Genomic DNA, 57012 nt, shown 5'->3' with positions numbered 1-57012 from the left:
ATCACAAAGCCACTGAGCGTCCCGGTCATCCTCCAGGGCGAAAAGACGAGGTAAAGTGCGACACCGAGGACCACGTGTGGCACGATCATAGGCCCCAGAGCCAAGCCTTGCAGAAAACCCTTGAAGGGAAGTTTACTCTTTGCGAGAGCCAACGCGGCCATTGTCCCCGTGACGGTCGCAACAAGCGATGTTGCCAGAGCGATCTGGAGGCTGAATGCCGTGGCAGCCATCCAATCTGGGTCAGAGAAATACGCGGCATACCACTTCCAAGTCAGCCCTTGTGGTGGGAACGCCAGATAGCTGCTTTCATTCAAGCTCATTGGAATGACCAGAAATGTCGGCAAAATAAGAAAGATCATGATTGCGCAGACCAAAAGGCCTGCAGCATACGTGGCAACAATGCTGCGACGAGACCCTCGTGATGACCCTAGAGAATTGGTCAGGAACTGCGTTTCAAATGTCGGGTTGTCAGATGCCATTGTTCAGCCCCTTGCTCAACGATAGTGTCTTGCGGAACGCGACAATTACCGCGAGTGTGACGATGAGAAGTGTTGTAGAGAGGGCTGCTGCAAAAGGCCAATCCAGCAAGACAATGGTCTGTTGGCCAATCAGCGTCGCCATCATGAGTGAACCTGCACCTCCGACGAGTGCCGGTGTGACATAAAATCCAAGCGCAAGAACAAAGCTCATGACACAGCCTGCAAATATGCCAGGCAGGCTCAATGGAACCGTAACCTTGCAGAATGCGTGTGCAGGGCCCGAGCCAAGGTTTCTGGCTGCCTTCACATACTCGTCCGGAATTGCCCGCAACGCGGCGAAGATCGGCAATATCATGAAGGGAAGAAGGACATGCGTCATAGCCAAAATGACTGCACCTTGCGTGTAGATCATTCGCAAAGGTTCATCCAGGAGGCCTGCTGAGACCAGAGCTTGGTTGATGATGCCGTTGCGCTGAAGCAAAATAATCCACGCGTATGATCGGATCAGGACGGATGTCCAAAGCGGGATAAACACGCACGCTGTTACAATTGTCGCCCACGGCTTTTTTAGTCGTGCCATGGCGTAGGCCACAGGAAAGCCAAGGAGAAGGCTGGCGCACATAACAACGAGTGCGATAAATACAGTCGAGAGCAGAACGTCCAGATAGAGGGGTTCTCTAAAGATGCGCTGATAGTACTCCAGGCTCATCGCTGGCATGCTAATAGCCACGAGCTTGGCGAGCGGATAAGCGAACCCCGCAATCAGGAACACTGCTGCCGGCGACAGCAAGAGAAGTGCTGTAGCGTGAGGGTAAGTCTTTGCAGTGCTCGATGAAAACAGCCTATGAGCCATTTTGCGAGGCGCGTGACGGGCGATAGAGAAAGCAGTCATGCTGCGCGCCTCTCATGTTCAAGAAAACAGCTGGCTGCTTCCGGATCGGGTAGAAGATCAACGCTTTGACCTATCGAGAACTCCGCTTCCCTGCCTGTGACCACCTGAACCTCGACCGCTGGTGATCCAGGCAATTCCAGCCGGACAAGGAAAACGTGGAACGAGCCGGTGAAGACGGAGCTTTCGATGACACCTGGTATTGCTCCAAGGGTCCGAGATCCGCGGCTCATGAGTGCCAATCGCTCAGGCCGCATCGCAAAGCATATGTTCTCGCCTTCTCGCGGTTTTGTTAGGGCGACCTGTGAACTGGCTGTGGTGCGAACGACCACATCCCCGGATAGTCGTATAAGCACCTTGTCATGCTCCACAGAGAGGATTTTTCCGTCAAGGAAGTTCATTTTCCCAATGAAATCAGCAACAAAGCGGTTGGATGGCTCATGATAAAGCGCAGCAGGGGTTCCCATCTGGACGACACGTCCAGCATGCATGATCGCGACCCGATCTGACATGGTCAGCGCCTCTTCCTGGTCATGGGTGACGTAGAGGACGGTTGCTCCGACCTGTTTCTGAATTCGCTTGATCTCGAATTGCATTGCTTCCCGCAGTTTTTTATCGAGTGCGCCGAGAGGCTCGTCCATAAGCATCACCGGGGGCTCGAACGCTAGCGCACGTGCCACGGCCACACGTTGTTGCTGGCCGCCAGAAAGTTCTGAAGGCAGTCTGTCTGCAAGATGGCCCATCTGCACCAGTTCCAACATCTCGTCGGCCCGTTGTTTCCATCCCGACTTCCACTTCGATCGGAGCTTGAGAGGAAATGCGATATTCTGACGTACCGTGAGATGGGGGAAGAGTGCATATTTCTGGAAAACCATCCCAATATTGCGTTTGTTCGGTGCAAGGTTAGTAATATCCCGGCCACCGATAGTGATCCTCCCTGCAGACGGGCGCTCGAAACCTGCGATCATTGTCAGAACGCTAGTTTTGCCGGACCCCGACGGTCCAAGAACCGAAACGAATTCTCCAGGCAATACACGGATTTCAACTCCATCCACCGCAATCGTATCTCCGTAACTCTTTACCAGGCCCTCGAGATTTAATGCTTCGCCTATCAATTGAGTCCCCTTTTATTAGTGCTTTCCCAAATCCTGATTTTCGTTTTGACCAGATGCAGCGTTATTCTGCTTTCCGATGCGACAACATCTGAAATCAATGATATCCAATCTTTGATGTCACATAGCCTTCGCAAAAGCTTTGTATTTGATTTTTGTGACATCAAAAATATGACGAGTCAACGTGCTATGGAGGTAAAATGGTCGAAAATTCACGTCAAGAGGGTGATGCAAACCTGCCCCACCAGAGAATGGGGAGCGCAGTCTATGATATCCTTCGCGAGAGGATGATCCGCGGCGCCTACCCTCCAGGGTATAAGTTCACAGTGCGCGGCGTAGCCGGGGAACTCGACGTGAGTACAACACCTGCGCGCGATGCCCTGAACCGGCTGATCACGGAGTCTGCGCTCATCTTCTCTGGGCCCAAGACACTGGTAGTGCCAACACTGACCAAAGCGCAATTGCGCGATATCACGGTAACGCGGATAGCGCTTGAAGGTGTAGCGGCGGAGTACGGCGCCAGGACCTTCGACGAGAAAACTGTATTAAAACTTCAAGATATTCAGCGTCTTATAAACGGTAGCCTTGAGACTGGCCGCTATCATGACGCACTCTGGCATAACAAAGAATTTCATTTTGCAATATACGAGCTTTCGGGAATGCCTGGTCTTTTGAGTATGATTGAATCACTCTGGGTAAGGATCGGTCCGACGCTTCTCAATCTTTATCCAGAGTATGCGCAACACCGCCAGGGCGTTCACAATCACATGGTGGCAATTGAAGCGCTGGCAGACCGGGACCCGACAGGCGTGAGGGCTGCTATTGAGAATGACATCCGGGAAGGCTACCGAAAACTGCGTTCCGCGGCGTCAGATAGCTCGGACTAAGAACTATACCTAAAATTGACGTCACATATTGACTCTTCATATTTTTGTTGCAACAAAACTGTGAAGGACGGGTAAACTTTGCCCGTTTTTCTCCATGGAAGGATGAGGAGCAATGCAATCACCTAGAAATGCTGTTCGTAACCTTGCACTCACGCGGCAAAGGTCGATCGAATTCTTTGAACGGGCCCAATCGGTTTTTCCGGGGGGAGTAACACGTTCCACTATCGAGCTGGATCCTCACCCGATCTTTGTTTCGTATGGAGAAGGTGCGTACGTGACCGATATTGATGGTCATCGGATGCTTGATCTCAACAATAATTTCACCACACTGATTCACGGACACGCTTTCCCCCCCATAACCGAGGCTGTTGCTGATCTTTTGCGGGTGGGAAGCTGTTTCGCGAATCCTATGACCCACGAAATCGATCTAGCAGAACTGCTGATCGACCGTATTCCCGCTGTCGAACATCTGCGTTTCGTCGTTAGCGGAACAGAGGCGGTGATGTTCGCTATCAAAGCTGCACGGGCTGCGACTGGTCGCGTCGCAATTGCGAGGATCGAAGGCGCTTATCACGGAGCTTATGACTGGGCTGAGGCTGGCCAGTCTGCATCGAAGACCACGCCCCGCGGCGCATATCTTGGAACGCCTGAAAGTGTGCTTGATGATGTGGTCGTCATTCAGTTTAACAACGTCCAGAATCTGGAACAGCAGGTATCGAAACACTCGGAGCGTCTGGCGGCTATCCTTATCGATCCGATGCCAAGTCGCGCGGGCCTGATACCACCGACGCCGGAGTTCATGAAAGCAGTCAACGCCGTTGGCAAGCGCTACGGAATTGTCATCATCGCCGATGAAGTCCTTAACCTTCGACAAGGGCATGCGGGCGCCTCCGCACGGTACGGCCTTGAGCCAGACCTTGTTACGATGGGCAAGATCATCGGTGGTGGTTTTCCTGTTGGCGCAATAGGAGGCCGCATGGAAATTATGTCGATGTTCGGCAAAACTGGAGGCAAACCAGTTGTACCCCAAGGCGGTACTTTCTCGGCCAATCCGGTTTCGATGCTTGCGGGACGCCTCGCCATGGAAGCGCTAAACGAAGAGGCTTTCGAACATCTTGAAGGTCTCGGCAATTTCGTGCGTGACGGGTTAAGGTCAAGGATTGCGCATCATGGTGTCGATTTGTGTGTCACGGGAGCAGCATCCCTTTTTCGCATTCACGCAAGGGCATCCGAACCCTCTTCGTTTCGCGAAAGCCTGCCGACGCCAGCCGGGGAGAATGCCCTGAAGATGCTGAGCCGCCACTTCTTAAGCAACGGCATCTTGATGCCATGCGGAGCAGCGGCGTCGATTTCAACACCAATGACTGAAGAGGACGTGAGCAACATCATCTCCGTCTTCGACGATTTCCTCGTAAATTTCAAAACGTGTGCCGGGGAGGCAGCCTGATGGACCGTGAAACTCATACAACCACCGTCGCTGAACGGATCGCGCTTGCGCTGAAGCGGCATGGCGTCGAGGTCATATTTGGCCAAAGCCTTCCGTCCGCTGTCATACTTGCAGCTGAGAATATTGGCATTAGACAAGTATCCTACCGGCAGGAGAATATGGGCGGCGCCATGGCTGACGGTTATGCCCGGCGCTCTGGCAAGGTCGGGATCGTGGCCGCCCAGAATGGGCCAGCTGCTGCACTGCTCGTCGCTCCGTTGGCAGAGGCACTCAAGGCGAGCGTTCCGGTTGTTGCCCTTGTGCAGGATGTGGAGCGCGAACAGACCGATCGCAACGCTTTTCAGGATCTTGATCACATCAGTCTTTTCCAGTCTTGCACGAAGTGGGTTCGACGTTTGTCGGTTGAAGAGCGCGTGGAAGACTACGTCGATGCCGCTTTCACCGCAGCAACATCAGGTCGCGCCGGCCCCGCCGCCCTGCTGTTGCCTGCAGATTTGCTTCGATCCGCAGGCGTTGCTTCCTCAAAAGCCCGTCGAAAAAATCTTGGCCATTGGCCACTGGACAGACCCCGTCCTGCCGACAACGATCTCGACATTGCAGCGCAGGCGATCGCTGCCGCGAGAGCACCGGTCGTGATTGCGGGCGGCGGCGTCCACGCCTCCGGTGCTGCACCGCAATTGCGAATGCTCCAGGACGAGGGCTCTTTACCCGTCTTCACGACCAATATGGGCAAGGGTGCGGTCGACGAGTGGCATCCATTGTCCGCAGGCGTTTTGGCATCACTGGTTGGACCAAGATCACTTGGCCGACATACAGTCGAAATGGTGCGGGAGGCAGACCTTGTCGTTCTGGTCGGCACAAGGACCAACCAGAATGGTACTGACAGCTGGCGTCAATATCATCCAGATGCTGATATCATTCACATAGATGCCGATCCTCAGGAGGTGGGCCGAAACTACGAAGCAATCCGACTTGTCGGCGACGCTCGCGAGACCCTTGCAGGGCTACGTGAAAGGATCCAGCTTTGCGATCTGCATCTCAGGTCCGGATCGCGCGAGGCACTCAGTGAGCGCATCCGCGCATGCTGGGAAAACTTCAACAACGATCGTCAGGTTTTCTACGGCTCCGATGCAAGCCCGCTGCGCCCTGAAAGGGTCATGGCTGAACTCCAAAACATCATCGGCGAAAACACAACGGTTGTTGCGGACGCCAGTTATTCCTCGATGTGGGTTCTAGGTCAGTTGAGGGTGGCATCAGAAAAAACACGTGTTATCACACCCCGTGGGCTTGCTGGCCTTGGGTGGGGCGTGCCGCTTGCAATCGGGGCAAAAGTCGCAGCACCACATTCTGATGTTGTTGCATTGGTGGGTGATGGCGGATTTGCACATAGCTGGGCGGAGCTCGAAACGCTGGTACGCATGCAAATTCCAATTACGATTATCGTACTCAACAACGGTATTCTTGGTTTTCAGCGTGACGCGGAAACCGTGAAGTTTGGCAAGTACACGACCGCGTGCCATTTTGCGGAGGTGGATCATGTCAAAATCGCACAGGCATGTGGATGTGAGGCCGTCCGGATCAGCCAGACACGGGAACTTGAAGCCCAAATCAAAAAAATCAGCGGTCGCAACGTTCCATTGCTCATTGAAGTGGTCACAGATCCAGAGGCTCACCCGGCCATCTCCCTGTTCGCGCAGATGGACAGCGCCGCATGATGCAAACTAGTAGAAGCAGGGTGGCCGTCGTTGCCGGTGGAACCTCAGGTATTGGCTTGTCGGTTGCGCATCACCTCCTCGGCCTTGACCATAGGGTTGCACTGTTTGGACACACGGAGGGCGCGGCAGAAGCCGCGCGCTCCACCTTTCGAAGTGAAATCGAGTCCAACCGTGCCATGGTCGAATGCTGCGACGTGAGAAGCCAGAGTGAGATGAGGGGTTTCTTCAAGGATCTTGAGTGCCAGTGGTCTGCTCCCGACATTCTTGTCTATTGCGCGGGCATCTCGCCCAAAGGGCCGGATGGCTCGGCCCAGCCTTTTGTGTCAATCGATCTGGATGAATGGAAGAATGTGCTCGACGTGAACCTGACCGGGGCCATGGTCTGCTGCCAATCTGCAATTCCCGGTATGGTTGCCAATGGTTTCGGTCGTATTGTGCTGATAGGGTCACTTGCAGGGCGTACTCGACCGATGATTGCTGGAGCGGCCTACGCCGCCTCAAAAGCCGGACTTAGTGGTCTCGCCCGCGCGCTTGTCAGTGAAGTCTCGTCAAACGGCATTACCGTCAATGTCGTCGCACCCGGACGCATTATCACGCCGATGACGGGAAGCCGAACAGGCCAGGTTAATCTCGAAGCTGCAAAACGAATACCGGCTGGACGAGCAGGAGAAAGCGACGAGGTTGCGGCGCTGGTGGGCTTCCTCATCTCCGACGAAGCAGCTTTCATCAATGGAGCTATCGTTGACATCAATGGTGGCGAATACACGCCCGCATAACGACCGAGCGATCAGCAGAACACAGCTTTATGGGAGATGCATGTGCGCCACTCGCTCCTTATCCACACGACAGACCCCGAATTTTATCTCATTTTACGGTACATACTTGAAGAGGCGGGCCATGGTGTGGATCTGGTACCCAATCTCGATGTTTTGCTGCACGCGGTACCGCCAGCACATGCCAAGCTTGACACGATCCTTCTCTGCCTTGCGGCAGATGATCTACTCCGCACCTCCTCGGTGATAAAAAAAGAACGGCCAGACTTACGTATTATCGGTCTTCCTCTTGGAACTAAACCAATCGACGAAGCGAACCTCGGCTTTTTCGACCATGTGGTGAAACGCCCCTTCGATCCGTTGGACCTGCTTAACTCTCTTCAATTCGTCGAAGTTTCAAAACCCCAAGCAAAATACAATAATACAGTGACGTTGGCGGATGTCGAAATCGATCTGGCGGCAATACGCGTCCGCCGTGGAGATGCTGACATCACTCTTTCACCATTACATTTCAGGCTGCTTGTTCATCTTGCGAAACACGCTGATAGAGTCATCAGTCGTGACGAACTTATTGCGTGTTGCTGGCCCACCGGAGCGATCGTGGAGCCTCGTACGGTCGACATCCATGTCGGCCGGATCAGGCAGGCGTTGAACCGGTCCGGCGACAACGTGATCCGAACGGTTCGATCAATCGGATACGCCGCCGCAAAAGGTCGATGAGCCTGTTTGCGTCAATCGCGCGTCAGTGTGTGGAATACGGACGTCCAGAACCGAAAATCACTGTCTCTGCCGTCAAGGCGTGCATCAAGGGCACTGAATGCGACCGCAAGTGCTGCGTTTGCACCAAATAGTTTGCATGCTGCGGATGCCATATCGAATGCATCATAATGCGTCGAGATCGCCTCGCCGAGGCCGTTGTCGACGTTGGTACTGACTCTAATCTGCATGTAACCTCCTACGAGCCTGGCGCAGGATCTTGAATTGCCGGGCGTTTAGCCTCGTTTCAGAGATGCAGGACTGTCAAACAGCTGCATTTTCGCCCCTGGCAAGTCATCGCGGTTACAAAAATTTCCACCCTCCATATCACGACAGTCAAAAGCGCGCTATTGATGTCACAAAAATATATTCAATATCAAGTCAATAAGACAAAATATGGTGATTTCTTCTAATTCCCCTCAGAGATTTAGCATTGTAACCATAATTTGTATATTTTTTGTGACATCATAAACGCCTATCATGGCTAAATGTCGGGGAGCTGGAATGCAACAGAATTTCGATACGACAACAGCAGTCGCCATCATCACACGAAGTGCTGACTACTTCGCTATCCTGAAGCATATTCTATCGACGGAGGGCATAAGAGCAGTGTTGTGCAACGAAACGGATGTAGACATTAGATGTGCAGATCCCGATATCGTTGGACTCATCATCGATGTAGACGCCGATGGCGAAGACGCCAGCATGATTTGTCATCGCATAAAATACAGCGCGTCAGGGAAAAGCCTGCAGGTCCTAGCAGTTATTCCCAACGGGCAGACCGAGACCTATATGGCCCTCATGCGTGCAGGGGCAGACCAGTGCTTGATACGTCCTTTCTGGCCGCCACATCTTCTTACGTTTCTCAATGGCATTAATCCTGCTCAAACGGATCGATCAGTACCGCTGTCGGACACTCGTCTGAAGCTTGGAGACATCGAGCTTTGGCCAGAGCGCAAGCGCGCGACGGTCAACGGAGCAGAACTCCTCCTTGGTCCGATTGAATTCAAGCTCCTAGAACATCTACTCACCGACCCAGGCAGGATATTCAGTCGCGACGATTTGATTGCGGCGGCGTGGCCACAGGAAGTCTACGTGCAGCCAAGGACTGTCGACGTTCACATAGGCCGCATCAGACGGCACCTCAAAAAGGCGACGGGATCAAATGTGATCCGGACTGCTCGCTCCAGCGGTTACGCAATCGAATTGGTAAAAGGGGATGAAAGTGCGGTTCATATGATTCAATGACAACAGCTTTCACAAAGCTTTCTCAAAAGATTCTGCAACCGTTTGTTGATCAATTTGTCCATTCACCGATCCTGCCGTCATCCGTTACGATCAAGGATCAAAGAGATGCCCACCAGTGAAGACCGTCGTAGTACGCACCGAAACACAGCCGGACTTATAAGTCACGCGGAAGGCTATTTCACCGCTGCGCATTATCAAGGACTGATGGCACTCTATGCTCAGCCGCGGCCGGGCAGGGAGGTCGATATCGTCTTCGATGGCGTAGACGCTCAGCGGGTCACCGATTTCGTCCGGTGTTCCTATCTTGGGCTCGACAATCATCCAATGGTGGTTGACGGAGCAATTGAGGCATTGCAGGAATACAGAGCCCTGCATTGGTCCTGCGCGAGAACCCGGCTCAATTTCGCGATACTTCGTGATCTGGAGATGACGCTTGCGGACCTTTTCCAGGCTAGGGTCATAACCTATACCACCGTCTTGGCAGCGAACATGGGTGCACTACCCATTGTCGCTTCGGGCCACCTCACGGGTGGGGTCAGGCCGCTGATGGCCTTTGATCGGCACGCACATGCGACACTGGCGTTCCACAAGGGTACAATAGCGCTGGAAACGCAGGTCCGCACAATTGGACATAATGATCTGAATATGCTGGAAGATCTTTGCAAGACGAACCAATCTGTCGCCTATATCTGTGATGGTGTCTATTCCATGGGCGGAAATGCACCGATGCACGATTTGCTCTCTTTGCAGGATCGATATGGCCTTTTCCTCTATATTGACGACGCTCACGGGATCTCGATATGGGGGAAACAAGGCGAGGGTTTTGCCCGGTCACACTTCGGCAGCGATCTCGGCACGCGGACAATTATTGCTGCATCTCTGGGAAAGGGGTTTGGTGCCTCGGGCGGGATGCTGATGCTGGGCACGGCACGGCAAGAGGAGCTCTTCAGACGCTTTGCCGTAGCGCACGCATTTTCTGCATCACTCAACGTCGCGGCAATCGGCGCAGCGCTTGGATCGGCGGCGATCCATCGTAGTGAAGAGCTCGCCGAGCGACAAACCGCGCTCAGATCGAACATTGAGTTGCTGGACTCGCTTCTGTGCACAGAACAGGCGGGCGCACCATTGCCTATCCGCACAGTCGATCTTGGTTCGGAGGAACGTGCCGTGGCTGTCACGAGAGGACTATTGGACAGGGGCATTTACGGTTCTGCTATCTTTTTCCCCACTGTTGCAAAGGGAAGGGCAGGAATTCGTGTTTGTGTTACTGCGGACCATACATCCGAACAGGTCCATGATCTTTGCGCGGCCCTATCTGATGCTATGGATTTTCAAACGGTGGAGTAGGGAAGACGGGGCGCCACGCGTCGGAAAAGCATGACCCTCTCGCGAGCAACCAACCGAATACACCCGCAAACCAAAGGCCGCTATTGCTGTTACGAGATTTGCTGAGAGAGAGGTGATGGGTATGCATTTGTGGTTTGGCACGGGTGATGTAAACTACTGAACTGATGCATGAAACATGTCCTTGTCGTCGCGCAAAAAGACCTTTATCGACCATGAAAAACACGATTGACCACATTCCTCCACAAAAACAGCGGCAGCTTTCGAAAGCTCTCGAAATCCTTCACGAGGAGTTCGAAGACGCATTGAAGGACGCGACCGCAGACTTCAAAAAACGCGGTCGGATCCTGAAAATCATATTGTTCGGATCCTATGCCAAGGCAACCTATGTGGATGAGCCCTTCACATCGAAAGGGTACAGATCCGATTTCGACATTCTCATCATCGTCAACAACCGCAAGCTCACGGATTTTGCAGAGTATTGGCACAAAGCGGACGACAGGTTGATACGGGATAAGGAAATAGAATTACCGGTTCAGTTCATCGTGCATTCGCTGCGCGAGGTGAATACCTCGTTGAAGGAGGGCCATCATTTCTTCTCGGATATTCGCAAGGAAGGCATCGTCCTTTACGAGCTGAATGACGAACCACTGGCCGAACCCAAAGAATTGGAACCGAGTGAACGGCTGCGGGTGGCAAAAGAGCACTTTGATCAAAGATTCTCAACCGCATCGAAATACCACAAAGGCTTTGGTTTCTATGTTCAGGAAGGCGATAGCAAGGAGGCCGCGTTTCTCCTGCACCAATCTCTAGAGCAGGCATATTCGTGCGTTCTATTGACCCTAACCAACTACGCTCCACCATCTCACAATCTTAAAATCTTGCGTTCTTTCGCCGAGGAACAGGACCGCCGATTGGCGGAAGCATTTCCCCGCGAGCATCACAGGGAACGAGCGGCGTTCAATGTCATAAACGAAGCTTATGTGAAGGCCCGCTACTCGAACCACTACAAAATCAGCGCGGAGGCACTCGAATGGCTAGGCGAGCACACCGCAGTTCTGCTTGTTCTCGTGAATGTGGTTTGTACCGATCATATATCGGCACTCCAGCAAGCCGCAAATAAGCCGATCTGACGAAAAGTTCCATAAGATAGATTATGCGATTTTAGATTTATTCTAAAATGAGTGTTATAACAAGCTCTGAGTGGCTCGCGTGGCCTGTTTCACCCAATCACCAAAACGGAGTGAGAAATGCAGCACTGGCTGGACAAGCTGACCGATCTTGCGGCGATACAAGGCGACGAAAGCATTCTAACGCAGGGCCTTTCCGACCTCGCCCAACATTTTGGCTTCACCGGCTACGCCTATCTGCACATCCAGCACAAGCATAGCATCGCAGTCACCAATTATCATCGCGAGTGGCGGTCGACATATTTCGAGAAGAGCCTGGATAAGCTCGATCCGGTCGTCAAGCGCGCGAAATCCAGAAAGCAAGTTTTTGCGTGGTCCGGGGAACAGGATCGTGCGAAGCAATCTAAGGAAGAGCGTGCTTTCTACGCGCACGCTGCCGATTTTGGTATCCGCTCCGGCCTCACTGTTCCGATCAAGACTGCCAACGGCTCAATGTCGATGTTCACCTTAGCATCAGAAAGGCCTTCAATCGATCTCGACCGTGAGATTGACGCGGTTGCAGCCGCCGCTGCCGTCGGACAACTCCATGCCCGCATATCGTTCCTTCAAACCACTCCGACCGTGGAAGATGCCGCCTGGCTTGATCCTAAAGAGGCGACCTATCTCAGATGGATCGCTGTCGGCATGACGATGGAGGACATCGCTGATGTGGAGGGCATCAAATACAATAGCGTCCGTGTCAAGCTCCGCGAGGCTATGAAGCGCTTCAACGTCCGGAGCAAAGCCCAACTGACCGCACTCGCAATTCGTAGAAAGCTGATCTGAAGGACCGGTGTCCGACTCCGCTTGATCTTTCATGCAGGCTTGACCCAAACACCCGGATCAGTTCGCGGCCATCTTGGGAATGTACCCGAGAACGCCCAAGAGCGTGTTGACCGCGCTCATCTGTGCATGCATCTCGATCATTGCTTCGATATATTCGAGATGCTGAACCCCGCCATTGGCTTTTCCCGTCCTGTAGTCCTCTGGCAAAGCCTGGAACAGTTGATCCGCCTTCTCCAAGAGCTGCCTGTGCAGCCGAATGGCATTGACCGTCAGCCTCTCGAGGTCTGACGTTGCCAGGCCATCCGTCAGCCCGATCACCGGGCGCAGTTTACATGTGGCCACTTCTGAATCTTCCGAATCCATTTGTGTTTCAACCCTTGATATTGTCTGCGGTTTGCCCCCGTAAACGTTGAACGTCGAGAGGTTTCGACAGCCTGGGGCAACGCGTACGGCCTTGTCCGCCCTCATAGAATATGTATTTTTTTTTCGCTAGTGCGATGGACGAACAATGGCCGTGCAGATCTGCAGATGCGAAGGTGTCAGCGCTTGGCACCAATGCTGGACAGGTAGATCCTTATCCCTGCTGTGTTGGGATCGGATCCCGAAGCTCCGGCTGGCGTTTCGGGCTTGGCTTCATCCTCCGAAAGGCCCGCTTGTGTGTCGACGCCTTCGCGGCTGACCGGCCCTGGCTGCCAGAGCGCCACGATATCAGATAGCTTTCGTAGATCGTCTAGCTCCGATGCTACTCAAGGTCCGACATCGACTTCGGTTGAAAAAACATACCATGCCGCTGGGCCTAACTGTCGCAAACAGATTTTTGCTGGCTTCGCCGGCTGGTGAAACGCGAACGGTCGCGGATTATTTCGATCGCCCGAGAGGAGCCTTCAAAGCCAAGTGGTAGTTGACCAACATTTGTGTTAATGTGGGTTTGTGACAATATCCGGAGCTTGTTGTATGAGCCGACTGACAATCGACATTACCGACCAGCAGCATCAAAATCTGAAGGCAACTGCCGCTTTACAGGGAAAGACGATCAAGCAATATGCGCTCGCACGCCTTTTTCCCGGAGACGCGGATGGTGAAGTGGCATGTGGTGAAGTGGCATGGCAGCAGTTGAAGTCGCTGCTGAGCGATCGCATCTGTGAAAGTCTGGCAGGAAAAGTGTCCACCCGTAGCGTAAGCGAGGTTCTTGACGAGGAACTGGCTAAGAATAGCCGCGGTTGACCACAACCTATATTCCTGGCGAATTGCGCGGAAACCGGCCTGCGCGAAATCATTCGCTATACGCGCAAACAATGGAGCGAGGCGCAGGTTCGCCGCTACATTACTAGGCTGGAGCAAGATTTTTCCCGGCTCGCCTCGGGGCAGCCACCGTTCAGAGACGTGGGCGAGCTCTATCCGACGCTACGCATGGCTCATTGCGAGCACCACTATGTCTTCTGTCTGCCGCGCGACAACGAGCCCGCGCTGGTTGTCGGCATTTTCCATGAGCGCATGGACCTGATGACGAAGTTGAGCGAAAGGCTGGGTGTGACGAACACGTAAGGTCCCGGCCCAGTCCTATGGTTTGCGAGCGCCGATCCCCGACAGATCGATGCGAATGCCGGCACTGGTCGGATCGGATGGAGCATCGTCCTTTTTCGCACGTTCGGCGTTGCCACTGGCCGGAGCCTCATCGATGATCGGTTCAATTTCGCCCCTTTCCACAGATTCTGGATCGGCGAGTTTCATCTTACCGGGATCCTCCGCCCGAAACACTGCCATCCCCTCAAAGTTTCCTGTCTGCCAGGCGATGATCGCATCATCTAACACTTGCGGCAGGACATCCTTGGCCGTTGGATTTCCATACCATTTGGTCACGATCCGATAGACCTTGGCGAAGAGTGCCGTGCCCATGCGCATGTTCTCGCAAGCATCGACCAGGTCCGGCTTCATCTGGCCCGCCTCCACAATGCTGAGCCCGGCGGGATATTGTGTGATCCCGACGCGAACGGTATTGCGACCGAGGTTGTCTCCGATCAGCGCCAACGCCTCCTCCGCTGTATTCGGCCTAGGCACGGGCACCACCCGGTTCCCAAAGCTGACCGTGACCGCAAGCGGGTCCGGTGCCCCTGCCCGCTCGATGAACTGCTGTACGATCGCCGGCTTCAGGCCGGGATCGCTGCATTCCTTGATGAGAGCGGCATCGACCATCGCGAACATCTCCTTATCTATTGAAAGCCGCGACGACGGGCAGTCCGAACAGCTTTGCCCAGGCGACCACGCTCGCGTTCTGAATGGCGACGATCGACGTTCCCGCGGTCCACCATCCGTTGCCTGGGGCGACGATTGCGGTGGGGGAATGCAGCATCGAGTGCAAGACCGGCCAGAGGGGAAGTTGTTCGTAGCAGATCAGCACGGCGAGCTTCTGACCGCCGATCCCCATGACTGGATTGCCGAAGAGGTCGGCGCGAGCTCCACCGCCCTGCCCGGTCCATGCCCGCCATGGCTGCCACATGGACACCGGGACCGGCATTCGTTCGCGGTAGAGAATTCGTGCTTCGTCAGCCGAAATCTCCACCATGACATTGTCATAGCCGCCCGGATTAATGACGGCCGCCCCGGCGATCACAGTGAGCTCCGAGCCTCGCAAGCTTTGACTCCAGAGCTTTGCCACGGTCGGCGTCCAGAAGCCCAGTGCACTTTCGGGAAGAACGATGAGCCGGGTTTTCACTGATACCGCCGCGCGCACCGTTGCGATCAGGCCATGGTGATAGTCGAGCGAGCCGTCTCGTCCGAGGATCTCGCCCAGTTCGAGGTCTACGCCCTTCCATCCCTCGGGTAGTTCAGGTGATGTCCACGTGGCAGTGGACCAGAGCCACAATCCTCCCAGGACGATGGCGGTAGCCGGCCAATAACGCGATGTCATCATCGCGAGGCCTGCTGTCATCGCGACCAGCCCCCACCATCCCCATCCCGGAAAAAGCACACCAGTAGCGGTGAGCGGATGTGCCCAGCCGGTTATGCCGAGGGGCGGCAGTCCCATGAGCATCGCCGCCGCCAGATAGCGCCCCGCCGTTGTCAATCCCGTTCGACCTTCTCCCGGAGATTTCCCTTCCGGTTGCGCCTTCCAGAGCGTTGCATGCACGCAGGCGAAAGAGAGCGAAGCAGCTGCCCACAGCAGAAGGCCGGGCCAGAGATCGGCGGCATAGAAGTTGGCGACACCCTGCGGCAGCCCACGCGAGGCGCCTAAAAAATATCCGGCCGACACGAGCAACGCCGTCAGCCGCGACGGCGACATCGCCCAGAGCGCTGGGAACAGCACCGCGACCGGAAGGGTCAGGACATGGCCGCTCCAGGCAGTCCAGCCGCACGCGACGGATACGGCGATGAGCAGGTAGGATCGCTGCCACTTACGGTTCGAACGTGAGGACCGGCCGCGCCAGGCCGAGAAGGCCCGAGTCGGGAACGGGCCCGAAATACCGACTATCATAGGAGCTCGCAAAGGATGAGTGAAGATACAGATGTCTCAGTGGCACGAGGCCGGTTTTGAACGGTGTGATCGGCCTGCCCTCGCCATCACTCGTTCGAACGATCGATGAGGCAAGAGGCCTGCCGTCGACAGTGATATCAGCACCGATTTCGACATGCTGTCCGGGAAGTGCCGCGACTGTCTTGATCAACGGCGCAAAGCCACCGGGGCAGAGGCCACGCCTGACATAGCCGCGGCGGCGTGCCTCCTCGAATGACGCGGTCGGCGGTGGGCAGATGAACACGAGATAGCCGGTCTCGACCGGACGCTGCAGGGCCACGATACGCCAGAGCCCAAGCGGCTCGCTCGGTGTCAGGTTCAACCGAAAGCCGCCTATATAGGCGACTGCCGCTAGACCCACGATCACTGCGCCCACGCAGGCCAAGAACAGGGGAAGCCGCCGCCTCATTGCTTCATCACCGGCGTCTGGCGCGGGGCGAGACGCAAATCCTCGGCCTGCCGCAGGGTCTGGACGGTGCGCTCGTGAGCGGCGAGCTGCTGGGACGCGCGCATGATCGGCCAGGCTTCCTTAAGCCGCTCCTTCTGCTCGGGCTGCATCCCTTCGGAGAGTTTGTCGAAGAGCTTTCCGGAGGGTTCGCGCGCGGCGTTGGTGAGCATGGTACGCTCGCCAAAGCGTTCGGTGACGGCCTGGTTGAAACCGTCAATTTCCAACTTGGTTTCCCGATTGCTCAGTGCGTATGCCATGGCCGCCGGCAGATCGTTGCGGTCGATCGCATCACGCACGCGCTCCAGCACCACATGTGCTGCCGGCGACAATGCCGGAATGTCGATCGACACGCGCCGACGCAATACCTGTTCATCCGCCTGCAGCCGCTGCACGGCGGTCTCGCGCATCCTCAGATACTGTTCAAGATCGCGCTTCAGGGCCGGAATATTGAGGTCTGCAACGCGACGGTCCTCCCGGTCTGCCTTGCTGGCAAGAATGCCGGTCTTGCCCCTGAGCGGTCCAATCGACGCCGGGGCGGTCGTCAGCGTCTGAAGCGCCAGTTTGGCCATTTCCTTATCCGCCAAAACAGCATCGAAGTTCATGGCCCGGAAGGCGGTCTCGGGATCGGCAAAGACGTAAGTAAAACGGGCCGAGACCTCTTCCCATTGTTGTCTGAGGGCTGGATCATTATCGAGCTCTTGCTCCACCGTCTCGGCAACGGAACCGGAAAATGTCTTGATGCCTGCGACCATGGGCGCGGCCTCCTTCATCGTTTGGGTTTTTAAGGGATGGTGCAGACCGAGACGCTCTGCAAAGTCTGCAAGGCGCCTGCCGAGATCGACCAATTTCGTCTTCTGGCGTAGCGTCCAGTCGAGCCGGTCGCGCACGAGCGTGCGGGCCACCTGGACGATGTTGAGCCCGCGGCTCTCCGCAAACCGCAGCGCCTCGCGGTAAAGCTTTCCGCGCTCGTAATCGAGCGTGGTCTCCTTGGCATTCTTCCGGGAAAGAACTTTGCTCAGCCCCCCATTGAAGGCGAAGGATCGTGTCCCGTAATAGAGCTGCAAATCCTCGCGATGGCGGGTCATCGCCACATAGGTCAGATGCCGGTCCAGCGAGAGGCCTGCCAACACCTTCACGCGGTCGACGGTCGCGCCTTGGCTTTTATGGATCGTGGTGGCGTAACCATGATCGAGATTGCTGTAGAAGCGTTGCTCGACCGTTACATGCCGGCTTTGATCACCCTCTCCGATGACAGCAACGATCCTGTTTGGTGCGGCCTCAATGACATGAGCGATCATGCCGTTTTTGACGCCGAGCGACACTTCGTTCTTCAGGAAGACGATCTGGTCGCCCGCGTCGAACTGCCTGACACCGTCAGCCGTTTTGAAGACATGGCCCTCACCGACAATGCCACGTTCAACGAGTTTTTCGCGGGCCATAATGTTCAGCATCCGAACGTCGCGACGCAGATGCGCGAGGATCAGGGTTGTCCTCGTCTGATCGTAATCGTGGTTCCAGTCGCCGATCAGACGCTCGACCGCTTCGGCCTTGAGGCGCATTCCCGTGATTCTGACATTGGCATCATAGGCGGTCAGCGCCTTTTCCACGTTGCCTCGCGCCAGATCGAGAGACGCCTTGCGCATCCAGTCCTCGCGCTGGCGATAGATCGTCTCGAGTTCGGCATAACCGATGCGGTCGACAATGGCGCGGAAGGCAGCCCCCGCTTCGATTGGTTGAAGTTGTTCGGGATCGCCGACCAGAACGATCTTGGCACCTGCCCTGACAACGGCATCGACAAAGCCGGCCATCTGCTTTGAGGCGACCATGCCGGCCTCGTCCATGACGAAGACGGTTTTGTCATCAAGAACGTCACGACCACGGTTCCAACGCAACTCCCATGATGCCAGCGTGCGGCTTTCGATGCCTGCTTCCTTTTCCAGCCCCTCCGCCGCCTTGCCGGCAAGCGCGCCACCGACAACCCGGTATCCGGCCAGTTCCCAAACCTCCCGGGCGGCTTTCATCATCGTGGTCTTGCCGGCGCCGGCGCGTCCAACGACGGCTGCAATCCGGGCGGGACAAGCGATCCGCTCGATTGCCGCTTTCTGCTCCTGGGACAACCGCTCATGCCGCCGAAACGTCGCGTCCAGAGCAGCTTTAGAGACAGCTTGACCGTCCCGGTTCGACAGCCACAAAGCCTGTCGCACCATCGTCGCCTCAACGCGGATCATCGCCCCGGTCGAATAAAGGGCCGGCACCCTTTCTCCGGTCGCGAACTCGATCGTGTCGCGCTGCAGCCTGAGTACCTCGGGGTTCTGGATGATGCGCAACAGCAGTTGCTGGAAGACAGCCGGATCATCAACATAGCGATGCAGAACCTTGGCGACATCGCGCTCGTCGAAAACGCTCTTTTCTCGCGTGATCAGGTCGAGAACGATGGCTGGATTGTTCAGAATGCGGCGGGTGTTTTCGCTCCGCCGCTCTTCGTTCAATTCGAGGCGCTCAAGCTCTGGCCGGATGCCCTGCTCCTGCGCCTTGCGCTCGATCGCCTTGGCGCCAACGCCGAGATGGATCGTCGGTTCGAGGTCGATACCCTGCTTCTCGTAGGAACGGCCGTCGATACGGAGATCGATGCCGCCGAGCGCCAGGTGATCGTTCAGCCGCTCGAACCATCCATCGCGCAGGACGTTGAAGTCGTCGGTCGAACCCGCCCAGAGCTCATAGAGGATTTTCCCGGACTTCGTGCGGACCGGCTGGCCGTCCTTGGCCGTGACCGCCACCTTCTTCGATCCGAACCCGTCCTCGGTCAGCGGACGCAATGTGGTCATCAGATGGATATGCGGATTGCCGGGATTGTCATGATAAACCCAGTCGGCGACCATACCTTTTGCGAGGATATGCGTCTCAACGAAGTCCCGCACCAGGGCGATGTTCTGCTCGGACGACAGCTCCACTGGAAGCGCTATGGTCAGGTCGCGAGCGAGCTGCGCATCGGAACGCTTCTCGAAGGCCTCGACCTTGTTCCAGAAGGCTTCCGAAGCTCCAGCGACAGAGCGGTCGGCGATCATCGCGCGGACCCATTTCGGGGCTTCGGCCGGGAGCAGGAATTCCTCATGCAGCAGCCCCTCTTTACGGGTGTAGTCGATGGTGCGGGCCTCGCGCTCAAATTCCATCTTCGCGCAGTGCCGGTAGGCCGCAGACAGCACCGCACTGCGGCCCGAGCCGCGGCTGACGATACTGGCTGAGAAATGGGCGATGGCCACGGCAGTAGAGCTCCCGGTTTGAACGTCGTTCGTCGGGAGCGGTCAGGCCATGGTCGGCCCCACTTCGGGCTCTGAGCAAGGCGTCGCGTCAGCGACGTATAATTGCGCCCTTGGATCCGCTCTCGTCGAGCGGCGGGATCATCCTCCAAAGTGTCGGCTTTGCCGACGTGCAGATCTGCACATTCCTTCAGACGTGCTTTTGAGGAAATCTTGCAGCGGAACAGACGCCCAAGATTTCCAGGGAGATGCGACCGGAATGAAGAAACCACCATCGAAGATCAGGGAAGAAATCGCCAGATTGCAGGATCAACTGAGACATGCGGAAACACGCGAGGCCGAGCGCATCGGCCGGATCGCGCTGAAGGCCGGTCTCGGTGAGATCGAGATCGAGGAAATCGAGCTACAGGCTGCGTTCGAAGAGATCACTGGGCGGCTTCGCGGAGGCAAGGCGGCTTCGACCGGGAAGAAAAGTGCCGGTGACGGCAGGACCGCAGGCGAGACGGTCACGACGATCGAGACTGGCACTGCTGCGGGCAGCGGTCGTGAGGCTTGAACGGATGGCCCGCACGAAGACGACTGACGCGCGAAAGAAAGACACGCGCGAAAAAATCGAACTAGGTGGCCTGATCGTCAAGGCAGGACTGCGCTACGAGAAGCGGGCACTACTGCTCGGCCTGCTGATCGATGCCAGTCGCCGCCTGAAGGGCGACGATGCCGAGCAATCGCGCCTAACAGTGATAGGCGCGGAGGCGTTCGCTCATGACGGTGAATAAACTGCTCCTCGCTGCCATCCCGGCTGCGATGATGATCGCCGTTGTGGTGTTCATGCCGGGGATCGAACACTGGCTGGCCGCGCTCGGCAAGACCGCGCTGGCCAAGCTGATGCTCGGGCGGATTGGCCTCGCGCTACCCTATGCCACCGCTGCGGCAATCGGCACGATCTTCCTGTTTGCGGCAAATGGCGCAGTGGGTATCAAGGCTGCAGGATGGGGCGTCGTTAGCGGAAATGGTGTGGCCATCCTGGTCGCTCTCCTGCGCGAGGCGGTCCGCCTGGCCGAGATATCTGGCAACGTTCCGAAAGGGCAATCCGTGCTCGGATATGCGGACCCCGCAACGGTGCTTGGCGCATCAACGACGTTCCTCGCCGGCGTCTTCGCACTGCGCGTCGCGACGAAGGGTAACGCAGCCTTTGCCAAAGCCGCACCACGCCGGATTGGGGGAAAGCGAGCGGTGCATGGCGAGGCCGACTGGATGAAGGTGCAGGACGCTGCAAAACTTTTCCCCGAGCCAGGCGGGATCGTCCTCGGCGAACGGTATCGCGTCGATCGCGATAGCGTTGCGGCTGTGTCGTTCCGCGCCGACGATCCGTCGACCTGGGGCGAGGGGGGCAAGAACCCGCTCCTATGCTTCGATGGTTCGTTCGGCTCCTCGCACGGTATCGTCTTTGCCGGATCCGGCGGCTTCAAGACGATGTCGGTAACGGTCCCGACCGCGCTCAAGTGGGGTGGCGGTCTTGTCGTCCTCGATCCGTCGAGCGAGGTCGCGCCGATGGTATCAGAGCATCGCCGCAAGGCTGGCCGCAAGGTGATCATTCTCGATCCCTCGGCGTCAGGCGTCGGCTTCAACGCGCTCGACTGGATTGGGCGACATGGCAGCACGAAAGAAGAGGACATCGTCGCCGTCGCAACGTGGATTATGACAGACAATCCCCGCTCGACCTCTGCGCGCGACGACTTCTTCCGCGCGTCGGCCATGCAGCTTCTCACGGCCCTCATCGCCGACGTCTGCCTGTCCGGTCACACGAACGAGGAAGACCAGACGTTGCGCCGGGTGAGAGCCAATCTCTCGGAGCCGGAGCCCAAGCTGCGGGGACGTTTGACGGAAATTTACGAACAGTCGGAGTCACACTTCGTGAAGGAGAACGTCTCGGTCTTCGTCAACATGACGCCGGAGACGTTTTCCGGGGTCTACGCCAATGCGGTGAAGGAGACGCACTGGCTTTCCTATTCGAACTATGCCGCGCTCGTCTCTGGCGACAGTTTCTCGACCGGCGATCTCGCCAAAGGCGAGACAGACATCTTCATCGCGCTCGATCTAAAAGTCCTCGAAGCCCATCCGGGACTGGCACGTGTGGTTATCGGATCGCTGCTCAATGCCATCTACAATCGGAACGGCGATGTGAAAGGTCGCGCTCTCTTCCTGCTCGATGAGGTCGCCAGGCTCGGCTATCTGCGCATCTTAGAGACCGCACGCGACGCCGGGCGCAAATATGGCATCACGCTGACGATGATCTTCCAGTCCATCGGCCAGATGCGCGAGGCCTATGGCGGGCGGGACGCGACGAGCAAATGGTTCGAATCCGCATCGTGGATCTCGTTTGCTGCGATCAACGATCCTGATACGGCCGACTATATCTCGAAACGCTGCGGCGATACGACGGTCGAAGTCGACCAGACAAACCGCTCGTCTGGGATGAAGGGATCTTCGCGCTCACGTTCCCGGCAGCTCAGCCGCCGGCCACTGATCCTGCCGCATGAGGTGCTGCGCATGCGTGCCGACGAGCAGATCGTGTTCACATCAGGCAATCCGCCCCTCAGATGCGGTCGCGCCATCTGGTTCAGACGCAAGGACATGAGCATGTCCGTCGGTGAGAACCGGTTTCACAAACAAGCCACAGACGGTGTGAAGAGCTATAAGGCCGCTCCGAATACAGACAATGACGAGACATGACAGTGAAACTTTTTACGGCAATTGCCAGCCTATCCCCCTTAGCCATTGGCTTCCTCGCATCTGTTGCCTCAGCCCAGCCTTCAAGCAGTGCAAGCAGAGCGAACGAAGCCTTCTCTATCTGCGGAAGCGGCCAACGCGTTAACTGCGTGGTGGACGGCGATACGTTCTGGTTTCGAGGCGAAAAGATCCGGATCGCCGACATCGATACGCCGGAGCTCAGCCCGCCGAGATGTGAGCGCGAACGCGAGCGAGGTCTTGCGGCGAAACAGCGTCTGCTCGACATCCTCAATTCCGGTCCGCTCTCGTTCAAGACGACCGCCAGGGATGAAGATCGCTTCGGTCGCAAGCTTAGGATCGTCTACCGCGAGCGACGATCGGTCGGCGATATTCTCATCGCCGAAGGCCTGGCTCGGAAGTGGCAAGGATCGCGCGGGAGTTGGTGCGAATGAGACCGACGCACGGATCAACGTTGTGAATCGATGATGTCCCTTCGATTCAAAACTCTCATTGGACGGCGGAATCGGAACGCGCGATTCTGCTCTTATGATCACACAGCCCTACCACCTCTATGTCGAACGTATCGTGCCGGAGAAGAACATGGCGCGGTTCTACGCACTTGCCGTTCAGCCGACATTGTTTGGCGAAGTGTCGCTTGTGCGCGCCTGGGGGCGGATCGGAACGCGCGGGCAACAGATGGAACACCTGTTTGACAATGAGAGCCAGGCCATCAACCTGTTCCTCGACGTGCTTCGCGAGAAGCGCAAACGGGGTTATCGGCCGAAACCACCTGTGGACATCCAGCGGATCTAACCATCATCCCTATCGTGGCCAATGACAATTCGATCATAAGCTGGCACGGATTTTGTCTTTGACAACAAGATGCGAGGAATCCCATGACCACCACCAATGAAATCGCCGACAAGATCGCCACCGACAACGGCCTGACGAAGGTTCAGGCCAAAGGCATTGTCGAGGCCGTGTTCCAGGCCATCGCCGATGCCGCAGCCTCCGACGCCGAAACCTCGATCCCCGGCTTCGGAAAATTCAAGGTGAAGGCATCGCCTGAGCGCGAGGGTCGCAATCCTGCAACGGGAGAGAAGATGACGGTTGCCGCTTCGAAGAAGCTGACCTTCGCGCCTGCCAAGGCGCTCAAGGATGCACTGAACAAGTGATCCCTGACGTGGAGAGCCCCACCTTGGCAGGCGGGGCATCCAGTATCAGTCCCGGTTCGACCGGGACCAGATAAGGGAGAGGCCTTCTTCGCCTTCGACCTCGATCAGCGTTGCGTAGATCGGAGCCGGTAAGCTCGGGTCGTCGAGCTTGACGGAGAGGTAATCGCGACCTTCGTTCGAGGTCTTCTTCCAGGCTGCGCCGAATTCCGTGGCTCCCGCGAGGATGCGGTAGTCCGGGCCCTTTTCGGAAGTGCGCTCGACGGCGCGGATGGTTGCCTTGACGTTGACGTTGAGGGTCTTGATGGTGCCGGAGAAGCCGTTGCCGGAAGCGGTGAAAGAGCCGATGGTTGCCATTGTCATTTTCCTTTTCGGTTGTTCGGGCCGCGTCCATCGTGGCCTCGATGGCAGTCGATAGGACCGGGGACGATCGGGCTGCACCTGAAAGGCCGAAACGCAGTGGAGGACGGCCAAAGGAGAGGCTTTCTTGTTTCGCGAGGAATGGGCGTTTTAGCGCACAGGGGAAGAAAACGAGCCGGCCGTTGCGGATGCCGATCGAGCCGAGCAGCACGAGGGGGTCTTTGGTCAGACATGCCCCATCGAGACCGCAGTGGACGTGCCAGCTGGCAGATCAGGGCGTACGACTATGCGTCATCTGCGCGTGATCGAAGTGAAATGAATCGCTGAGCGCCCAACCGGCCTGATCGAGAGCAAAAGTCAAAAGCCACGCTTACTGACAAGAAATCTGCACACAGAACTGAAACCCATTCTTCCAGGGGGCCCCGAATGCTCGCTGAATGAAGGACGAGTTGATGGCATGCTTTCCGAACTCGATGATATCTGCCGCGCTACCCAATGATGCCGCAGATCGCATCGAGCGCCAGCAATGTGGCGCCCGGTCTCTCTCAAATTTCGAAACTTTCGTCGATGGTATTGTACGTCATCTCGCGCAAACTCCCAGAAGCCATCAATCGTTGAGGATCTGCGCGGCAACATTCGCGCGCTTCCTGCCTGTATGTATCCCGTGGTGGAGACAATAACGCGCGACACTCGTGCCCAAGAGGAAGAAAATGCGCCAGGGCTTTATTAATGTGCTCAGCAGTAGCGCCGATGAGCGCCGGGGCTTGTTCGAAACGGTGGCGTCCGGGTCAAGTGACCGCAGGACATTAAAGGAAATTCCTATGCCTACCGGTACAGCTAAAATTTTAATGATAACAATGGCTTGGCATGACTATACTTGGGAATGGTGGAACGGACGTGTTCGTTTACATATCTGCCTCGCAACAGGGTGGGCCGCTGAGAGTATGTGACAAGGTCACTTTCGAAGTTGGCCAGGACCGAAAAATCGAAGGCAAAGAAAGTTAGCGTGCTTTGACCTGCGGGCCGCGAGACCAGCCTGACAGCTAAATATCGTCAAGCCGGCGTCGCTCTTTCATGGATTTACTGAAAATTCCGGCTTTTCACCTTCAGCGTGTCGATGTGCAAATCCCGCACGAAGATGTCCCGCGCCTCAGGAACCGGTTTCTGTCTATCTCTAGAATCGCCACCACCCGCCGAGCCGTGAGCGAACTCGTCTCCACGTCCCGATGGTGCTTTAAACACGACATCCATGTCAGCGAGACCAGAGAGGTCCGCAGAAAGGTCGAATAGCTGCTGGGCGACCAGGTGCACGACCTCCCCTTCCCGCTGGATCCGTCCGTTGATGGCCATCATGCTTGATCCGAGTACAACCCGGCGCCGCTTCTCAAAGAGACTCGGCCAGACGACGACATTCGCAGGACCTGTCTCGTCCTCGATAGTGATGAACATCACGCCTTTCGCGCTTCCCGGCTTTTGTCGAACCAGAACGAGACCTGCGGTGTAGACCCACCGACCGTCACGCGCCGACATCGCGTCGTCACACGTCATCATGCTGCGCTTGGTCAAGCTCTCCCGTAGGAATGCCATTGGATGTTCGCGCAGTGTCAGGCCGACGTTTCCGTAGTCCGCTACAACGTTATGGCCTTCAGTCATCTGCCTGAGATCGACTTCAGGCTCCGCCTGCTCGGCGATCGATTTCTGCTCCCTGTCGGCGGCGGCTGCAAACAGCGGTAATGGCTCGTCGCGCAGCGCTTTGATCGACCATAGTGCATCGCGGCGTTCGAGTAGAAGGGATGGCCGGAAGGCGTCGGCCTCTGCAAGCTCGACCAGGGAAGCAGCAGGAACACCGGACCGACGCCACATATCATCGACTGAACTAAAACCATCATCCATGCGCGCGGCAACGATCCGGGCCGCGTCTGACGCTGCCAATCCCTTCACCAGCCGCATTCCCAAGCGCACGGCATGCCGACCGGTATCACTAATCGGCTCCAGCGTGCAGTCCCAGCGGGATCGGTTGATGCAGACAGGCCGGATCTCGACGGCGTGGACGCGGGCATCGCCAACGATCTGCGCTGGGGCATAGAAACCCATCGGCTGTGAATTCAGGAGTGCCGCGCAGAATACATCCGGAAAATGACACTTTATGTAATTCGAGGCATAGGCTATCAGCGCGAATGATGCAGCATGGGACTCAGGGAAACCATAGGATCCAAAGCCTTCGAGCTGCGAAAACGTCTTCTCGGCAAATTCAGCGGTATAGCCATTTCGCACCATGCCGGAGACCAGCTTCTCCTTAAACCTGCTGACACCGCCCGTAAATTTGAAAGTCGCCATGCTTTTTCGAAGTTGATCAGCCTCTCCCCCAGTAAAACCTGCACAGACCATGGCGACGCGCATGGCACTTTCCTGAAACAATGGCACGCCCAATGTTTTGCCCAGCACGGCTTCTAGTTCCGGTGTCGGATATTCGACCTTTTCCTTGCCCTCGCGACGGCGCAGATAGGGATGGACCATGTCTCCCTGGATAGGACCGGGGCGCACAATCGCTACCTGGACGACGAGATCATAAAATGTCCGAGGCTTCAGGCGCGGCAACATCGCCATCTGGGCTCTGGATTCAATCTGAAATGTGCCGAGGGTGTCGGCTTTGCGGATCATCGCGTAGGTTGCCGGATCCTCCTGGGTGATCTTTGCGAGATCCAGATCATCGTCCTTATGCTCACGGATCAGGTCGAATGCTTTGGACATGCAGGTCAGCATGCCCAGCGCCAGGACGTCGACCTTCATGAACTTGAGCGCCTCCACGTCATCCTTGTCCCATTCGATGATCTGTCGGTCTTCCATGGTGGCAGGCTCGATCGGAACGAGGTCATCGAGGCGGTCGTGGGTCAGCACGAACCCGCCGGGATGCTGGCCCAAATGACGTGGTGCGCCCATCAGTTGCTGTGCAAGCTGCAGCGTCAGTTTCAGCCTACGGTCATCCGGATTGAGGTTTAATTCCTTCACATTGCGGTCACTGACTTCTTCCGACCAGGACCACATGCCTGAAGACAACGCCTTGATCACATCCTCAGGCAGGCCAAGCACCTTGCCGACGTCGCGAATGGCACCCTTGGCACGGTAACGGCTGACGGTCGCACACAGTGCCGCCTTCTCGCGGGTATAGGTCTTGTAAATCCATTGAATGACCTCCTCTCGCCGTTCGTGCTCGAAATCGACATCGATATCCGGCGGTTCGTCACGCTCCTGGCTGATGAAGCGCTCGAACAAAAGGTCATTCGTTGAAGGGTCGATGCTGGTGACACCGAGAATATAACAGACGGCAGAGTTCGCAGCCGATCCTCGCCCCTGGCAGAGGATTCCCTGCGAGCGCGCGAACTGAACGATGGAAAACACCGTCAGAAAATACGGCGCATATTTCATCTTCTGGATCAGGTCGAGTTCATGCCGGACCGTAGCCAAAACCTCTGGCGGCATACCTTCCGGGTATCGGTCTGGTACACATTCCCAGACATAGTGTTCGAGAGACTCCTGTGCGGTCTTTCCTGGAACGATTGCTTCCTCAGGGTACTGATAGGTCAATTCCTCGAGTGAAAACTTGCACTGATCGACAATCTCCATCGTCCGCCGCAATGCTTCGGGATAGCGCGGAAACAGGCGTTCCATTTCTTCTGGCGGCTTGAGATATCTGTCGGCATGACGTTCGCGCTCGAAGCCGACGTCGTCGATGGTCGATTTGGTACGAATGCAAGTGACGATGTCCTGAAGCTGCCGCCGTCCGGGTTCATGAAACAGCACGTCGTTGGTGACGACGGTTTTGACCTTGTGGCGCGTGGCCATGTTGGAAAGATCGTGTAGCCGAAGCTGATCATTTGGTCTGCGGCGCAGGCAAAGGGAAACATAGGCGCGATTGCCGAACACCTCCGCCGTCTTCCTGAGCTGAAAGGCACATGTGTCGTCGGCGAGATCGGGTATGAGGATGCCGATCATGCCATCGGCGTAGGTCATCACGTCGTCCCAATGGAGGATGCAGTTGTTCTTGCCGCCTCGCCCCTTGCCGAGCGTGATCAGCCGGGTCAGACGTGAATAAGCGGCGCGGTCCGTCGGATAGACCAGGATCGACATGCCATCCTGTAAATCCAATCGGCAACCGACGACGAGCCTCAGACCTGTCGCGCGCGACGCTTCCAGTGCCCGGATGATGCCCGCAAGTGAATTGCGGTCGGTGACACCGATGGCATCGATGTCGAGGCTTTTGGCGGTCTCGAAGAGTTCGGTCGCGCTACTGGCACCGCGCAAAAACGAGAAATGGGTGGTGACCTGAAGCTCGGCGTATCTCATGCGAATATTCCCTGGACGAACCATTTGTGCGACCCGGTTTCGCTATCCACGCCGTCGCCTGCCCGAAAAACCCAGAGACGTTCGCCTGCTTCGTCCTCGATCATGAAATAGTCCCGCACTGCGGCCCACTCGGATGTTCGCTGCCACCACTCGCCGAATATCCGCTCCGGGCCATCGGCGCGTTTCACCTTGCGGCGCTTGCCACGCCATGTGACGGAAACGGGAGGGTGGTCGGGCATCAACGCGATAACCTCGACCAGTTCGGGACGAGCGAGCAGTCGCACCGGACGCGGCCAGTGATGGGACCAGGAAACGACAATGTCATCTGCAACAGGCGCAATACGCTGAACGCTGCGCTCGGGAACGTCGGAGGCAACGGGTGCAAGACGATAGACACGCTGTCCACGGTTGCCGAAGATGTCGATGAGCGGGGTGATGTCCGCGATCTCGTCTTCGACAAGCGAAGACGCCCTCTGTGTCTCTTCAAGCGGCTCGACCATGATGGCCGCAAGGGTAAGCTTCTCGATCCCGAAACCCGGATCAATCTTCTCGGTCCTGTCGCGAAACAACTTCGTCAACCATGAGACATCGCGGGCGGCCTTTGCTGTTCCTGCGCGCAGTGCCTGGGTCGTGTTGTCGACCTTATGAACAATAAGATCGACGCGGCGAACACCCAGGCCCTTTTTCTGGAGTTGATTGCAGAGTTCGGTGACCAGGCGACCAACATATTTGTCGATCGTTTCGGCTGCCCCGATCGGCTCCTGGAAAATGCGGCTGACTTCGATCCGTTCGGGCGTGCGAATGGGGTCTATGGGTTCGCCGATGCGGCCGAAGATCTGGTCGAGGCGGCGTGCGATTTCTGGTCCGAAGCGCAGTGTCAACGGTGCCCGCGGCGTCGCAGAAAGCTCACTAATGGTTCGAAAGCCGAGCGTTCTCAGATCGCCGGTCATCTTTTCAGGCAGACGCAGCAGGGAAATCGGCAATCGCTCGACCGCTTTTACGGTTTCGCCGCGCGGTACGATCACCGTCTCTCTGGTGATGGCACGTGCGCAGGCATGAGCGGCACCCCATGTATCGGCAATGGCGACACGGGCGGTCAGCCCCCTGCCCCGAAAGCGATTGGCAATCCCCGTCAACATGGCAAGCTCTCCGCCCCGGAGATGGTCGGCACCATCTGTGTCCATGACGATGCCATCTGGCGCATCGACTGCGACGATCGGAGAGTATTGGCTCAGTGCCCAGAAGGTAATGCGCTCCAGCGCGTCGGCGTCAGCCTTAGGATCGGCATCGATCATCATCAGCCCCTGAAACAAGGCCTGTGCCTTTGCTGCCTGCATGCCAACACGCAGGCCTGCCTTTTTCGCTGCAGCATCGGCTGCCGAAACCCAGCGTTTCGCTCCGGATTTAGCGATCACGGCGATGGCCTGTTCAGCCGGAATGCCGGGATCGGCTCGACGTATGCGATCCGTCGACAGATCCGGAAGGTAGATCGATACGACCCTGGTCATCACACGCTCCAACGATAAATTCGGCACATTCGCCAGCACGCGACCGCATTAGTTCCAGCAACCATCTTGCCCGCCCGACACCAGGCACGGGTAAGTCCTGCGACGGCAGCACACTCACCCTCCACCGGGTGGTCGACGCCGTCGGCTGCCCAAAATCATTGGCTTCCGTCTGTCGTCGCCACCTGCGGACAACAAGCGCCAGGCTTCCCTTTTTTTCCGCCGCAAGCTGAAGCCGCCGGCTCGCCAACATCGGCAGCCGCACGACCTCGCCGACGACAGCGCCTAGACCACCGAAGGACAGCGCCTCCTCCATAGAGGCGAGAACATCCTCCTCGCGATCGCTTTCCACGAAGATCACCCGGTTAGCGTTGAGACCTGCTTGCGCGAGTGCAGGAAAGAACAAATCTGGCCGTGTCAGACACCAGACGATCTTGCCTTTGGTGCGGGCGGCAACGCCTGCCACGAACAGGGCCGCTGCCGCGCCATCTACGGTTCCGGCGCCCCCGCCAGCGAATTCGTGAACCGCACCTCTGGTGAGACCGCCGCCTGGAAGCACCGCGTCGATCGCGCTCACCCCGAACGGAAGACATTCCGACTGCTTCGCGACCACGCCTTGCAGTAAGGAGATGCGATCACGCAGATCGGCTATGACATGCTCGCGCGCAGCAGCCATCGTTCACGCAATCCTTCCGGCTCGTGTGGTTTAGGGGAACGACTTCATGCCGCTTTCAATGTTGAAGTTCACGTTCTGTTCCTGCGCGCAATAAGAGTCAAGAGGCGCCAAATTAGGAACGCAGTCCTCTATCTTTAGCAATTCGAGAGATTCGCAAATTGAATCAGTGAGTAAGATTTGGACTCGCGCCTGGTGACAGGAGCAAAATAATTTTCCTGTGCTGACGATCAGATGCATTTAAGAGGACATTCAAGCTGGGCCTATCGGCAGGCGTCCTAATCCTGCACGTGATAAGCTCACTCGCGCCAAACTGATCAAGGATTTAATAGCCGCACGCCGGGCAGTTCGCCACGCATCAGCCAGCTCGCCAGAAATTTTCGAAGCGCGAAAGAGAGTAGACGCCACCAAGGTCGCCCTTGGAGCACGCGGTCCGGCTTGGTGGGATGACTGGGCGGCAGATTTCAACCGGCACCTCGCCAAGAATACTCCATACGCAGCCTCGTTCGAAAAATTCAAAAGGGCCTGAGGTGGCAACCCCTGTCAAAGTCGATCAGCGATCTTGATGATAAGCTTGCCGACTTTCTCCGTCAAAAGGCATGATAACGGCAAAGTCGGGCTTATCGACGAAGCCGTAAATTGCGGAACTGCCATCGCTCCGTCGGATGCCGTCTTCCCTGACCTTCATCCACCTATTTTCATAAACGACCCTGCAGTTGATCCTTTCTATATCTGGCTTCGTGTCACTCATCGTTTACCTTGCAGATATTTTAAAGAATTACAGACCACATGACCGGCCTTCCCCTTTTTATTGCAAGGGAGGGGCGGTGTTCGCAAACAACTCCAGACAAATCTGCGACATCCAAGGTCTTGAACCAATTCGAACCGTCGGCTCAGTTTCCCTTGGTGAAGGATTGCAAGGCGACCAAAGACTTAGCCGGTCGAGAGCGGTTACTTTGGGGCGGCAAGCGAAGTTCTGGTTATAGGCGCCGTGTAGGAATAGCCGCCACAATGTGGAGGCTCGCTTCGCATACCGCGAGCCAAATCAAGGAAAGCGCAGTCGGCGCTGCGCATAACTCTTTTGCTGCTACCCCAGTTCAATGCAATCCAAACAACCCGAGCAGTTCCTCCCGCTGTCGCACGAAACTTGAAGCGCTACGATCGCGAGGCCGGGGCAAATCAATGTTGATCAGCAGAGGTTCACCGCCCTTTTCTCGCGGAAGGATCAGAATGCGGTCGGCAAGGAAAATAGCTTCTTCGAGATCGTGGGTCACGAGCACCGTCGTCACGTCCTCCTCCTTCCAGATCCGCGCCAGTTCTTGCTGCATGCTGATCTTGGTCATGGCATCAAGCGCACCCAGTGGTTCGTCGAGCAGTAGTATCTCCGGCTGGACGGCGAGAGCCCGAGCGATGCCGACCCTTTGCGCCATTCCGCCTGAGAGTTGACGCGGATAGGCGGTTTCGAAGCCCTTCAGCCCGACCAGGTCGACATAGCGCTGGGAGACAAAGCGCGATTCCTCGCGGGAAACGCCCCTGGTTTCCAAGCCAAAGGCGATGTTGTCGATAACCGTCAGCCACGGGAGAAGACGGGGCTCTTGGAAGATGACGGCCCGCTCGGTTCCGACGCCGCGGACGCGGCGACCATCGATCAGTACGTCGCCGCTGTCAGCCTCCTCAAGCCCCGCGAGAATGCGCAGGAGCGTCGTCTTGCCGGAGCCGCTGGCACCGACGATGGCGAGGCTTTCGCCGGAGCGGATGGTAAGGTTCAGGTCTTTCAGGATCGGCAGCGGCTGTCCGTTTAGGGTGAAGGTCTTGGAGAGGTGACGGATCGTCACCTCTCCACAGATGGTGTTGAACTGAGCGAGGGCCATGGATCAGTTGCTCGCAGTTTCGGAGGTGTAGAGAAGATCAATGGCCGAGAGCTGGCCTTGCTTCAATTTGCCCTCTCGGACCAGAACGTCGATCCAGAACTGCAGGTCACGCTCGACCGCCTTGCCGCCTTGACGCACACCATAACCACGGAAGTACTGAGCGATATCACCGTTCTCGCCGCGTTCGGCCAGAGCCTTGGCGAAGATTACCGTGGTTTCCTTAGGATGCTCGCGGGCATAGTCGAGAGCGCGCTCGGACTGTTCGACGAAGACCTTGGCGGCTTCCGGGTGCTTTTCGATGAAGTCCCGGCGCAGCACGACGAAGCCACCGGCGATTTCGCCGAGCACATCGGTATCGTCGAAGATCGCACGTAGACCGCCCTTCTGCTTCGCCACGCCTTCAAAGGTCGTCTGCCAGTAACCGAAGGCCGAGATGTCGACCTGCCCCGAACGGAGGACCTGTTCAAGCTGCGGCCCCGGAACGACGATTTGGTTGGCGGCATCCGTCGGCAAACCGACGGAGTGCAAGGCTTCCCGGATCGTGTAGTCGAGATGGGCACCGAGCGTGTTCACTGCAATGCTTTTTCCGGCAATGTCCTTGATGTCGCGAATGGGACTGTCTTCCAGCACGTAAAAGATCGACTGCACTTCATCGTTGATGCCATTCGACGGATAGGCAGCGACAAAATCGTTGCCGCCGATGATTGAGTTCAAGACGGCAGAGGTGGCGGCACTGCCGATTTCGACATCGCCCGAGGCGAGCGCAATGAGCGATGCCGGGCCACCCGTGGCGTAACCGACATTCTCGATGGTGATGCCGGTGCCATCGAAATAGCCGAGTTCGGCGGCGAGTTCATGCGCCGACAAGCCGCCTTGGCTGGCGAGATAGCGAAACTTTACCTCTTCTGCGGCGAAGGCTGAGCCTGAGAGGGCGAAGGTGATTGCAGCGGAGAGGAGGAGCTTGCGGGAATGGAATGTCATGGGAAAATCCTTCGGATCACGAATTTTTGGATGAACTTTGGTACCTGGTTAGGCCCAGCGGCACAGATGCCGTTGCATAAGGACGAGAGCGGCATTGGCGGCGAGGCCGAGCAGCGCGAGAAGCAGGATCGCTGCGAACATAAGCGGGATCTGGAAATTATATTGGGCGTTCATCACCTGGAAGCCGATGCCCTTGTTGGCACCGATCATCTCGGCGGCGATGAGGAGCAGCAGTGCCGTCGTCGCGGAAAGACGCAGGCCGACGAAAATCGCGGGGACCGAGGCCGGCAGAACCACGCGGCGGAATATCTGTAGCGATCCGGCACCGTAGGTGCGGGCCATCTCGATAAGTTTCTGATCCACCTCCTTCACGCCGCCAATCGTCGACAACAGGACCGGGAAGAGCGTAGCCCAGAAGATGACGAATATTTTCGACGTTTCCCCGAGGCCTAGAAGCAGGATGAAAACGGGATAGAGGGCGAGCGCCGAGGTCTGGCGAAAGAACTGCAAGAGAGGATCGAGGGCTCGCTCAATGGCCCTCACCTGGCCCATGAACAGGCCAAGCGGGACGCCGAGCCCGACGGCAGCGACGAAGGCTATGCCTGATCGCTGTAAACTGATGGCTATATCGTCGACGAAGGCACCAGTTGCAATCGCGGTCCACAAGGCCCTGATGATCTGGTCCAACGGCGGAAAGACGGATGGGTTGACCCAGCCCAAGGTAGACGACGCCTGCCAGAGAACCAGGAAGGCAATCACAACTCCATAGCGCGCAAGGAAGGGTGTGATTGCCAACATCGCGTGGCTTAGCCAGCGTGGCGGGCGCGCCGCATCTGGGGCAGGGTCTAGGCCATAGGCCCTTCCGTGGCGGATATCTTCATAGGACATGGCGGACCTCACTCGGCTGCCTGCACGACCGAGCGGTCGGCTGCGTAGCGGTTGATTGGGAACGGCAAGCCGAGGTTTTCGCGGAGCGTTTGCCCCTCATAGGCGGTGCGGAACAGACCACGGCGCTGCAGCTCTGGGATGACGAGATCAACGAAGTCGTTAAGGCCCGTCGGCAGCCATGGCGGCAGGATGTTGAAGCCATCAGCCGCTTCGTTCTCGAACCATTCCTGCAGCGTGTCGGCGATCTGACCGGGGGTACCGACAATGGTGAAGTGACCGCGTGCCGAGGCGACCCATTGATAGAGCTGACGAATCGAGAAATTGTTCTCGTCGGCAATCTGGCGGATCAGCGCCTGGCGGCTCTTCATACCTTCCGTTGGCGGGGCGGGCGGCAGCGGCCCATCAAGATCGTAACCCTTCAGATCGAGCGTGCCACCTGTCAGGCCGTTGAGAAGACCAATACCGTCCTCTTCCAAGATGAGCGAGGTTAGGCGGTCATACTTCTCCCGCGCCTCAGCTTCAGTGCGACCGACAAAGGGCGAGACGCCGGGCATGACCAGAACGTGATCCGGATAGCGACCGAGGCCACGGGCCCGGTTCTTGATGTCGCGGTAGAATTCCTGGGCGGTCTCGATGTGCTGATGGGCGGTGAAGATCACTTCCGCTGTTGCTGCGGCAAGCCCCCGCCCGTCATCGGACTGGCCCGCCTGAACAATGACGGGATGCCCTTGGCGCGACCGGAAAACGTTCAGCGGGCCCTTCACACTGAAATACTCGCCCTTGTGAGCGGTATCATGTAGCTTCGCGGGATCAAAGAAGACGCCCGTTTGCTTGTCGCGAATGAACGCATCTTCTTCAAAACTGTCCCAGAGCTTCTTGACGACATCGACATGCTCGGCGGCCCGCTTGTAGCGGTCAGCGTGCGGTAGTTGTGTCTCGCGATTGAAGTTCTGCGCCGTGACGTCGCCTGTCGTTGTCACGACGTTCCAACCAGCCCGGCCGTCAGAGATGAGGTCGAGCGAGGCGAATTTGCGCGCAGTGTTATAAGGCTCCTCGTAGGTCGTCGAGGCTGTCGCTATGAAACCGAGATGGGTGGTGAACGGGGCGAGCGCCGAAAACAGCGTGACGGGCTCGAACCCGGCGACGCGTGCGTTGCCGCCTTCGCGCGCACCGCCGAACCCAATGGCAAGACCGTCGGCCAGGAAATAGGCGTCGAACAGACCCCTCTCGGCCGTCAGAGCCAATTGCTTATGAAACTCGAAGCTGACGGCGCCGTCGACCGGTTGATCCGGGTGCCTCCAAGAAGCGATATGCTGTCCACCACCTGGAAGAAATGCTCCTAGTCTGATCTTGCGTGTCATGGCTGGTCCTCTCTCAGTCGATGATCGAATATCAGCAGCCTATATTGTCTATCGTTTTTATGGAGAAATGAGATTTCGAAGATTGAGCCGGATCGCAAATGGATTTGCGGGCCAAGCGATCGATGCGAACAAGCCTGCCGCAGATTTCGAAACGGTGCGAAGAAGGGATATGGTCGCGACAATCAGGGCTTGAACAGATAATTTATAAAAACTATGTAATTTGGACAAATTCAATCGCGATGGCCATTGGCCGGATGTCTCAACAATGCTTACTAAAAAAGGCAAATATGGCCTGAAAGCGCTGGTCGACCTCGCCGGTCTGGAGCCAGGGCAGACAGCTTTCGTGACTGACATCGCCACGCGAAACAATATTTCAAAAAAATTCCTCGACACGATCTTGCTGGAACTGCGCAACAACGGCTTCCTGCGCTCGAAAAAAGGACCGAATGGCGGATATGCACTGTCCAAACCTGCCGACGAGATCATGATTGGTCAGGTCATCCGCGCCCTCGACGGGCCGCTTGCGCCGATCCGCTGCGCCAGTCGTACGGCATTCGAAGCCTGTGACGACTGCCGGGATCCCACCTCGTGCCAGATCCGTATTTCCATGACGCAGGTCCGGGATGCGATGGCCGCCGTTCTCGACACGATGACGCTGACGCAATTCGTGGCGTCAGGGCAGCCAGATCAGGATTTGATCGCTGGCGAATGATCTCCAGAACAGCGTAATAGCGCTGTGTCCAGCGCCTGGCAATATCGATCTATTTGTTCAAGGTCGATCGGCGGATCGTCCACTTGAATGACATCGATAAGGGATGCGGCCTTTTGGATCATCCCGTCCAAGAGTTCGACTTCAACTGCCATGGCGGGTTCCGGCGGATTTGTCCGCATCTGGGCTTTGACGTGTCCGCGTGTGTAAGCAGCCTTTAGAAATGCTGTCATCAGACGCGCGAGACAGTCTGTGTTTTCACCCAGTGAAAGAACGTGTTCCGGGTGAACGGTCAAACCCGATGATGAGTCTTCATTGCGCACCGACACGTGCTTATGGTCCAGAATAGCGACCACCGGCTCAGAACCGGCGCCAGATGCCCCTATGATTTGCCAGTCAACCGCGCTGTTCGCTGGAACCGATCCACCGTGCTCCAGAGCGAAAGCCAGACCCGACCGCACCAGTCTTGGTGGCACGGCGCCCTCGCGACGACTGCTAAGTTCGAAGACATCACCCAGCACGACGCGTGCGTAAATCGCTTTGCGCTGTTCTGTCGATCCGCTGGTCCGGATTATTTCCAGGGCGATAAGATGTCCGAGAAGCCGCTCGGCCAAGGTGGTGCTCCACGTCGCGATCCGGCTGACGGCCTCTGCAACGATCAGGTTCGAAATATCCGGACCCCCGAAGGTCGCCGGAATGGACATGGCGAGAAGCCCGCTTGCGGGGAGAACAGAGGACTGGTCCAAATTGCCGCTGGTCGCCAACGCTTCCAACCGATCGAGTGCGACCATGACATCACCCTCCCTTGTCAGGGCAGGCGGCACTGGTCGCAATCGATCAGAGGTCGTTACCATCATGCAGGCCATCCTTCACTCAGACTGATCTCACGTCAACTTGTGGTATTTACCATTCTGATACAGCAGTGAACTGCCACCACCGAGGCGTATCGACAGAACCCTTCCGATCAGGATGACATGGCTATGTCGCTCGATCGCCTCCTCGACCTCGCAATCGAGCGCGGCAACCGCACCTTCCAGGACTGGCGCTCCGCTGGCAAGCCTCGTCCATTCGGCGCCGACATAGCGCTCTGCCCCTCTCAAGCCCCCGACGCCCGCAAACCGGTTTGCTACGTCCTGATGATCGGCGCCAATCACATTGACCGCGAAATGTCTGTAACGCTCAACGACGGGCCAGGTGGAGGAGGATCTGTTGAGGGATACTAACATGCGCGGGGGATCGACGGACAATGCCGTTGCGGAGGTGACTGTCGCGCCTGTGCGTTCCGCGCCGTCACCTGCCGTGATCACACTGACGCCGCCGCCCAGCGTTCTCAAGGCCTCCTTCAAACCAGCCGCATCTGCCGGGCGATCCGACACTGAGCGCGTCCGGGGCTCCTGAAATTCACCTCCGGTAAAAATGTTCATCTGACCTCTCCGTGCACGCTTCATCTGAACCATGGGTAACAGCCGCGGAACCCAAGCAGTAGACAAGCGTTTTTAATCTCCATATATTTTATAGAAAATATGCCCAGATCTAACCCCGCGGACCGGAAGGAAGACTGCCATGTTGAAGATTAGGATGTCATCGCCAAGACTGCAGGCACAAACGACACGCCCGGCCTCTCGCGTCGTCATCATCGGCGGCGGATACACCGGTGCGATTATTGCCAAACTAATGGTCGAGCGCGGATTGCGCGACATTGAAGAGGTGACTGTTTTCGAGCCTCGCGAGCAGCTCGGTTGTGGCCTGGCCTATGATGTCCAGAACATCGATGTTCGCCTCAACGTCGCTGCGCACAGAATGCGCGCCATCCCCGGCTCGCCCACAGCCTTTCTCGACTGGCTGCAGACCAGCGGAACTCTGACTGTCGATCCCGAGGCCGTGACCCCGGAAGGCATCTTTGCCCGCCGCAGTGATTTCGGGCGCTTTATGCAGGCACAACTTGCGCCACATCTGGACAGCGGCGCGATCAGGCACCTTCGCCAAACCGTTCGGAGCGTTGATCGCCAGAACGAGCATTGGCGGATCACGGACTCCAGCGGCACCGCGATCTTGGCCGATATTCTGATCATCGCTACAGGGCATCCTCCTCTATCGAGACCGCCCGTGATCGACAATCTCGATCCTGTCACGGCGTCTCATATCGCCGATGTCTTCGCGCCGAACGTATTTGACGGCATCGGCAAATCCGACCCGATCCTGATTCTAGGTTCTGGGCTTACAGCCCTAGACGCACTCAGCCGCCTTGATGCCCTCGGCCACGACGGGGAGATCACGCTTCTTTCCCGCTCCGGCCTGATGCCAAGGCCGCATGCAGGCGGAGGCTTCTCGCCCTTTGGTGACTTTCGCAGCGCCGAGCTCACCTCCGCCAGAAAGCTGCTGGCAAAGGTGCGGGCGACGATCGCCGATGCGGAAATACAGGGTATTCCATGGCAATCCGTTTTCGATGCGCTACGACAGGATGCGCAGGAGTTATGGCAGGGTCTACCGATGCCCGAGCGGCAGAAGTTTCTGCGACGCCTTCGCCGCTGGTACGACGTCCACCGCTACCGAATGCCGCCACAGGCTACCCATGCTTTGGAAAAGAGCCTCGGCACAGGTCGCCTCACAGCAGAGCGCGGTACTCTCGCATCCATCACCCGAGATGGGCAAAGCCTTCTCGCGGCGATCGAAACCCGCGCCGGTATGACCAAGGTCCGCTGTCGCCACATCCTTATGGCTACGGGCCCGGATTTCCGAGACTATGCGGCCAACCAGAGGTTTCTGCTCTGCATGCACCGGGATGGCTTCATCCAGTCGGATCCTCTCGGTCTCGGCCTTGCCTGCGACACGGCAGGCCGCGCACTCACGGTAACCGGAACTCCAAACACCAGTATCTTTATCGGCGGCCCGCCCGCCCGCGCGGCGTACGGGGAGCTTACAGGCGTTCCTGAAATTGCTACCCAGTCTGCGAATATGGTGGACAGGATTATTCGCAGTTGCGCGCGAGAAACAAGGACGATGGTCATCTATCAATCGGGTTGAGTTGCAGGCCTCTGCCTTTGGTGAACGATTGTTTGTGCAAACGACAACACCGCGACAGCCAACGGCATCAGCACTGATGTCGGCGGCTGCGTCGTATTCGTTACAGCGGCGGGCGCGCCAGACCGAGATGATCGCGCAACGTTGATCCTTCGTATTCCGTGCGGAACAGGCCCCTTTCCTGAAGGATCGGGACGACCAGCTGCGTGAAATCCTCAAGCCCTTCCGGGAAGAAGGAAGGCATGACGTTGAAGCCATCGGCGGCGCGTCCGTCAAACCATTCCTGCATCCGGTCGGCAATTTCGACTGGTGTACCAAGGACGATATGATGACCGCGACCGGCGGCTACACGCAGAGCCAGCTGACGTATCGTCAGGCTTTCACGGCGTGCAAGAGCCGTCAGCAGTTCAGCTCGGCTGCGCAATTGGTCCGATATCGGCAGATCCGGCAACGGACCATCGGGATCGTAGTCGGTAAGGCTGTGGCCAATGCGCTCTTCGAGAAGCGGCATAGCGCTTTTCAGCTCGGTCCACTGGTCGAGCTCGGCAAGTTTTTCCGCCGCTTCCTTGGAGGTGCGCCCGACCACCGGCAAGAAGCCGGGCATGACGGCAACATCATCAGGCTTGCGACCAAACTTCTCGACGCGGGATTTCAGGCTTTTGTAGAATGCCTGCGCTTCGGCGAGGCTCTGCTGAGCCGTAAACACCACGTCAGCCGTGCGGGCGGCGAGATCCTGTCCGGGGCCTGATGACCCGGCCTGAATGAGGATCGGATGGCCCTGTGGAGAACGGGGAATGTTGAGCGGACCTTTGACCGAGTAATATTTACCCGCGTGGTCAAGCATGTGCACCTTGTTTGGGTCGGCATAGACGCCGTTCTGCTTGTCCTTGATAAAGGCGTCATCATCCCAGCTGTCCCACAGTCCGCGAACGACATCGACGAATTCTTCGGCCACCGCGTAACGTTCGTCATGTTCGGGATGCGATTTCGAAAAATTGTTCGCCGTGCGGGCATAGGATGTCGTCACGATGTTCCATGCGGCACGACCGTGGCTCAGATGGTCGATTGAAGAGAAGGAACGCGCTGTGTGGTATGGCTCGCCATAGGTGGTCGAGGACGTCGCGGCCAGACCGATCTTCTCGGTGACAAGCGCAAGTGCGGCAAGCAATGTCAGCGGTTCGAAGCGCGCAATTGTCGACGGATGCGCATCCACACCGCTGGTCAGGCCGTCCGCCAGGAAAACCATATCGAACTTCGCCTGCTCGGCCATTTGCGAAACGCGGCGCAGCAGATCGAAGTTTTCGCTGCCTGCTTCCGCATTCGGGTGACGCCATCCAGAAACGTGGTGGCCCGCACCCTGAAGAAAAAGACCCAGATGAATTTGTCTCTTGGCACTCATGGTAAAATCTCTCGTCAAACGAAGTTCTGATTGAGCAGCGCAAGAAGCCGGGCAAAATCTGCCTCACTCCTCATGCTGCGGACAAGGTCGGGAATATCTGCAAAAATCGGTTTGCCCGCAGTTGTGTCCTGGAATTTTTGCGTTGGATCGGTCATACCCGGCAGGCCATTGAAACGGCGCTGGATGGTGCTGCCATCTTTGAGCGCAATATCCAGCACGACAAAACGCGTGGTCGGATCACTCGTCATCCGTGGTGCCGTTTCATCATGCTGGCGGAAGGCAAGGCTGGCGAGCGCCATGATGCGGCTCTCGACCGGACGTTCATCGAAATGGTCAAGCCGCAATGCGCCATCGAGCAATGCTGCGGAAAACACATATTCCGGGCTGAACCGCGCTTCGATGCCGTTGCCCGGCTTTGTCACGACCAAAGCGGCATCCGCACCGGGCGGATAGGTGAAGGTGATCCTGTCAATCTGCTCGGCTTTTAGCCCTTCACCGTGAAGTTCGATGCCGAGTGACGCCACAGGGTGGCTGGCCGTGCAGCAGGGATAGGCCTTGAGCGTCAGGCCGGGCGACAGGATCTGCCACGGCTCACCCCAGTTTTTGCTCGTCAGTTCTGGCTGTCCTGCGCCAAACGCATAGGCGGCGTAGAAGCTGACTGGATTATCCAGAAAATCTGGCGCGCCACCGAAGCCTGCGGCAGCCAATCGAGCGGCGAGAAGGCCAGACCGTGCGGCCATGCCTGCATGATAAGGCTTTGCATCAAACCCGAACTGCAACCGCAGCCCGGCGGCCTGTGTTGCGGCTAGGCCAAGCGAAATGGCTGTCTCTTCCACCGTAGCGCCGCTCAGGTGGCAGATCGCGGCTGCGACACCAACGGGGCCGAGCGTTGCGGTGGCGTGAAATCCGGTTTCGTAATGCTTGGAGCCTACAGAAAGCCCCAGCCGCGCCATGGCTTCCAGCCCCACGGTGTAAGACGCGATGAAAGCATCTGCGCTGAAGGTCCGTTCAGCGGCCAGCGCCAGCAGTGCTGGCACAATCACTGTTGTTGGGTGCCCTCGCACGCTTGCATGAACATCGTCATAGTCCAGCACATGGCCCGCATAGGCATTCAACACTGCCGCGACCAACGGATCTGTTTGTCTGGCTCGACCGACCAGAATTGCCTTTCCCGGCAAATCGGCGCCGATGACATCACCAAGAACACCCGCCGTGCGGTCATTGGCTCCGGCAATCATGCAGGCCAGAAAATCTGTTATCGCCGTGCGCGCCGCACCCATTGCGGCGTGATCCCCGCTTGGATCGGATTGGACGATTGCCTTGGCAAAAGCAGTCGTGACTTTGGCATTTTCCATGGTCAGATACCTTCGCCGTCACGCACCGAGGCACGAGCGCCGGACAAGCCGCCGACGAATTGTCGGATACGGGAATTGTCGGAATCGTGAAAAATCTTCTTCGGCGAACCATGAGCAACGACGCGGCCGTTTTCCGTAAACACCACCGTGTCGCTGATTTCTTCGGCAAAACGCATTTCGTGGGTAACGAGGATGCTGGTCATGCCATCGCGGATGAGGTCACGGATGACCCAGAGAACCTCGCCCACCGTTTCAGGGTCGAGCGCCGATGTCACTTCGTCAAACAGCACGAGTTCGGGCTTCATGGCCAATGCGCGGGCAATTGCCACGCGCTGCTGTTGGCCGCCGGAAAGCTGACCGGGATAGGCGTCAGCCTTTTCAGACAGCCGGACTTTTTCCAGCAATTCGCGCGCAAGTTTCTCGGTCGCCGTGCGGTCGGCACTCAGAATGCGCGTCGGCGCAAGCACGATATTGTCAAGAACGGTCAAATGCGGAAATAAATTATATTGCTGGAACACAATGCCAACACGCTTGCGCAGCTCGATGCGCTCGCTTTCCTTCGTCAGCGTGTCTACCCGTGTGCCCGCCACGGTGATCCGACCGCTTTGCGGCATGGCCAGCGCGTTGATACAGCGCAGCAGGGTAGACTTGCCGGAGCCGGAAGGGCCGATAATAGAGACGGCATCACCTTTGTTGACGGTGAGATCTATGCCCTTGAGCACCTGCGTATTGCCGAAAGACAGGTGAACATCTTCCAGTTTTACGATTGCGGTATCTGTGGATGCAGTCATCGTCAAAATCCTTCAGCCCGCGTTGAAGCGCTGTTCGAGGCGGCGGGTAAGCCGGGATATCGGGTAGCAGAGCGTGAAAAACGCAGCCATGACAACAACATAGGCGATAATGGTGAAATCAAGCCTGCGCACCGCGGTGCTGGCATCGGTCGCTGCATGCATCAATTCGTGTACGCCCACAAGCGAAGCCAGCGATGTACCCATGGCAATCGAAGACGCGACATTCATCCATGGCGGCAGTGAGCGGCGCACACATTGCGGCAGAATGACGAAACGTAGCGATTGCAGGCGGGAAAAGCCAAGCCCCTTGGCCGCTTCCCACTGCGTTGTCGGTATGGAGAGCACGGCACCGCGGGTAATTTCGGCTATGTAGGCGCTGGCAAGAATAGCAAGGCCGATCACCGCCTTGATCCAGTCCGGAAACGCCAGATAATTGCCGAACAGCACGATCTCAAAGGGAAAGATGTAGGTGGTGGCAAAGATCAGGACGAGCGCCGGTGCGTTGCGAAAAATCTGGACGTAGATGGCCGCTGGCCAGCGAATGAACCAGTAAGGCGCCAGTTGCATGAGGCCAAGCAAAACACCTGCCGTCGTGCCGATCGTGATCGCACAAAGCGTGATCACGATATTCATCGAAAAGCCGGAAGCAAGATAGGGCAGCCACATCACCAGTTCCTTGCCCAGAGTCAGGTCAATAAGGGACCAGACAATGACCAGCAGCGGCATGGCAAAAAAGCCGGCATAACGCAGAATACGGCTGCTTTTCTTGGGTGCATGGGTCTGTGTCATGCTGATAACCCATATCCCGGAACGGCCAGCTTTCGCTCCACCCACGAACCGGCGCGGGCGATCAGAAAATTGATCAGGCTGAAAAAGGCGAGAAGGACAATCATCAGCTCAACGACGTTGTCGCGCTGTGTCCAAACCATAATCGATGCATAGGTGATTTCACTGACGGCAATGGCATTGCCCACGGTTGTCGATTTGACCAGGCTGATAAGCCCGTTGACGATAGCGGGCAGGCAGGCGCGAAACGCCAGCGGTATCTGCACATAACGCAGGATTTCGAACTGGCTGAAGCCCATGCCTCGCGCAGCCTCGATCATTGATGATGGTACAGCCTCAATGCCGCCGCGGATGGCTTCTGCATGCAGCGCCGCGACATGCAGCCCAACCACGGCAACCACCCAGAAAAAGGGCGACAGCGGATTGTGTTGCGCTCCGCCAAACAGGTTGGAGACAAATGTGTTCAGCACCAGAAAGCTGAACATGAGCTGCACGAGTGTCGGCGTGTTGCGGGTTAACTCCACAAAGGCACGCACGGGCGCGGACAGCCAAAGCCTGCCTGACGTGAGGCAGCCTGCAAAAATCAATCCAAAAATCAGACTGACGGGAATGGTGATGGCGACAAGATAGAGCGTGGTTATGAAACCATCGCGCCATATCTGCGCCTCGTAACCCGTTGCCAGGAATTCATAATTGAGACCAAGCCTGCTCGTCAGATCGACGAACAGGCTTGTGAAATTCACATCATTCATCAGGATTTACCGCTGGCTTCCGCTCATTGTACGGCGGAAAGCTTCTTGTTCTCTTCCTCCAGATACTTGGTATTGAGCAAGCGGTTTTCCTTCGCCATCTCAAGCAGCTTGCCTGTTTTGTGAAGCTTCTTCACAGTGGCATCAAGAGCAGTATTGGTGTCGCTTTCGTCCTTGCGCAGCCAGATCACGGAGTCGGACGGGATCAGCTCGGTTGGAAACGGAATGGCATAGTCTTTCCACTCGTCGGCGCGGTCAACCAGCAGCAAGCCCACGGTGGCACCCACGTGAACGGCTGCAACGCAGTTGCCGCCCTGAAGGGCTAGCAGCGATTCCGGCTGGCTTGGCAGCGCCTTCACGATTGCTCCATATTCTTCCGCCAGTGGCTGGGCGTAATTCGAACCTTGAGAAATGCACACCGGCTTGCCCTTGAGATCAGCCCAGTCCTTCAGGCCGCTATCCTTGCGCACAACGGCAGCGCCACCGGCACGGTCATAGGCGGTTGGCACGTAATCGAGAATTTTTGCGCGCTCGTCGGTATATTGCATGTTGGCGATGAGAATATCGACCTTGCCCTGCTGCAGAAACTGGACACGGTTTGGCGGCGTTACGGTGACTGTTTCCAGCTCGACGCCGAGATCCGCGGCCAACGCTTTCGCGAGGTCCACATTGTAGCCTTTCTGCTCCTGCGACTTGGGATCGATAAATCCAAACGGCGCGCCTGAGAGAATAACGCCAACAGTCAGCTTGCCCCGGCCTTTTATCCGGTCAAGCGTAGCATCCGCAAAAGCCTGAGTGCTCACCAGTGTTGCGAGCGAAATGGAACCTGCGAAAATAGCTTTAGTAAAGGCTTTGGCAAACATCGATGACTCCTCGTTTGCGGAGAAGATAGACAAAGCCACTGACCGCAGCGAGGAGAGATTTTCCAAGAAGTCGGCCGACACGGAAATAATTTTACGTCAAAAGGAATTCTCTCCTGCGTGGTCGCGGGAGATGGCGGAAAGGATGACGAGGGCGATCTGTCATGAAGAATTCGGAACCAGATGCACGCTTTTGTGTTTGCAAATCAACCTATGAGAGGAGCGATGGGCAATATGACGGCAAAAACGAGCATTGGAGAGCGGCGATTTTGGTCGATTGCATCTGGTGCCTCCCCTGTTATCGGCACAGCCATTCATGATGGCCACGGCACACGTGAAGATGTAAGCGGGCTGATGGCACTATCCGATGTGCAAAGGCTGCGTGAAGAAGACCCGTTTACGGCGCAGATGATCGCGGCTCTGGTCAATCGCATCGTGGTTCACCAGTCACGCTTCGAGGTTGATCTCAACCGCGCAAAAGAAGCAGCCATCTACCTTGAACCCGAGCAAGCCTGGGGGCTGAAGGTCTGGAAGGAAAGTCCCTCGGACGAGACGATTTCGCGGTCGCTTCAATTTCACGACGATTATTACTCGACGCTGGAGCATGCGCTGAAACAGATCGAACGACGGCACAGGGCATTTGTCCTTCTGGATGTGCACAGCTACAACCACCGCCGCGATGGCGCTGACGCCATGCCAACCCCGCAAGACGATGCGCCCGACATCAATATCGGAACAATCTCGATGGATAGAGATCGTTGGGCTGATGTGATCGAGGCGACGATCAACCATTTCAGCTCAGCCCAAATCGGTGGTCGACACCTCGATGTTCGGGAAAATGTCGCCTTTCAGGGCAAGGGCGAGCAGGCACGTTTCGTGCATGAGCGTTTTCCCGAAAACGGCTGTGCGATTGCGATCGAGTTCAAGAAAATCTTCATGGATGAATGGACCGGCGAGCCAGACGTGCAAATGATCGAGGACCTTCAAGAGGCGATAACCTCGCTTGAACCGGTCCTCAAGAAGCTGCTGGATGGGCGCCGATGAGCGCGTTGCATGCCATAAACCTGAACGGCTCATCCCAACAGCTGGATCAACTGTCAAAGCTCTTGCAAGAGGGAAAGGCGATCCGGCAGGACATTGGCCGTGAAGGGCGTCTGCATATCGACCGGCCGTTGCCATTCATCTGCCTGCATTTGATCAATGGCACAAAGGATTTGGCCGCGCGTGATGTCGCAGCTGCCAACGCGTCTTACCTCATTGCTTCCGATATTGCTGAAGCGATGCCTGTTATCTCTCAGGTCGGCGCTGAGATGAAGAAGCGGTTTGGCACATTCATCGTGTTGGATATGGGTGAATTGGAGCAAGACGTTTTGCTGGCCGATGACTCACCCTTTCTTCCCCATTACGCGGTGAAGGTTTCGTCAACGCCAGAAGGGGAAACCGAAAACGCCAAACAGGTTTTCGTCAAAGCCGTCTCTGACGCGGATATCCGCTTTCGCACGCCTCATATAACGGCCCCCGAACCGGAAGACGACCCGCTCTTGAAGCTGAGGGCTGCCGGGCTTCAATTTCCCTGCATCAGCGTGCGGTTTGCGCCCATCTACCGGCAGCCGGAATCTGGCATTGATTATCCCGCTTTGCGCGAGACGATGATCGCAGATCTGTTCGATGCTGGGCTCCGCGCATTTGCCGCTTTTTCCAATGGCGTAGAAACGCTCAAGGTCACCTCGCACCGCGCTTTGGGCCGCAAGGCGTTCGTGGACGCTGTGCGCCGAGCCGACCGATCGATCGATGATATCGCCGCATCTTTCGACTTTCTCCTGTCCGTCACACCGATCAACGCGCGCGAGGCGTTTGCTGATTTCAAGGAAAGCGGCTTCCAAGACGCGCCGCACTTCCTCTATCGGCCCTTGAGCGTTGATGTCGAAGAGCAGAAGCGGAAGCTTTACTCCGTTGCCTTTGATCATCTGGAAGACCCTGTTCTCTACAATTTGTACCGTGAAAAACAGCAGGAGATCGATCTGCAACTGAGCATGCTGGCGCATTTGCACAGGCGCCAGTTTATGGATTTCAGCCGCGCCCTTTACGGTTCTGTAGAGCCGCAATTGCTGACACTTGCTGAAATTGTCCTGGCGAGCTGCCCCAGCCCCGATCATAGCGGTGAGCTCGCCAAGGTGGATTGCTACGAGGTGACGCGAAAAGCCCGTGAGATGGTGGATGCCTATCACACTGAGGACGCCGCGTTCGATGCCGTGGTGGATATTCGAGACGATTTGCCGCCGGGCCTGATGGTGTCAGGCAACAAGCTGCTCGTTTCCCGGCACACGGTCATGGAGAAAAGGCGGCTGCACGCTCTTCTGCACCATGAGATTGGCGTCCATCTGCTGACCTATTTCAACGGCTCCGCTCAGGGCTTGCGGCTCTTTCGAACCGGCCTTTCCGGCTATGAGGGCGTTCAGGAGGGGCTGGCCGTACTGGCCGAGCACCTATCCGGCGGCATGACGCGGGAACGGCTGCGGCTGATCGCCGGGCGCGTGGTTGGCTGTGCCGCCATGCTGAATGGAGCGGACTTCGTGCAGACTTTTCGCATCATGACGCAAGACCATGGTTTTGATGATGCCGCGGCCTTTAACATGGTGCTGAGAATCTACCGTGGTGGCGGGCTCTCGAAGGATGCGATCTATCTTCGCGGCCTGAATGAGATTCTGGAACACCTTCGCAAAGGCGGGTCACTTGATCCGTTCTGGATGGGAAAAATTTCCGCAGCCCATTTCCCCATCATGCAGGAGCTGGCCTTGCGTGGATTGCTGCGGCCGCCTGCAATCCAACCAGCGTTTCTTGCGCCAGCGCAAGCCAGTGAACGCCTTGAGACAATACGTTCAGGATTATCGATCGCCGAAATGGCAAATTTATAAGTGAGGGCACATGCGTATAGCGTTTTTCGTCAATTCAATCGAGGGCGAGCAGCCGACATTCGCAACCGGGCTGCTGGCCATGGCAGCACTCAATCGTGGCCATGAGGTCATCTATCTCACTCCAGGCGATTTCACCCTTCGCCCGGATGATTCCCTGGTGGTGCATGCACTGGTTATTCCCCGCCAGAAATATAAGAAAACTGAAAGCTTCCACACGGTTCTTCAGGACAAGAAGCTGGACCGGGAGACCATCAACATCGAGGATATTGATGTTCTTATGCTGCGCAATGATCCGTCTCTCGATCAGACTGCCCGTCCATGGGCCGTCCATTCCGGCATTCTGTTCGGTCGGTTGGCAGAACAGCGCGGCGTTGTCGTGCTGAATGATCCTGAAGGTCTGGCGCTTGCCCAGAACAAGCTCTACTTCCAGAGTTTTCCAGAAATCGTCCGGCCCACGACACTCATTTCACGCAATGTCGAAGAAATCCGTGCCTTTGCTGATGCCCATCCAAAAGGTGTCATTGTAAAGCCCCTGCAGGGCTCGGGCGGCAAGAACGTCTTCAAGATCGAGTCGAGCAAGGAGACCAATCTCAACCAGATCTTCGAGGCCGTCAGCGTGGAGGGATATCTGATTGCACAGGCCTATCTGCCCGCTGCAAAAGAGGGCGATATTCGCTTCTTCATGATGAACGGAGAGCCGCTGATGCGAGATGGCCAGTATGCTGCGCTTCGCCGCGTTCCGGCAAAGGGAGACCTTCGCTCCAACATCCATGCCAGCGGCACGGCAGAAGCAGTCGAGGTCAGCGAGTCCGTAATTGCGCTGGCGGAAATGATGCGGCCAAAACTGGTTGAGGACGGCATGTTCCTCGTCGGCCTGGACATCGTTGGCGATAAGATCCTTGAGGTCAATGTGTTCTCGCCCGGTGGCCTGTCGCACATCCGTGAATTGGCCAATGTGGATTTTACCGACACGATAATCGAAGCAGTTGAAAAGAAGGTCGCCATGCAACAGGCATCTGCAAGCATGTTGAACAATCGCTTGCTGGCCACGCTCTAAGCGCCCATGAGATAGCAATCGCGAGCGCGTAGCCACATGGATCGCAGTCCCTCAGAACGAACATTTTCGAACAGGTTCCGAAAGGGCTGGCCCCAAGAATCAATCGAGTAACGTCCATGTAAGCGCAGACTATGCACTCTAACGCGCAAAGACTGAGGGAAACCATTCCATCCAGACTTACGACTTCCCGATGCGTGAAATGTCTAATTGCCGCCGGAAATTGCGTGATGAGTTGCTAAGCGCGTTGCGTCGCAACAAACTCGAACTCTACTATCAACCGCAGGTCAATCTCGCCAATCGCAGGATCGTCGGTTTCGAACCTCTTATCCGATGGAACCACCGAACCACCCTGTTAGGGGCCTACTTGCCCCAGGAGGTTTCCTGCCAGCTTTGGATCAAAGCTCCCTAGCTCTAGAAATTGGCTGGTGGACGCTTGACCAAGCGGCGAGAAGGGCCGGCGAACTAAAGGCCGCCGGGCTCCAAATCCGGGTCAGTGTAAATTCGTTTCCTGGACAGCTGCGAGCACTAAATCTCATTCATAAAGCGACCAATGCTCTCTAGCGGTGCATGTTGGAACCCGACAGGCTTGAACTGGAGGTAGCTGAAACCATCGCATTGGCCAATGACGATAAGTCTCTCGAGCCGATGACACCCCTTCGCGATGGCGGCGTGCGGATTGCCTTCGATGATTTTGGTTCCGGCTACGCGTCGCTGAGTTCACTGCAACGCTATTCGATTACAACGCTCAGGGTTGACCAAGGATTTATTGGAGCGATGATTCAAAAACCCGGTAATCGCGTGATCGGTCGCGTACTGATTGCTCTTAGCCAGTACATGGCGCTGGAAACGATTGCCGAGGGTATTGAAACTATAGAACAGGAACAAGCCCTCATTGCCCTCGGCTGTTCCCTTCCGCAAGGGTATCTATACGGCAAGGCCATGCGGTTTGAAGATGCTATGGCGCTCTTAACATTAGAGTGATGTCAGTGGCCCAGCCTCGACCTTAAAACTCTCAGACTAGAGGAACCTCCGGAGGGATAACCCCAGATTCTATGATACAAGTTGGTGATGTGTAATAGTTTTTTCTAGCTGGGATCATTCTTTGGCGCCGATAGGGGCGGCAGATGCTTTGCTGAAACACAATCTAGACGGCGCCGTCAGAGTGGCACTGGCTGAATCCAAATAGACTTATCTCGGTGATGCCATATATTTCAGAAAGCTAATTAGATTTTAAGCAGAAGCTGACATAGTTCTTCCATACGAGTGGAAAGTGCTATGATTTCTCGACGAAAATTCGGGCAAACCGGTCGCGGCAAACGTGTCGAGCGACCACAGGCTGATGAACCTGCGGTGACGAACGTCGCGAAGGTTATAGCCGATCAATTACAGCAGGCGATATTCACGCCGGCTATCTGGCCGGCATTTCAGCCTTTGGTTGATTTACCAAGCGGAGCAATCGTCGGGTTTGAGGTATTGGCCCGCTGGACTGATACATGCGGAGACGCCATTTCGCCAGCGCGTTTCATCGCTGTCGCCGAAGCAACTGGTCTGATCAACGCTTTAACGAAGAAGATCGTTTCCGAAGCCTGTCAGCAAGCCACCCTTTGGCCGGGAACATTCGTTCTTGCGATAAACCTATCTCCGACGCAGTTTCGCGACCCCGACTTGTTCGAATTCATCACCGAAACGGTTCGGACAACAGGGTTTCCACTGAACCGCATTCATATTGAAATCACGGAAAGTGCTTTGCTCGAGGAGGATGAGACCGTACGCGCCACGATCGCTTCACTTAGATCTGCCGGCATAGGCATCGCGCTAGACGATTTTGGGACCGGTTTTGCAAGCCTTACACGGTTACACGCCTTTCCCTTTGACAAGCTTAAGATTGATATGAGCTTCGTACGCTCGATGCAGCACGACAGCGGCAGCCGCAAGATCGTTGCGTCAGTGATTGGACTTGGACAAAGCTTAGGTATGACTGTTGTAGCAGAAGGTGTGGAAACGGAGGAACAAGCTACCATGCTCCGCCGCCTGGGATGTGATGTGGGACAAGGCTGGTTGTTTGGCAAACCTCTCAACGGCGCGCAAACGGCAGAGTTGCTGGAGACTCGGAAGCAGCAGACGTTGTCTCCCCGAGTCATTAATACTTCGCTATTCCAACGCGTTCATCATTTGGACGCTTTGTACAAGGCGGCCCCAATTGGCCTGTGCTTCCTCGACATGAACCTGCGGCATGTCAGCGTTAACGATCGCTTTGCGGAAATGCTTGGTCTGTGTCCTGATGACATGATTGGGCATACCGTTCACAATTTTATGCCCAACAGAGCAGCCCGTCGGGTAACCAAGGATCTGCATCGCGTCCTCGGCGGCGAGACTGTGGTGATTGACGAGTACCAGCCGGTCGGCAGCAAATGCGCCTTTCTGGTTATAAATCAGCGTGTTGATGACGATGCTGGCGAACCTATCGGAATTTCGGTTACGGCAATTGAGGTGACGAATCGCAAAGAAATTGAAACAGCTTTGCGTGAAACCGAAGATCATGCTCGCTGGTCGATCGAGCTCAGCCCCAACATACCGTGGTCAAGCGACGCAAAAGGCGTTGTCAACTTCATGGGCCCGACGCCCGATGGCTCAGTGAAAAGTACGCCTGATCGAATTGCAGATTGGTACGATCGTATGCATCCCGATGATCGTCTGCGGGTGAGGCAGGAGTGGCTTGCTTGGTTGCCATCCGGCCAGCCATTTGAAACGATGTTCCGGATGAGGTTTCGCGACAATGACTGGAGATGGATGCTCAGCCGCGCGAGACCGCATCGCAACGTCAAAGGCAAGATTGTCAAATGGTATGGTGTCATTACTGAGATCCTGGTTCAAGAAAGGCTCGAGGCAAAAAGGGCGGAATTAGAGAATTTATCTACGATCGGAGGCATTAGATTACAGGCCGGCTTGATCAACGCGCTTGGACCAGCGAACGCCCCCATCTATTTGCCAGTTTCCCAACTTGACCAAGGATTGGCTGAAGACGCTGCCCCGGAAGCGGACGACGTCTTGCCAACCGGGCTTCTCGTATCGATGCTAATGCGGATGTTCGAGTTTGCACCAATAGCAATGTCCATCACGACAAGCGACACAAAGACATCAAGCTATCTCAAAGTTAACCGAGCCTACCTCCGGCTTACCGGGCTGAAGTGGGATGATATCAAGGGTAAAAAGCTTACCGCTGGCGGCGCGGCGATTGATAATCCGGCGCGTGACCGCCGTCATCGTCTCTTGGCGGAAGAAGGCTCATATGAGCTTGAAGAGGTCGATATTGCATATGCAGACGGCACCGTCATTCCGACCTTGATCTCCGCGCAACGAACCGTCATCGACGGCGCATCTTTCGATGTTGAGGTTATCATTGATGTTTCCGCCCGCGTCAGGCAGCAGCTTGAACTCGAGATCGCTCTCAAGACCTCGGCCCGAACTGATGCGCTTTCTGGCCTGCCCAACCGAGCTCGTTTCGATGAGGTTCTCGCCGACGCTGTTGCGCGCAACCTCCTGAACGACAGGAAACTTGCGCTAGCATTCATCGACTTGAACAAATTCAAGACAGTCAACGATACGCTTGGTCATTCGGCCGGCGATGAAGTTCTAAGAACGATCGCAAGCCGATTAAGGGAGAATTTTCGGGCGACGGATTTCATTGCAAGGATCGGTGGCGACGAATTTGTCGTAATGCTCGACATAGATCGGAAACTTGCTGGCGATTTGCAGTCCCATCTTCAGAAAACGATGGAGCGCGTTTTTAAACCGATCCCAATAAATGGACAGGTCACATTCACCGGTGCGGCGGTTGGCGTTACGTTCCTGCGGTCGGATGATACTGCCAAGTCCTACGTCGATCGAGCTGATGAGTACATGTACATTGCGAAAAACACCGGGGAACGCGTTGCAGTGGTCTGTTTTGGCCAAATCCTTGAACCGTCAAGTCCAACCCGCGGACCCGAGAAATACCGATTCACCAATTGAACGTACTTGCATTCGTCCGAAATCACTAAGGATGGCGGCGAGCGCAATCGTGTCGAGTGAGGCGATCTGAGCCAGTTGGCTTGGGCAAATACCCGCCTAGGCAGCTTTGCGCCAGTAGAGGTGGAGCCACTCTCCAATGGAAGACCTCTGCGCTCTTTGCAACGGTTCCCAATAAGAATGACGGCACTCAAATAGGTCCATTGACCCCTTGGATATTACTATCAGCCTTTGCTTCTAGCTCCGCGAGATAGGTGCTTACAGAAGATGCGGGAAGGAAGCTCGTTGTGAAGCTGTTGCGAACAAGCTCCAGTAACTCCGTACGTGTCAACGCACCCTCCTGCACGAGCGCGATGTAGTTCTCCGTGAGAGAGCCGAACCAGGCCGGATCGTCGGAATTCACCGAAGGTCGCAGCCCGTCCGCGAGCATCCGGCGAACGGGATGCGCAGAGAGCGACGCAACTACCGCCAACTGGACCTCAGCGCGTGGGCAAACTGTCACAGCGGCGCCCGCATCGCCAACCCGACGAGCCAGTTCAGGCTTTTCGTAGATCCGGTTTCCGTGGTCCACCCGATTCACATGAAGAATGTCAATTGCCTCCTCAATGTCCGTCAGCGGACCTTCAAACCCGGCATGGGTTACCAGCTTCAGCCCCATCGTGCGCGCTTCCTGGAAGAGGCGGGCGAACTTTCGAGGCGGATGGCCTATTTCGACCGAGTCGATCCCAAGAGCTACGATTTGTGACCGGTAGGGCTCCAAGGACTCAAGCAGTTCGAGCGCTTCCTCCTCGTCCCGCTCCCGCATGAAGTTCACAATCAGCAATGTGGAGAGATCATTGCGTGTCGCACTGTCCCGGGCCTTCTCAAGCCCTTCGAGCACTGTTTCAATTGCAACCCCCCGTATGGTGTGAGCTTGCGGATCGAACATCAGTTCGACATGGCGGACGCCCTCAGCCACAGCGCTGTCGAAATAGGCTGATGCGACCTCGGCGAAGTCGTCAGCAAGCAGCAGGACCTCTGACGCCTTCGCGAAACTTTGGAGGAAAGAGTCCAGGCTTGGCACATCGTAAGCGGCCCGTGCCGCCTCAACGCTCTCGAACAGATCAACGCCTTTCCGTCGCCCGATCGCAACTACCTGTTCGGGTGTGATGCATCCTTCCAGATGGACGTGAAGTTCCGCCTTTGGCAGCGAATGAATGAAAGCAGCAAGATCAGTCATGTCCGCCACTATAGGCTGTCTGACCATTTGGAAAAGGTCGCTTTCGTGTCTTAGGTATGAAACAGAACGGGAGATTTTCGCTTCATGTCCACCCCCCCCTTTGCCAAAAGAATAGTGTGTTGCGTTCGCCCCGTGAGCCCACCGCCAAACGCAGACATTCTACACCACGCTCTTGATGAGACTCGAACCAGCGACCCATAATTCTAAAGGCTTATGCGGCCCAGGGATTGATAACTCTCAATCCGGCTGCTTCAAATGGGCTTGTATCTCGCGTTGCGACCGCGAGATGGTTTTCTGCAGCCGTAGCAGCAATGTATCCATCAGCCTTCCCGATCGCCTTTCCGGATGTTCGCCCGCTGGCCATCAGGTCTGCGTAGAATTGGGAGGTACCTACATTAAAGGGCAGAATGCGCCCGTCAAAAATCGGTAGAACTTCACCTTCAAGGCGATCATGGAGAATCGTCTGACGCTTTCCCGATGGCATTGAGGCAATCCCGAAACGAAGTTCGGCAATTGAAATCGCGGAAATGAAAAGAGTTTCGATGGCCTGTGCATCCAGCCAAGTCAGCACAGCAGTATCGGGAGCCGGCTTCCAAGGCTCTGATATTACATTAGTGTCTAGCAAGATCATTCGAAAGTCATTGGTACTGCCGGGGTCCTGTCGCGCTGTTGTTGCAGCGCTTCGACGTCACTGTTTGACATTTCGGCGTCACGGCCAATGGCCGCGAGAAGCGAGCCAAGTTTCACGCGCCCAGATGGACGAACAGCGGCTTCGAGAATGTCACGAATTTCGGCCTCGGTACTACGACCGTGGTAGGCTGCTCTTGCGCGTAACGCCCGATGAGTTTCATCAGAGAGGTTTCGTATGGTCACCGCCGCCATTTATCCGATCCTATCTATATTTCCGTTGTGATATCACTACCACAGAAATGATAGCATTTTCAAGTCGTACTATGAGAAAGTAACCGGTACTTGTGCGCGTTCTCACGCCTGGAACATATCTGAATCGCTGGCCCTGTTGGAAATGCGCACTCATCTGTAATTTCGTAGCACCAGCGCGAGCTTGAGGATGAATGGCAGGCTTGTTCCGGTTGCCAACAGGCGGCTCTTATATAGACCAAAACGATGTAGACATTTAACGCGGCGTGCTCAGTCGGACCTGGCGGCGGCGGCTTCGCTTCATCACCTAAAATTCCTGTCGCTCGCCTAAGGAACTGGTCTTTCAATTGCTTGATCTGGTGTGTGCCGATCAAGCCTGACTCTTGCGGCGTCAATAGAAATAGCAACATAGTCATACCGATCGACCGGTTATGACCATGATGCCGTGGCAACTTAGGGGTAGAAAAGAGATGGCGAAGTTGATGGTGTCAAAGCGCACAAAAGCCTCGGTGCTAGCCCTTTTGGTGAACGCAGGTTCGGCAGCATCGCAGCATGCTGAGCCTATCCAGTCCTATGATAGCTATCAAAGCTGGTTCGTCGTCTGTGACAACACGCTAAGCTGCGTGGCCAAGGGTTTCGACGATACGAGCGGCGGGGCGGAGATCCGGATCGAGCGGGAGGCAGGAGCATCGGGAGCGCTTGTGGCCTCGATCAGTAGCGTCGCCAGCTTTGTGCCGCACGATATCAAGATCGATGGCGCCCCAGCAGGCCTGCACGGCGCAGAATGGAAATATACGAGTTCGCAGGGCGGAAGCTCGCTTACGACCAACGATTTCGCCACGGTTCGCACGCTGGTGCAGCAGCTGCGCAATGCGTCTAAAGTTACAATGGGCGAAGCGACTGTCCCGCTCAACGGCTTCAGTGCAGCGGTGCTGCGCCTCGATGATCGTCAGGGCAGGATTGGCGGCGAGACCGCGCTGCTCAAGACCGGCCTCAAAGCCGCATCAGACGTTCCAGCCGCGCCTCTCCTGCCGCACATCCCCAGCCATCCAATTCCTGAGCGTTTGACGCCAGGTGAGGAAGAGCAATTGATCGCGCTGGTTCGCGCCGACCAGAAGGCGGTATTCGTCAAGGAGGAATGCGGGGATACGCCGCAGCAGCCCGAGGCGTATGCGCTAGATGAAGCCCAAGCGCTCGTTCTTATCCCCTGCATTATGGGTGCCTATCAGGGGTCGTCACTTGCATTTATTGCGCAACGGGGCAGCGGACAGGCACAACGGCTGATAGCGCCAACGCCCTATCTTGGCAACGATCCGGATCGCGCCAACGCAGCTTATGTTACGGAAGGCAGCTTCGATGCCGAACGAGGCATGCTTAGTATGGCTGCGAAGGGACGTGGGCTTGCCGATTGTGGCATGTTAGCGAGCTGGATCTGGGACGGCGGGGCATTTCGTCTGTCGGTAAGCGGCAAGCTGAGGCCGTTCAGGCCCTGTAGCTCCACGGCATAAGGGTATGGATTTCGCTGCTAGGCCAGCCATTTGCAAGGCGCTCAAGCGTC

General features: G+C 56.6%; 54 protein-coding genes and 1 pseudogene (1 of these 55 only partly in view). 27 read left to right on the top strand and 28 right to left on the bottom strand.

Annotation, left to right across the window (positions count from 1 at the left end; genetic code table 11):
• The 3 genes in view from ACQZ51_RS20160 to ACQZ51_RS20150 are tightly spaced (each overlapping or abutting the next) and all read right to left on the bottom strand, a layout consistent with a single transcriptional unit that may run on beyond the window.
• Positions 1–479, bottom strand: partial view of an ABC transporter permease gene (locus tag ACQZ51_RS20160; RefSeq protein ID WP_448779955.1) — the 5' portion only. 376 nt of this gene lie to the left of the window's left edge; the window shows 479 of its 855 coding nt (coding positions 1–479); the start codon lies at positions 477–479; its stop codon lies off the left edge, out of view.
• Positions 469–1371, bottom strand: coding sequence for an ABC transporter permease (locus ACQZ51_RS20155; RefSeq protein WP_448779953.1), 903 nt, complete (start codon positions 1369–1371; stop codon positions 469–471). The genes ACQZ51_RS20160 and ACQZ51_RS20155 overlap by 11 nt, the downstream gene beginning before the upstream one ends.
• A complete protein-coding gene (locus ACQZ51_RS20150; protein ID WP_448779951.1) occupies positions 1368–2483 on the bottom strand; it encodes an ABC transporter ATP-binding protein in 1116 nt (371 codons plus the stop codon). Before ACQZ51_RS20150 ends, ACQZ51_RS20155 begins: the two co-directional genes overlap by 4 nt.
• A gap of 197 nt (positions 2484–2680) precedes the next feature.
• Here ACQZ51_RS20150 and ACQZ51_RS20145 point away from each other — a divergent pair, with 197 nt between their 5' ends.
• From ACQZ51_RS20145 to ACQZ51_RS20125, 5 genes are all read left to right on the top strand, one after another.
• Complete coding sequence (locus ACQZ51_RS20145; protein ID WP_448779949.1) at positions 2681–3367, top strand: GntR family transcriptional regulator; 687 nt, start codon at positions 2681–2683, stop codon at positions 3365–3367.
• A gap of 112 nt (positions 3368–3479) precedes the next feature.
• Positions 3480–4814, top strand: coding sequence for an aspartate aminotransferase family protein (locus ACQZ51_RS20140; protein ID WP_448779948.1), 1335 nt, complete (start codon positions 3480–3482; stop codon positions 4812–4814).
• A complete protein-coding gene (locus ACQZ51_RS20135; protein ID WP_448779946.1) occupies positions 4814–6529 on the top strand; it encodes an acetolactate synthase catalytic subunit in 1716 nt (571 codons plus the stop codon). The genes ACQZ51_RS20140 and ACQZ51_RS20135 overlap by 1 nt, the downstream gene beginning before the upstream one ends.
• Complete coding sequence (fabG, locus tag ACQZ51_RS20130) at positions 6526–7305, top strand: 3-oxoacyl-ACP reductase FabG (RefSeq protein WP_448779945.1); 780 nt, start codon at positions 6526–6528, stop codon at positions 7303–7305. The genes ACQZ51_RS20135 and fabG overlap by 4 nt, the downstream gene beginning before the upstream one ends.
• A gap of 36 nt (positions 7306–7341) precedes the next feature.
• Positions 7342–8022, top strand: coding sequence for a winged helix-turn-helix domain-containing protein (locus tag ACQZ51_RS20125; RefSeq protein ID WP_448779943.1), 681 nt, complete (start codon positions 7342–7344; stop codon positions 8020–8022).
• 11 nt (positions 8023–8033) lie between these two features.
• Here the strand turns inward: ACQZ51_RS20125 and ACQZ51_RS20120 are convergent, their stop codons facing one another.
• Complete coding sequence (locus ACQZ51_RS20120; protein WP_448779941.1) at positions 8034–8249, bottom strand: hypothetical protein; 216 nt, start codon at positions 8247–8249, stop codon at positions 8034–8036.
• Positions 8250–8562: 313 nt separating this feature from the next.
• On the opposite strand from ACQZ51_RS20120, the gene ACQZ51_RS20115 reads away from it, so the two are divergent.
• From ACQZ51_RS20115 to traR, 4 genes are all read left to right on the top strand, one after another.
• Entirely contained in the window at positions 8563–9306 is a 744-nt protein-coding gene (locus ACQZ51_RS20115; RefSeq protein WP_448779940.1) for a winged helix-turn-helix transcriptional regulator, read from the top strand.
• Positions 9307–9411: 105 nt separating this feature from the next.
• Complete coding sequence (locus ACQZ51_RS20110) at positions 9412–10653, top strand: 8-amino-7-oxononanoate synthase family protein (RefSeq protein WP_448780118.1); 1242 nt, start codon at positions 9412–9414, stop codon at positions 10651–10653.
• 212 nt (positions 10654–10865) lie between these two features.
• On the top strand, positions 10866–11783 hold the full coding sequence (locus tag ACQZ51_RS20105; protein ID WP_448779938.1) for a nucleotidyltransferase and HEPN domain-containing protein: 918 nt from the start codon (positions 10866–10868) through the stop codon (positions 11781–11783).
• Between the two features lie 117 nt (positions 11784–11900).
• Positions 11901–12605: an autoinducer-binding transcriptional regulator TraR gene (traR, locus tag ACQZ51_RS20100; RefSeq protein WP_448779936.1), complete on the top strand. Its 705-nt coding sequence runs from the start codon at positions 11901–11903 to the stop codon at positions 12603–12605.
• A gap of 57 nt (positions 12606–12662) precedes the next feature.
• Here the strand turns inward: traR and ACQZ51_RS20095 are convergent, their stop codons facing one another.
• On the bottom strand, positions 12663–12968 hold the full coding sequence (locus ACQZ51_RS20095) for a transcriptional repressor TraM (RefSeq protein ID WP_448779934.1): 306 nt from the start codon (positions 12966–12968) through the stop codon (positions 12663–12665).
• Between the two features lie 591 nt (positions 12969–13559).
• Here ACQZ51_RS20095 and ACQZ51_RS20090 point away from each other — a divergent pair.
• Together ACQZ51_RS20090 and ACQZ51_RS20085 are read left to right on the top strand one after the other, a co-directional pair.
• Positions 13560–13829 carry an antitoxin gene (locus tag ACQZ51_RS20090; protein WP_448779932.1) on the top strand — a complete coding sequence of 90 codons (270 nt, stop codon included), beginning with the start codon at positions 13560–13562 and terminating at the stop codon, positions 13827–13829.
• A 9-nt stretch (positions 13830–13838) separates the two neighbouring features.
• Entirely contained in the window at positions 13839–14150 is a 312-nt protein-coding gene (locus ACQZ51_RS20085; RefSeq protein WP_448780116.1) for a type II toxin-antitoxin system RelE/ParE family toxin, read from the top strand.
• 15 nt (positions 14151–14165) lie between these two features.
• Here ACQZ51_RS20085 and ACQZ51_RS20080 read toward each other — a convergent pair whose 3' ends face one another.
• Genes ACQZ51_RS20080 through traA form a run of 4 tightly spaced genes read right to left on the bottom strand, consistent with a single transcriptional unit; the run spans position 14166 to position 19824 of the window.
• Positions 14166–14798 (bottom strand): TraH family protein, encoded by a 633-nt coding sequence (locus ACQZ51_RS20080; protein ID WP_448779930.1) that lies wholly within the window; start codon positions 14796–14798, stop codon positions 14166–14168.
• Positions 14799–14811: 13 nt separating this feature from the next.
• Positions 14812–16077 carry a conjugal transfer protein TraB gene (locus ACQZ51_RS20075; RefSeq protein ID WP_448779929.1) on the bottom strand — a complete coding sequence of 422 codons (1266 nt, stop codon included), beginning with the start codon at positions 16075–16077 and terminating at the stop codon, positions 14812–14814.
• Positions 15998–16525: a conjugative transfer signal peptidase TraF gene (gene traF / locus ACQZ51_RS20070; RefSeq protein ID WP_448779927.1), complete on the bottom strand. Its 528-nt coding sequence runs from the start codon at positions 16523–16525 to the stop codon at positions 15998–16000. Before traF ends, ACQZ51_RS20075 begins: the two co-directional genes overlap by 80 nt.
• On the bottom strand, positions 16522–19824 hold the full coding sequence (gene traA / locus ACQZ51_RS20065) for a Ti-type conjugative transfer relaxase TraA (protein WP_448779925.1): 3303 nt from the start codon (positions 19822–19824) through the stop codon (positions 16522–16524). The genes traF and traA overlap by 4 nt, the downstream gene beginning before the upstream one ends.
• Before the next feature lie 256 nt (positions 19825–20080).
• On the opposite strand from traA, the gene traC reads away from it, so the two are divergent.
• The 6 genes from traC (at position 20081) to ACQZ51_RS20035 (ending at position 23726) form a co-directional block, all read left to right on the top strand.
• A complete protein-coding gene (traC, locus tag ACQZ51_RS20060) occupies positions 20081–20377 on the top strand; it encodes a conjugal transfer protein TraC (RefSeq protein ID WP_448779923.1) in 297 nt (98 codons plus the stop codon).
• Between the two features lie 4 nt (positions 20378–20381).
• Positions 20382–20597 carry a type IV conjugative transfer system coupling protein TraD gene (gene traD, locus ACQZ51_RS20055; RefSeq protein ID WP_448779921.1) on the top strand — a complete coding sequence of 72 codons (216 nt, stop codon included), beginning with the start codon at positions 20382–20384 and terminating at the stop codon, positions 20595–20597.
• Positions 20584–22554 carry a Ti-type conjugative transfer system protein TraG gene (gene traG / locus ACQZ51_RS20050; protein WP_448779919.1) on the top strand — a complete coding sequence of 657 codons (1971 nt, stop codon included), beginning with the start codon at positions 20584–20586 and terminating at the stop codon, positions 22552–22554. The genes traD and traG overlap by 14 nt, the downstream gene beginning before the upstream one ends.
• Positions 22551–23003, top strand: a complete 453-nt coding sequence (locus ACQZ51_RS20045; protein ID WP_448779917.1) for a thermonuclease family protein — start codon at positions 22551–22553, stop codon at positions 23001–23003. The genes traG and ACQZ51_RS20045 overlap by 4 nt, the downstream gene beginning before the upstream one ends.
• A 94-nt stretch (positions 23004–23097) precedes the next feature.
• The gene (locus ACQZ51_RS20040) at positions 23098–23364 is read left to right on the top strand and encodes a WGR domain-containing protein (protein WP_448779915.1); all 267 of its coding nucleotides are present in this window, start codon (positions 23098–23100) and stop codon (positions 23362–23364) included.
• Between the two features lie 83 nt (positions 23365–23447).
• Positions 23448–23726: an HU family DNA-binding protein gene (locus tag ACQZ51_RS20035; protein WP_192067993.1), complete on the top strand. Its 279-nt coding sequence runs from the start codon at positions 23448–23450 to the stop codon at positions 23724–23726.
• A 45-nt stretch (positions 23727–23771) separates the two neighbouring features.
• On the opposite strand, the gene ACQZ51_RS20030 is transcribed toward ACQZ51_RS20035, so the two are convergent.
• On the bottom strand, positions 23772–24080 hold the full coding sequence (locus ACQZ51_RS20030) for a DUF736 domain-containing protein (protein WP_448780114.1): 309 nt from the start codon (positions 24078–24080) through the stop codon (positions 23772–23774).
• Positions 24081–24904: 824 nt separating this feature from the next.
• On the opposite strand from ACQZ51_RS20030, the pseudogene ACQZ51_RS20025 reads away from it, so the two are divergent.
• A pseudogene (locus tag ACQZ51_RS20025) lies at positions 24905–25088 on the top strand (cold-shock protein).
• 75 nt (positions 25089–25163) lie between these two features.
• Here ACQZ51_RS20025 and ACQZ51_RS20020 read toward each other — a convergent pair.
• The 7 genes from ACQZ51_RS20020 to ACQZ51_RS19990 form a co-directional block, all read right to left on the bottom strand.
• The gene (locus ACQZ51_RS20020) at positions 25164–28427 is read right to left on the bottom strand and encodes an error-prone DNA polymerase (protein WP_448779913.1); all 3264 of its coding nucleotides are present in this window, start codon (positions 28425–28427) and stop codon (positions 25164–25166) included.
• Positions 28424–29935: a Y-family DNA polymerase gene (locus ACQZ51_RS20015; protein ID WP_448779911.1), complete on the bottom strand. Its 1512-nt coding sequence runs from the start codon at positions 29933–29935 to the stop codon at positions 28424–28426. The genes ACQZ51_RS20020 and ACQZ51_RS20015 overlap by 4 nt, the downstream gene beginning before the upstream one ends.
• Positions 29856–30608, bottom strand: coding sequence for an ImuA family protein (locus ACQZ51_RS20010; protein WP_448779909.1), 753 nt, complete (start codon positions 30606–30608; stop codon positions 29856–29858). The genes ACQZ51_RS20015 and ACQZ51_RS20010 overlap by 80 nt, the downstream gene beginning before the upstream one ends.
• Positions 30609–31702: 1094 nt before the next feature.
• Positions 31703–32476: an ABC transporter ATP-binding protein gene (locus ACQZ51_RS20005; protein WP_448779907.1), complete on the bottom strand. Its 774-nt coding sequence runs from the start codon at positions 32474–32476 to the stop codon at positions 31703–31705.
• A gap of 3 nt (positions 32477–32479) precedes the next feature.
• Positions 32480–33457, bottom strand: coding sequence for an ABC transporter substrate-binding protein (locus ACQZ51_RS20000; RefSeq protein ID WP_448779905.1), 978 nt, complete (start codon positions 33455–33457; stop codon positions 32480–32482).
• Positions 33458–33505: 48 nt separating this feature from the next.
• A complete protein-coding gene (locus tag ACQZ51_RS19995) occupies positions 33506–34345 on the bottom strand; it encodes an ABC transporter permease (RefSeq protein WP_448779903.1) in 840 nt (279 codons plus the stop codon).
• 8 nt (positions 34346–34353) lie between these two features.
• Entirely contained in the window at positions 34354–35706 is a 1353-nt protein-coding gene (locus tag ACQZ51_RS19990) for an LLM class flavin-dependent oxidoreductase (RefSeq protein ID WP_448779901.1), read from the bottom strand.
• Positions 35707–35971: 265 nt separating this feature from the next.
• Here ACQZ51_RS19990 and ACQZ51_RS19985 point away from each other — a divergent pair, with 265 nt between their 5' ends.
• Entirely contained in the window at positions 35972–36418 is a 447-nt protein-coding gene (locus tag ACQZ51_RS19985; protein ID WP_448779899.1) for an Rrf2 family transcriptional regulator, read from the top strand.
• On the opposite strand, the gene ACQZ51_RS19980 is transcribed toward ACQZ51_RS19985, so the two are convergent.
• Positions 36394–37272: a hypothetical protein gene (locus ACQZ51_RS19980; RefSeq protein ID WP_448779897.1), complete on the bottom strand. Its 879-nt coding sequence runs from the start codon at positions 37270–37272 to the stop codon at positions 36394–36396. The genes ACQZ51_RS19985 and ACQZ51_RS19980 overlap by 25 nt on opposite strands.
• A gap of 27 nt (positions 37273–37299) precedes the next feature.
• Positions 37300–37839: a flavin reductase family protein gene (locus ACQZ51_RS19975; RefSeq protein WP_448779895.1), complete on the bottom strand. Its 540-nt coding sequence runs from the start codon at positions 37837–37839 to the stop codon at positions 37300–37302.
• 139 nt (positions 37840–37978) lie between these two features.
• On the opposite strand from ACQZ51_RS19975, the gene ACQZ51_RS19970 reads away from it, so the two are divergent.
• Positions 37979–39439 carry an FAD/NAD(P)-binding protein gene (locus tag ACQZ51_RS19970; RefSeq protein WP_448779893.1) on the top strand — a complete coding sequence of 487 codons (1461 nt, stop codon included), beginning with the start codon at positions 37979–37981 and terminating at the stop codon, positions 39437–39439.
• Positions 39440–39539: 100 nt separating this feature from the next.
• On the opposite strand, the gene ACQZ51_RS19965 is transcribed toward ACQZ51_RS19970, so the two are convergent.
• The 6 genes from ACQZ51_RS19965 to ACQZ51_RS19940 are packed head-to-tail and all read right to left on the bottom strand — an operon-like array spanning position 39540 to position 45379.
• A complete protein-coding gene (locus ACQZ51_RS19965; RefSeq protein ID WP_448779891.1) occupies positions 39540–40835 on the bottom strand; it encodes an LLM class flavin-dependent oxidoreductase in 1296 nt (431 codons plus the stop codon).
• A gap of 14 nt (positions 40836–40849) precedes the next feature.
• Positions 40850–42190 carry an MmgE/PrpD family protein gene (locus ACQZ51_RS19960; protein ID WP_448779889.1) on the bottom strand — a complete coding sequence of 447 codons (1341 nt, stop codon included), beginning with the start codon at positions 42188–42190 and terminating at the stop codon, positions 40850–40852.
• A 2-nt stretch (positions 42191–42192) separates the two neighbouring features.
• Positions 42193–42981 (bottom strand): amino acid ABC transporter ATP-binding protein, encoded by a 789-nt coding sequence (locus ACQZ51_RS19955; protein WP_448779887.1) that lies wholly within the window; start codon positions 42979–42981, stop codon positions 42193–42195.
• Between the two features lie 12 nt (positions 42982–42993).
• On the bottom strand, positions 42994–43707 hold the full coding sequence (locus ACQZ51_RS19950; RefSeq protein WP_448780113.1) for an amino acid ABC transporter permease: 714 nt from the start codon (positions 43705–43707) through the stop codon (positions 42994–42996).
• A 59-nt stretch (positions 43708–43766) separates the two neighbouring features.
• Positions 43767–44519: an amino acid ABC transporter permease gene (locus ACQZ51_RS19945; protein ID WP_192064521.1), complete on the bottom strand. Its 753-nt coding sequence runs from the start codon at positions 44517–44519 to the stop codon at positions 43767–43769.
• Between the two features lie 23 nt (positions 44520–44542).
• Entirely contained in the window at positions 44543–45379 is an 837-nt protein-coding gene (locus ACQZ51_RS19940) for a transporter substrate-binding domain-containing protein (protein WP_448779886.1), read from the bottom strand.
• A gap of 231 nt (positions 45380–45610) precedes the next feature.
• Here ACQZ51_RS19940 and ACQZ51_RS19935 point away from each other — a divergent pair, with 231 nt between their 5' ends.
• From ACQZ51_RS19935 to ACQZ51_RS19910, 6 genes are all read left to right on the top strand, one after another.
• Positions 45611–46420, top strand: a complete 810-nt coding sequence (locus ACQZ51_RS19935) for an N-formylglutamate amidohydrolase (protein ID WP_448779884.1) — start codon at positions 45611–45613, stop codon at positions 46418–46420.
• Positions 46417–48291: a flavohemoglobin expression-modulating QEGLA motif protein gene (locus ACQZ51_RS19930; protein ID WP_448779882.1), complete on the top strand. Its 1875-nt coding sequence runs from the start codon at positions 46417–46419 to the stop codon at positions 48289–48291. Before ACQZ51_RS19935 ends, ACQZ51_RS19930 begins: the two co-directional genes overlap by 4 nt.
• A 10-nt stretch (positions 48292–48301) precedes the next feature.
• Complete coding sequence (locus tag ACQZ51_RS19925) at positions 48302–49348, top strand: glutathione synthase (protein ID WP_448779881.1); 1047 nt, start codon at positions 48302–48304, stop codon at positions 49346–49348.
• 190 nt (positions 49349–49538) lie between these two features.
• Complete coding sequence (locus tag ACQZ51_RS19920; RefSeq protein ID WP_448779880.1) at positions 49539–49757, top strand: EAL domain-containing protein; 219 nt, start codon at positions 49539–49541, stop codon at positions 49755–49757.
• 158 nt (positions 49758–49915) lie between these two features.
• Positions 49916–50329 carry an EAL domain-containing protein gene (locus ACQZ51_RS19915; protein WP_448779878.1) on the top strand — a complete coding sequence of 138 codons (414 nt, stop codon included), beginning with the start codon at positions 49916–49918 and terminating at the stop codon, positions 50327–50329.
• A 294-nt stretch (positions 50330–50623) separates the two neighbouring features.
• A complete protein-coding gene (locus ACQZ51_RS19910; RefSeq protein ID WP_448779876.1) occupies positions 50624–53359 on the top strand; it encodes an EAL domain-containing protein in 2736 nt (911 codons plus the stop codon).
• Positions 53360–53546: 187 nt separating this feature from the next.
• On the opposite strand, the gene add is transcribed toward ACQZ51_RS19910, so the two are convergent.
• From add to ACQZ51_RS19895, 3 genes are all read right to left on the bottom strand, one after another.
• Positions 53547–54575 (bottom strand): adenosine deaminase, encoded by a 1029-nt coding sequence (gene add / locus ACQZ51_RS19905; RefSeq protein WP_448779874.1) that lies wholly within the window; start codon positions 54573–54575, stop codon positions 53547–53549.
• Positions 54576–54786: 211 nt separating this feature from the next.
• On the bottom strand, positions 54787–55206 hold the full coding sequence (locus ACQZ51_RS19900) for a PIN domain-containing protein (protein ID WP_448779872.1): 420 nt from the start codon (positions 55204–55206) through the stop codon (positions 54787–54789).
• Positions 55203–55457 (bottom strand): FitA-like ribbon-helix-helix domain-containing protein, encoded by a 255-nt coding sequence (locus tag ACQZ51_RS19895; RefSeq protein ID WP_183897960.1) that lies wholly within the window; start codon positions 55455–55457, stop codon positions 55203–55205. The genes ACQZ51_RS19900 and ACQZ51_RS19895 overlap by 4 nt, the downstream gene beginning before the upstream one ends.
• Before the next feature lie 467 nt (positions 55458–55924).
• Between ACQZ51_RS19895 and ACQZ51_RS19890 the strand changes: the two genes are divergently transcribed.
• Positions 55925–56962, top strand: coding sequence for a DUF1176 domain-containing protein (locus tag ACQZ51_RS19890; protein ID WP_448779870.1), 1038 nt, complete (start codon positions 55925–55927; stop codon positions 56960–56962).
• Positions 56963–57012 lie beyond the last annotated feature (50 nt).

Source organism: Agrobacterium sp. CG674 (assembly GCF_053521645.1).
Note: the sequence above shows the minus strand (reverse complement) of the source record. Positions and strands in the feature narration are given on the sequence as shown.

Coding starts and splice junctions, on each gene's coding strand:
- ACQZ51_RS20155 (WP_448779953.1), bottom strand. CDS start 1,371: ATGACTGCTTTCTCTATCGCCCGTCACGCGCCTCGCAAAATGGCTCAT.
- ACQZ51_RS20145 (WP_448779949.1), top strand. CDS start 2,681: ATGGTCGAAAATTCACGTCAAGAGGGTGATGCAAACCTGCCCCACCAG.
- ACQZ51_RS20140 (WP_448779948.1), top strand. CDS start 3,480: ATGCAATCACCTAGAAATGCTGTTCGTAACCTTGCACTCACGCGGCAA.
- ACQZ51_RS20135 (WP_448779946.1), top strand. CDS start 4,814: ATGGACCGTGAAACTCATACAACCACCGTCGCTGAACGGATCGCGCTT.
- fabG (WP_448779945.1), top strand. CDS start 6,526: ATGATGCAAACTAGTAGAAGCAGGGTGGCCGTCGTTGCCGGTGGAACC.
- ACQZ51_RS20125 (WP_448779943.1), top strand. CDS start 7,342: ATGCATGTGCGCCACTCGCTCCTTATCCACACGACAGACCCCGAATTT.
- ACQZ51_RS20120 (WP_448779941.1), bottom strand. CDS start 8,249: ATGCAGATTAGAGTCAGTACCAACGTCGACAACGGCCTCGGCGAGGCG.
- ACQZ51_RS20115 (WP_448779940.1), top strand. CDS start 8,563: ATGCAACAGAATTTCGATACGACAACAGCAGTCGCCATCATCACACGA.
- ACQZ51_RS20110 (WP_448780118.1), top strand. CDS start 9,412: ATGCCCACCAGTGAAGACCGTCGTAGTACGCACCGAAACACAGCCGGA.
- ACQZ51_RS20105 (WP_448779938.1), top strand. CDS start 10,866: ATGAAAAACACGATTGACCACATTCCTCCACAAAAACAGCGGCAGCTT.
- traR (WP_448779936.1), top strand. CDS start 11,901: ATGCAGCACTGGCTGGACAAGCTGACCGATCTTGCGGCGATACAAGGC.
- ACQZ51_RS20095 (WP_448779934.1), bottom strand. CDS start 12,968: ATGGATTCGGAAGATTCAGAAGTGGCCACATGTAAACTGCGCCCGGTG.
- ACQZ51_RS20090 (WP_448779932.1), top strand. CDS start 13,560: ATGAGCCGACTGACAATCGACATTACCGACCAGCAGCATCAAAATCTG.
- ACQZ51_RS20080 (WP_448779930.1), bottom strand. CDS start 14,798: ATGGTCGATGCCGCTCTCATCAAGGAATGCAGCGATCCCGGCCTGAAG.
- ACQZ51_RS20075 (WP_448779929.1), bottom strand. CDS start 16,077: ATGATAGTCGGTATTTCGGGCCCGTTCCCGACTCGGGCCTTCTCGGCC.
- traF (WP_448779927.1), bottom strand. CDS start 16,525: ATGAGGCGGCGGCTTCCCCTGTTCTTGGCCTGCGTGGGCGCAGTGATC.
- traC (WP_448779923.1), top strand. CDS start 20,081: ATGAAGAAACCACCATCGAAGATCAGGGAAGAAATCGCCAGATTGCAG.
- traD (WP_448779921.1), top strand. CDS start 20,382: ATGGCCCGCACGAAGACGACTGACGCGCGAAAGAAAGACACGCGCGAA.
- traG (WP_448779919.1), top strand. CDS start 20,584: ATGACGGTGAATAAACTGCTCCTCGCTGCCATCCCGGCTGCGATGATG.
- ACQZ51_RS20045 (WP_448779917.1), top strand. CDS start 22,551: ATGACAGTGAAACTTTTTACGGCAATTGCCAGCCTATCCCCCTTAGCC.
- ACQZ51_RS20040 (WP_448779915.1), top strand. CDS start 23,098: ATGATCACACAGCCCTACCACCTCTATGTCGAACGTATCGTGCCGGAG.
- ACQZ51_RS20035 (WP_192067993.1), top strand. CDS start 23,448: ATGACCACCACCAATGAAATCGCCGACAAGATCGCCACCGACAACGGC.
- ACQZ51_RS20030 (WP_448780114.1), bottom strand. CDS start 24,080: ATGGCAACCATCGGCTCTTTCACCGCTTCCGGCAACGGCTTCTCCGGC.
- ACQZ51_RS20020 (WP_448779913.1), bottom strand. CDS start 28,427: ATGAGATACGCCGAGCTTCAGGTCACCACCCATTTCTCGTTTTTGCGC.
- ACQZ51_RS20015 (WP_448779911.1), bottom strand. CDS start 29,935: ATGACCAGGGTCGTATCGATCTACCTTCCGGATCTGTCGACGGATCGC.
- ACQZ51_RS20010 (WP_448779909.1), bottom strand. CDS start 30,608: ATGGCTGCTGCGCGCGAGCATGTCATAGCCGATCTGCGTGATCGCATC.
- ACQZ51_RS20005 (WP_448779907.1), bottom strand. CDS start 32,476: ATGGCCCTCGCTCAGTTCAACACCATCTGTGGAGAGGTGACGATCCGT.
- ACQZ51_RS20000 (WP_448779905.1), bottom strand. CDS start 33,457: ATGACATTCCATTCCCGCAAGCTCCTCCTCTCCGCTGCAATCACCTTC.
- ACQZ51_RS19995 (WP_448779903.1), bottom strand. CDS start 34,345: ATGTCCTATGAAGATATCCGCCACGGAAGGGCCTATGGCCTAGACCCT.
- ACQZ51_RS19990 (WP_448779901.1), bottom strand. CDS start 35,706: ATGACACGCAAGATCAGACTAGGAGCATTTCTTCCAGGTGGTGGACAG.
- ACQZ51_RS19985 (WP_448779899.1), top strand. CDS start 35,972: ATGCTTACTAAAAAAGGCAAATATGGCCTGAAAGCGCTGGTCGACCTC.
- ACQZ51_RS19980 (WP_448779897.1), bottom strand. CDS start 37,272: ATGATGGTAACGACCTCTGATCGATTGCGACCAGTGCCGCCTGCCCTG.
- ACQZ51_RS19975 (WP_448779895.1), bottom strand. CDS start 37,839: ATGAACATTTTTACCGGAGGTGAATTTCAGGAGCCCCGGACGCGCTCA.
- ACQZ51_RS19970 (WP_448779893.1), top strand. CDS start 37,979: ATGTTGAAGATTAGGATGTCATCGCCAAGACTGCAGGCACAAACGACA.
- ACQZ51_RS19965 (WP_448779891.1), bottom strand. CDS start 40,835: ATGAGTGCCAAGAGACAAATTCATCTGGGTCTTTTTCTTCAGGGTGCG.
- ACQZ51_RS19960 (WP_448779889.1), bottom strand. CDS start 42,190: ATGGAAAATGCCAAAGTCACGACTGCTTTTGCCAAGGCAATCGTCCAA.
- ACQZ51_RS19955 (WP_448779887.1), bottom strand. CDS start 42,981: ATGACTGCATCCACAGATACCGCAATCGTAAAACTGGAAGATGTTCAC.
- ACQZ51_RS19950 (WP_448780113.1), bottom strand. CDS start 43,707: ATGCCGCTGCTGGTCATTGTCTGGTCCCTTATTGACCTGACTCTGGGC.
- ACQZ51_RS19945 (WP_192064521.1), bottom strand. CDS start 44,519: ATGAATGATGTGAATTTCACAAGCCTGTTCGTCGATCTGACGAGCAGG.
- ACQZ51_RS19940 (WP_448779886.1), bottom strand. CDS start 45,379: ATGTTTGCCAAAGCCTTTACTAAAGCTATTTTCGCAGGTTCCATTTCG.
- ACQZ51_RS19935 (WP_448779884.1), top strand. CDS start 45,611: ATGACGGCAAAAACGAGCATTGGAGAGCGGCGATTTTGGTCGATTGCA.
- ACQZ51_RS19930 (WP_448779882.1), top strand. CDS start 46,417: ATGAGCGCGTTGCATGCCATAAACCTGAACGGCTCATCCCAACAGCTG.
- ACQZ51_RS19925 (WP_448779881.1), top strand. CDS start 48,302: ATGCGTATAGCGTTTTTCGTCAATTCAATCGAGGGCGAGCAGCCGACA.
- ACQZ51_RS19920 (WP_448779880.1), top strand. CDS start 49,539: ATGCGTGAAATGTCTAATTGCCGCCGGAAATTGCGTGATGAGTTGCTA.
- ACQZ51_RS19915 (WP_448779878.1), top strand. CDS start 49,916: ATGTTGGAACCCGACAGGCTTGAACTGGAGGTAGCTGAAACCATCGCA.
- ACQZ51_RS19910 (WP_448779876.1), top strand. CDS start 50,624: ATGATTTCTCGACGAAAATTCGGGCAAACCGGTCGCGGCAAACGTGTC.
- add (WP_448779874.1), bottom strand. CDS start 54,575: ATGACTGATCTTGCTGCTTTCATTCATTCGCTGCCAAAGGCGGAACTT.
- ACQZ51_RS19900 (WP_448779872.1), bottom strand. CDS start 55,206: ATGATCTTGCTAGACACTAATGTAATATCAGAGCCTTGGAAGCCGGCT.
- ACQZ51_RS19895 (WP_183897960.1), bottom strand. CDS start 55,457: ATGGCGGCGGTGACCATACGAAACCTCTCTGATGAAACTCATCGGGCG.
- ACQZ51_RS19890 (WP_448779870.1), top strand. CDS start 55,925: ATGGCGAAGTTGATGGTGTCAAAGCGCACAAAAGCCTCGGTGCTAGCC.